The sequence below is a fragment of the Citrobacter sp. JGM124 genome (genome assembly GCF_018257795.1).
In the GTDB taxonomy this organism is placed as follows: Bacteria; Pseudomonadota; Gammaproteobacteria; order Enterobacterales; family Enterobacteriaceae; genus JGM124.
In genome coordinates this window covers 288,357-346,027 of the sequence record NZ_JAERJD010000001.1, presented here as the reverse complement: position 1 = coordinate 346,027, position 57,671 = coordinate 288,357, and the positions used below count along the sequence as shown (strand labels likewise).

54 protein-coding genes, 1 tRNA gene and 7 pseudogenes are annotated in these 57,671 nt (G+C 46.2%); 44 read left to right on the top strand and 18 right to left on the bottom strand.

Annotated elements, in window-relative coordinates:
* Positions 1–134 precede the first annotated feature (134 nt).
* The 8 genes from JK154_RS01635 to JK154_RS01600 all read left to right on the top strand — a co-directional run bounded on the left by JK154_RS01635 (position 135) and on the right by JK154_RS01600 (position 5,972).
* Positions 135–701: a hydrolase gene (locus JK154_RS01635; RefSeq protein ID WP_211990731.1), complete on the top strand. Its 567-nt coding sequence runs from the start codon at positions 135–137 to the stop codon at positions 699–701.
* Positions 698–1,516, top strand: coding sequence for a DUF72 domain-containing protein (locus JK154_RS01630; RefSeq protein ID WP_211990730.1), 819 nt, complete (start codon positions 698–700; stop codon positions 1,514–1,516). The genes JK154_RS01635 and JK154_RS01630 overlap by 4 nt, the downstream gene beginning before the upstream one ends.
* A gap of 69 nt (positions 1,517–1,585) precedes the next feature.
* Positions 1,586–1,981: an MAPEG family protein gene (locus JK154_RS01625; protein ID WP_211990729.1), complete on the top strand. Its 396-nt coding sequence runs from the start codon at positions 1,586–1,588 to the stop codon at positions 1,979–1,981.
* Between the two features lie 38 nt (positions 1,982–2,019).
* Positions 2,020–2,763 (top strand): carboxy-S-adenosyl-L-methionine synthase CmoA, encoded by a 744-nt coding sequence (gene cmoA, locus JK154_RS01620; RefSeq protein WP_211990728.1) that lies wholly within the window; start codon positions 2,020–2,022, stop codon positions 2,761–2,763.
* Positions 2,760–3,731 carry a tRNA 5-methoxyuridine(34)/uridine 5-oxyacetic acid(34) synthase CmoB gene (gene cmoB, locus JK154_RS01615; protein ID WP_211990727.1) on the top strand — a complete coding sequence of 324 codons (972 nt, stop codon included), beginning with the start codon at positions 2,760–2,762 and terminating at the stop codon, positions 3,729–3,731. The genes cmoA and cmoB overlap by 4 nt, the downstream gene beginning before the upstream one ends.
* Before the next feature lie 214 nt (positions 3,732–3,945).
* Entirely contained in the window at positions 3,946–4,650 is a 705-nt protein-coding gene (locus JK154_RS01610) for a PAS domain-containing protein (RefSeq protein ID WP_211990726.1), read from the top strand.
* Positions 4,651–4,659: 9 nt separating this feature from the next.
* A complete protein-coding gene (locus tag JK154_RS01605; RefSeq protein ID WP_249215711.1) occupies positions 4,660–5,028 on the top strand; it encodes a RidA family protein in 369 nt (122 codons plus the stop codon).
* 29 nt (positions 5,029–5,057) lie between these two features.
* Positions 5,058–5,972, top strand: coding sequence for a pyridoxal-phosphate dependent enzyme (locus JK154_RS01600; protein WP_211990725.1), 915 nt, complete (start codon positions 5,058–5,060; stop codon positions 5,970–5,972).
* 51 nt (positions 5,973–6,023) lie between these two features.
* Here JK154_RS01600 and nfsB read toward each other — a convergent pair whose 3' ends face one another.
* The gene (gene nfsB, locus JK154_RS01595; RefSeq protein ID WP_211990724.1) at positions 6,024–6,677 is read right to left on the bottom strand and encodes an oxygen-insensitive NAD(P)H nitroreductase; all 654 of its coding nucleotides are present in this window, start codon (positions 6,675–6,677) and stop codon (positions 6,024–6,026) included.
* A gap of 161 nt (positions 6,678–6,838) precedes the next feature.
* Here nfsB and JK154_RS01590 point away from each other — a divergent pair, with 161 nt between their 5' ends.
* From JK154_RS01590 to JK154_RS01560, 7 genes are all read left to right on the top strand, one after another.
* Positions 6,839–7,756 (top strand): LysR family transcriptional regulator, encoded by a 918-nt coding sequence (locus JK154_RS01590; protein ID WP_211990723.1) that lies wholly within the window; start codon positions 6,839–6,841, stop codon positions 7,754–7,756.
* Between the two features lie 81 nt (positions 7,757–7,837).
* Positions 7,838–9,292 carry an AMP nucleosidase gene (locus JK154_RS01585; RefSeq protein WP_211990722.1) on the top strand — a complete coding sequence of 485 codons (1,455 nt, stop codon included), beginning with the start codon at positions 7,838–7,840 and terminating at the stop codon, positions 9,290–9,292.
* A 141-nt stretch (positions 9,293–9,433) separates the two neighbouring features.
* Positions 9,434–9,509, top strand: a tRNA-Asn gene (locus JK154_RS01580).
* A 161-nt stretch (positions 9,510–9,670) separates the two neighbouring features.
* On the top strand, positions 9,671–10,927 hold the full coding sequence (locus tag JK154_RS01575) for an integrase arm-type DNA-binding domain-containing protein (protein ID WP_211990721.1): 1,257 nt from the start codon (positions 9,671–9,673) through the stop codon (positions 10,925–10,927).
* A 401-nt stretch (positions 10,928–11,328) separates the two neighbouring features.
* Positions 11,329–12,309: an adenosine deaminase gene (locus tag JK154_RS01570; protein WP_211990720.1), complete on the top strand. Its 981-nt coding sequence runs from the start codon at positions 11,329–11,331 to the stop codon at positions 12,307–12,309.
* The gene (locus tag JK154_RS01565; RefSeq protein ID WP_211990719.1) at positions 12,306–12,860 is read left to right on the top strand and encodes a non-canonical purine NTP pyrophosphatase; all 555 of its coding nucleotides are present in this window, start codon (positions 12,306–12,308) and stop codon (positions 12,858–12,860) included. The genes JK154_RS01570 and JK154_RS01565 overlap by 4 nt, the downstream gene beginning before the upstream one ends.
* Entirely contained in the window at positions 12,860–13,654 is a 795-nt protein-coding gene (locus JK154_RS01560; RefSeq protein ID WP_211990718.1) for an SIR2 family protein, read from the top strand. Before JK154_RS01565 ends, JK154_RS01560 begins: the two co-directional genes overlap by 1 nt.
* 343 nt (positions 13,655–13,997) lie before the next feature.
* Here the strand turns inward: JK154_RS01560 and JK154_RS01555 are convergent, their stop codons facing one another.
* Both JK154_RS01555 and JK154_RS01550 read right to left on the bottom strand, forming a co-directional pair.
* On the bottom strand, positions 13,998–14,285 hold the full coding sequence (locus JK154_RS01555; protein ID WP_211990717.1) for a helix-turn-helix transcriptional regulator: 288 nt from the start codon (positions 14,283–14,285) through the stop codon (positions 13,998–14,000).
* A gap of 204 nt (positions 14,286–14,489) precedes the next feature.
* Entirely contained in the window at positions 14,490–14,759 is a 270-nt protein-coding gene (locus tag JK154_RS01550; RefSeq protein WP_211990716.1) for a helix-turn-helix transcriptional regulator, read from the bottom strand.
* A 194-nt stretch (positions 14,760–14,953) separates the two neighbouring features.
* Between JK154_RS01550 and JK154_RS01545 the strand changes: the two genes are divergently transcribed.
* From JK154_RS01545 to JK154_RS01465, 17 genes are all read left to right on the top strand, one after another.
* A complete protein-coding gene (locus JK154_RS01545; RefSeq protein ID WP_211990715.1) occupies positions 14,954–15,217 on the top strand; it encodes a helix-turn-helix transcriptional regulator in 264 nt (87 codons plus the stop codon).
* A gap of 1,186 nt (positions 15,218–16,403) precedes the next feature.
* Positions 16,404–17,321, top strand: coding sequence for a hypothetical protein (locus JK154_RS01540; protein WP_211990714.1), 918 nt, complete (start codon positions 16,404–16,406; stop codon positions 17,319–17,321).
* A gap of 119 nt (positions 17,322–17,440) precedes the next feature.
* Positions 17,441–17,626 (top strand): AlpA family transcriptional regulator, encoded by a 186-nt coding sequence (locus JK154_RS01535; protein WP_211990713.1) that lies wholly within the window; start codon positions 17,441–17,443, stop codon positions 17,624–17,626.
* A gap of 14 nt (positions 17,627–17,640) precedes the next feature.
* Entirely contained in the window at positions 17,641–18,225 is a 585-nt protein-coding gene (locus JK154_RS01530) for a DUF2857 domain-containing protein (RefSeq protein WP_211990712.1), read from the top strand.
* Entirely contained in the window at positions 18,215–18,421 is a 207-nt protein-coding gene (locus JK154_RS01525; protein ID WP_211990711.1) for a TraR/DksA family transcriptional regulator, read from the top strand. Before JK154_RS01530 ends, JK154_RS01525 begins: the two co-directional genes overlap by 11 nt.
* Positions 18,422–19,643: 1,222 nt before the next feature.
* Positions 19,644–20,312, top strand: a complete 669-nt coding sequence (locus tag JK154_RS01520; protein ID WP_211990710.1) for a lytic transglycosylase domain-containing protein — start codon at positions 19,644–19,646, stop codon at positions 20,310–20,312.
* Between the two features lie 9 nt (positions 20,313–20,321).
* Entirely contained in the window at positions 20,322–20,615 is a 294-nt protein-coding gene (locus JK154_RS01515; RefSeq protein ID WP_211990709.1) for a TrbC/VirB2 family protein, read from the top strand.
* An 8-nt stretch (positions 20,616–20,623) separates the two neighbouring features.
* Positions 20,624–23,371, top strand: coding sequence for a VirB4 family type IV secretion/conjugal transfer ATPase (locus JK154_RS01510; protein WP_211990708.1), 2,748 nt, complete (start codon positions 20,624–20,626; stop codon positions 23,369–23,371).
* Between the two features lie 11 nt (positions 23,372–23,382).
* A complete protein-coding gene (locus JK154_RS01505) occupies positions 23,383–24,108 on the top strand; it encodes a type IV secretion system protein (RefSeq protein ID WP_211990707.1) in 726 nt (241 codons plus the stop codon).
* 14 nt (positions 24,109–24,122) lie between these two features.
* Positions 24,123–24,413 carry an EexN family lipoprotein gene (locus tag JK154_RS01500; RefSeq protein ID WP_211990706.1) on the top strand — a complete coding sequence of 97 codons (291 nt, stop codon included), beginning with the start codon at positions 24,123–24,125 and terminating at the stop codon, positions 24,411–24,413.
* Positions 24,410–25,414, top strand: a complete 1,005-nt coding sequence (locus JK154_RS01495; protein WP_211990705.1) for a type IV secretion system protein — start codon at positions 24,410–24,412, stop codon at positions 25,412–25,414. The genes JK154_RS01500 and JK154_RS01495 overlap by 4 nt, the downstream gene beginning before the upstream one ends.
* A 199-nt stretch (positions 25,415–25,613) precedes the next feature.
* Positions 25,614–26,297 (top strand): type IV secretion system protein, encoded by a 684-nt coding sequence (locus tag JK154_RS01490; RefSeq protein ID WP_211990704.1) that lies wholly within the window; start codon positions 25,614–25,616, stop codon positions 26,295–26,297.
* The gene (virB9, locus tag JK154_RS01485) at positions 26,297–27,196 is read left to right on the top strand and encodes a P-type conjugative transfer protein VirB9 (protein ID WP_211990703.1); all 900 of its coding nucleotides are present in this window, start codon (positions 26,297–26,299) and stop codon (positions 27,194–27,196) included. Before JK154_RS01490 ends, virB9 begins: the two co-directional genes overlap by 1 nt.
* Positions 27,193–28,518: a VirB10/TraB/TrbI family type IV secretion system protein gene (gene virB10 / locus JK154_RS01480; RefSeq protein ID WP_211990702.1), complete on the top strand. Its 1,326-nt coding sequence runs from the start codon at positions 27,193–27,195 to the stop codon at positions 28,516–28,518. Before virB9 ends, virB10 begins: the two co-directional genes overlap by 4 nt.
* Complete coding sequence (gene virB11 / locus JK154_RS01475; protein WP_211990935.1) at positions 28,484–29,512, top strand: P-type DNA transfer ATPase VirB11; 1,029 nt, start codon at positions 28,484–28,486, stop codon at positions 29,510–29,512. The genes virB10 and virB11 overlap by 35 nt, the downstream gene beginning before the upstream one ends.
* On the top strand, positions 29,499–29,903 hold the full coding sequence (locus JK154_RS01470; protein WP_211990701.1) for a cag pathogenicity island Cag12 family protein: 405 nt from the start codon (positions 29,499–29,501) through the stop codon (positions 29,901–29,903). The genes virB11 and JK154_RS01470 overlap by 14 nt, the downstream gene beginning before the upstream one ends.
* A 102-nt stretch (positions 29,904–30,005) precedes the next feature.
* Complete coding sequence (locus JK154_RS01465; RefSeq protein WP_211990933.1) at positions 30,006–30,311, top strand: conjugal transfer protein; 306 nt, start codon at positions 30,006–30,008, stop codon at positions 30,309–30,311.
* Between the two features lie 268 nt (positions 30,312–30,579).
* Here JK154_RS01465 and JK154_RS01460 read toward each other — a convergent pair whose 3' ends face one another.
* Positions 30,580–31,446 carry a DUF2971 domain-containing protein gene (locus JK154_RS01460; protein WP_211990700.1) on the bottom strand — a complete coding sequence of 289 codons (867 nt, stop codon included), beginning with the start codon at positions 31,444–31,446 and terminating at the stop codon, positions 30,580–30,582.
* Positions 31,447–32,288: 842 nt separating this feature from the next.
* On the opposite strand from JK154_RS01460, the gene JK154_RS01455 reads away from it, so the two are divergent.
* Both JK154_RS01455 and mobC read left to right on the top strand, forming a co-directional pair.
* Positions 32,289–34,124, top strand: a complete 1,836-nt coding sequence (locus tag JK154_RS01455; protein WP_211990699.1) for a TraM recognition domain-containing protein — start codon at positions 32,289–32,291, stop codon at positions 34,122–34,124.
* A 9-nt stretch (positions 34,125–34,133) separates the two neighbouring features.
* Positions 34,134–34,880, top strand: a complete 747-nt coding sequence (mobC, locus tag JK154_RS01450; protein WP_211990698.1) for a MobC family replication-relaxation protein — start codon at positions 34,134–34,136, stop codon at positions 34,878–34,880.
* Between the two features lie 669 nt (positions 34,881–35,549).
* On the opposite strand, the pseudogene JK154_RS01445 reads toward mobC, so the two are convergent.
* A pseudogene (locus JK154_RS01445) lies at positions 35,550–35,690 on the bottom strand (zincin-like metallopeptidase domain-containing protein); the annotation flags it as partial.
* A 229-nt stretch (positions 35,691–35,919) separates the two neighbouring features.
* Positions 35,920–36,243: pseudogene (locus JK154_RS17685) on the bottom strand (integrase core domain-containing protein); the annotation flags it as partial.
* Positions 36,244–36,573: 330 nt separating this feature from the next.
* Between JK154_RS17685 and JK154_RS17825 the strand changes: the two are divergent.
* From JK154_RS17825 to JK154_RS01430, 3 genes are read left to right on the top strand one after another with little or no spacing between them, the layout of a single operon-like run.
* Positions 36,574–37,971 carry a 3'-5' exonuclease gene (locus tag JK154_RS17825; protein WP_211990697.1) on the top strand — a complete coding sequence of 466 codons (1,398 nt, stop codon included), beginning with the start codon at positions 36,574–36,576 and terminating at the stop codon, positions 37,969–37,971.
* Positions 37,972–38,637 (top strand): DarT ssDNA thymidine ADP-ribosyltransferase family protein, encoded by a 666-nt coding sequence (locus JK154_RS01435; RefSeq protein WP_211990696.1) that lies wholly within the window; start codon positions 37,972–37,974, stop codon positions 38,635–38,637.
* Positions 38,638–38,646: 9 nt separating this feature from the next.
* On the top strand, positions 38,647–40,332 hold the full coding sequence (locus tag JK154_RS01430; RefSeq protein WP_211990695.1) for an ADP-ribosylglycohydrolase family protein: 1,686 nt from the start codon (positions 38,647–38,649) through the stop codon (positions 40,330–40,332).
* Positions 40,333–40,513: 181 nt separating this feature from the next.
* Here JK154_RS01430 and JK154_RS01425 read toward each other — a convergent pair.
* From JK154_RS01425 to JK154_RS01415, 3 genes and pseudogenes are all read right to left on the bottom strand, one after another.
* A pseudogene (locus JK154_RS01425) lies at positions 40,514–40,840 on the bottom strand (integrase core domain-containing protein); the annotation flags it as partial.
* Positions 40,809–40,967 (bottom strand): transposase, encoded by a 159-nt coding sequence (locus JK154_RS01420; RefSeq protein WP_211990694.1) that lies wholly within the window; start codon positions 40,965–40,967, stop codon positions 40,809–40,811. The pseudogene JK154_RS01425 and the gene JK154_RS01420, both read right to left, overlap by 32 nt.
* Before the next feature lie 69 nt (positions 40,968–41,036).
* Positions 41,037–41,686, bottom strand: a pseudogene (locus JK154_RS01415) (transposase); the annotation flags it as partial.
* Positions 41,687–42,067: 381 nt separating this feature from the next.
* On the opposite strand from JK154_RS01415, the pseudogene JK154_RS01410 reads away from it, so the two are divergent.
* From JK154_RS01410 to JK154_RS01395, 4 genes and pseudogenes are all read left to right on the top strand, one after another.
* Positions 42,068–42,233, top strand: a pseudogene (locus tag JK154_RS01410) (Arm DNA-binding domain-containing protein); the annotation flags it as partial.
* A 103-nt stretch (positions 42,234–42,336) separates the two neighbouring features.
* Positions 42,337–42,761, top strand: a pseudogene (locus JK154_RS01405) (resolvase); the annotation flags it as partial.
* 77 nt (positions 42,762–42,838) lie between these two features.
* Positions 42,839–45,106, top strand: a complete 2,268-nt coding sequence (locus tag JK154_RS01400) for a hypothetical protein (RefSeq protein ID WP_211990693.1) — start codon at positions 42,839–42,841, stop codon at positions 45,104–45,106.
* Positions 45,106–45,495, top strand: a complete 390-nt coding sequence (locus tag JK154_RS01395) for a lysozyme inhibitor LprI family protein (RefSeq protein WP_211990692.1) — start codon at positions 45,106–45,108, stop codon at positions 45,493–45,495. Before JK154_RS01400 ends, JK154_RS01395 begins: the two co-directional genes overlap by 1 nt.
* Before the next feature lie 110 nt (positions 45,496–45,605).
* Here the strand turns inward: JK154_RS01395 and JK154_RS01390 are convergent.
* The 6 genes and pseudogenes from JK154_RS01390 to JK154_RS17670 all read right to left on the bottom strand — a co-directional run.
* A pseudogene (locus JK154_RS01390) lies at positions 45,606–45,953 on the bottom strand (integrase core domain-containing protein); the annotation flags it as partial.
* Positions 45,954–46,266: 313 nt separating this feature from the next.
* Positions 46,267–46,824 carry a DUF924 family protein gene (locus JK154_RS01380; protein WP_211990690.1) on the bottom strand — a complete coding sequence of 186 codons (558 nt, stop codon included), beginning with the start codon at positions 46,822–46,824 and terminating at the stop codon, positions 46,267–46,269.
* Between the two features lie 60 nt (positions 46,825–46,884).
* Positions 46,885–47,472, bottom strand: a complete 588-nt coding sequence (locus JK154_RS01375) for an isochorismatase family protein (RefSeq protein WP_211990689.1) — start codon at positions 47,470–47,472, stop codon at positions 46,885–46,887.
* Between the two features lie 13 nt (positions 47,473–47,485).
* Entirely contained in the window at positions 47,486–48,220 is a 735-nt protein-coding gene (locus tag JK154_RS01370; protein ID WP_211990688.1) for a pirin family protein, read from the bottom strand.
* 14 nt (positions 48,221–48,234) lie between these two features.
* Positions 48,235–49,293, bottom strand: coding sequence for an alkene reductase (locus JK154_RS01365; RefSeq protein ID WP_211990687.1), 1,059 nt, complete (start codon positions 49,291–49,293; stop codon positions 48,235–48,237).
* Between the two features lie 357 nt (positions 49,294–49,650).
* Complete coding sequence (locus JK154_RS17670; protein WP_249215710.1) at positions 49,651–50,007, bottom strand: hypothetical protein; 357 nt, start codon at positions 50,005–50,007, stop codon at positions 49,651–49,653.
* 166 nt (positions 50,008–50,173) lie between these two features.
* Between JK154_RS17670 and JK154_RS17665 the strand changes: the two genes are divergently transcribed.
* From JK154_RS17665 to JK154_RS01350, 3 genes are all read left to right on the top strand, one after another.
* Positions 50,174–50,683, top strand: coding sequence for a DMT family transporter (locus tag JK154_RS17665; RefSeq protein ID WP_249215709.1), 510 nt, complete (start codon positions 50,174–50,176; stop codon positions 50,681–50,683).
* A gap of 340 nt (positions 50,684–51,023) precedes the next feature.
* Entirely contained in the window at positions 51,024–51,800 is a 777-nt protein-coding gene (locus JK154_RS01355; protein WP_211990685.1) for an MBL fold metallo-hydrolase, read from the top strand.
* 26 nt (positions 51,801–51,826) lie between these two features.
* Entirely contained in the window at positions 51,827–52,777 is a 951-nt protein-coding gene (locus JK154_RS01350; protein WP_211990684.1) for a helix-turn-helix domain-containing protein, read from the top strand.
* Between the two features lie 170 nt (positions 52,778–52,947).
* On the opposite strand, the gene JK154_RS01345 is transcribed toward JK154_RS01350, so the two are convergent.
* From JK154_RS01345 to JK154_RS01335, 3 genes are all read right to left on the bottom strand, one after another.
* Positions 52,948–53,466, bottom strand: coding sequence for a VOC family protein (locus tag JK154_RS01345; protein WP_211990683.1), 519 nt, complete (start codon positions 53,464–53,466; stop codon positions 52,948–52,950).
* Positions 53,467–53,573: 107 nt separating this feature from the next.
* Positions 53,574–55,889 (bottom strand): FdhF/YdeP family oxidoreductase, encoded by a 2,316-nt coding sequence (locus JK154_RS01340; protein ID WP_211990682.1) that lies wholly within the window; start codon positions 55,887–55,889, stop codon positions 53,574–53,576.
* A 351-nt stretch (positions 55,890–56,240) separates the two neighbouring features.
* On the bottom strand, positions 56,241–57,596 hold the full coding sequence (locus JK154_RS01335) for a diguanylate cyclase (protein WP_249215708.1): 1,356 nt from the start codon (positions 57,594–57,596) through the stop codon (positions 56,241–56,243).
* Between the last annotated feature and the right edge of the window lie 75 nt (positions 57,597–57,671).

Sequence of the window (57,671 nt, the reverse complement as noted above, 5' to 3'; positions counted from 1 at the left end):
CCGAAACCGCCGAGTAGCAATAATCATCTCCGTCCGCGGGTAAAACACACAAAATCTAACAAAATAGACGGGGTGAACCGCCCTGATTTCGGTGTAATGTCTTGTTTTCTGTTCAGATAGTGCTGGAGTTAATTATGTCTGTATTCAATCCAACAAGCAGTGCCCTGGTTGTCATCGATCTACAAGAGGGGATTTTACCTTTTGCAGGAGGCCCCTGGAGTGCCCAGCAAGTGGTGAATAACGCAGCGCGGCTGGCGGAAAAATTCCGTGAACATGGCGCGCCTGTTTTTCTGGTGCGTGTCGGCTGGTCTGCCGATTTTGCTGATGCCCTGAATCCCCCTGTTGATGCGCCATTGTCCGGCCATGAACTCCCCGATAACTGGTGGCATCCCCCTGTAGCCCTTGGGCAGCAAGATAGCGATATTGTTATCATTAAGCGCCAGTGGGGTGCATTCTATGGTACCGAGCTCGAACTCCAGCTCCGTCGTCGTGGTATTGATACGCTAGTCCTGTGCGGCATTGCCACCAATATTGGTGTCGAGTCCACTGCCCGCCATGCCTGGGAACTGGGCTTCTCACTGGTCATTGCTGAAGATGCCTGCAGTGCCGCCAGTAGTGAACAGCACCAGGGCAGTCTGGATCATATTTTCCCACGGATAGCGCGTGTGCGCAGCACTGAGGATATTTTAGCCTCGCTATGATTTATCTCGGTCTGCCACAATGGCAGCACCCTAAATGGGCAAAACTGGGCATTTCCTCTCTGGCGGATTATGCCCGTTTTTTCAATTGCGTAGAGGGTAATACCACCCTTTATGCTTTGCCGAATCAGGCCCGCGTTTTACGCTGGCGGGACATGACCAGCGATCGTTTCCGGTTCTGTTTTAAATTCCCGGCAACCATTTCCCATCAGGCAGCCCTCAGCCACTGTGATGACCTGCGGGATACTTTTTTTGCTACCCTGGCACCACTGGCTAATCGCATTGGTCAATACTGGCTTCAGTTACCTGCCACCTTTACGCCGGATGACTTACCAAAATTATGGCATTTCCTCGACCATCTACCGCCAGATTTCACCTATGGGGTTGAAGTCCGCCATCCGGTTTTTTTTGCCAAGGGCGACGAGGAGCGGGCGCTGAATCAGGGCCTGAATCAGCGCAACGTTAACCGGGTGATCCTCGACAGTCGCCCTGTTCATTTAGCCGCAGCCCGCAATGAGGCGATGCGCGAAGCCCAGCGCAAAAAACCCAAACTCCCGGTACATGCCCTTATGACGGCCCATAACCCATTGGTACGCTTTATTGGCAGCGATGATAATCAGCAGAGTGGTGAGCTATTTACCCCCTGGCTGGATAAACTGGCCCAGTGGGCCGGGACAGGTACGCCCTATCTGTTTATCCACACCGCCGATATTGGTGAGGTTAACTCACTGGTTGATCACGTGTGGCCCCAGTTACAATTACGGTTTCCTGAACTGGGGCCCCCACCGGCTTTGGCCCTGCAGGCTTCTCTTTTTTAAGGAGTGAGGACAGAATTGACGTAGCAGGTTATTATAGGGCGTGGCACGAGTGCTTTTTATGGGGTTTTTATGGTTTGCGCGTTGTATGCCGTGATAGCTGCATTACTGTTAATAAAGTTTTCATTTGATGTGTCGCGTTTACGTATGCAGTACCGGGTTTCGGTTGGGGATGGTGGATTTAGCGAACTTCAAAGCGCCATACGTATTCATGCTAATGCGGTAGAGTACATTCCTATCGGCCTGCTATTGCTGCTGTTCATGGAAATGAACGGTGCCCAGGCCTGGATGATCCACGTTTGTGGCATATTGTTACTGGTGGGGCGATTAATGCACTACTACGGTTATCACCATCGATTAATGCGCTGGCGCCGTTCTGGCATGAGCGCGACGTGGATCTCGCTGATGCTGATGGTGCTGGCAAATTTATGGTATATGCCTTGGGAGTTGGTTTTCTCCTTCTATTGACGCAAAATACGCCCCTTTAGAATTTCCGGATTAACGTTATGTCAGACCGCGATACGCTATTTTCTGCCCCGATAGCCAAACTGGGTGACTGGACCTTTGATGAACGGGTGGCGGAAGTCTTCCCGGACATGATACAGCGTTCAGTACCCGGCTATTCCAACATTATTTCGATGATAGGAATGCTGGCGGAGCGCTTTGTGCAACCCTATAGCCAGGTGTATGATCTTGGTTGCTCTCTTGGGGCTGCAACACTCTCGGTGCGGCGCAATATCCGTCAGGAGGGGTGTAAAATTATCGCCGTCGATAATTCACCGGCAATGGTTGACCGTTGCCGTCGTCATCTTGATGCTTTCAAGGGACAAACCCTGGTGGAAGTTATTGAGGATGATATTCGCCACGTCCCCATTAATAATGCCTCAATGGTGGTACTTAACTTCACTCTGCAGTTTCTCATCCCTGAAGAACGTCAGCGTTTATTGAATACCATCTGGGAAGGACTCAACCCTGGGGGGGTTCTGGTGCTGTCAGAAAAATTCAGTTTTGCCGACCCGCAGGTAGGAGAACTGTTATTTAATATGCACCATGATTTCAAACGCGCGAATGGTTACAGCGAGCTGGAGATCAGCCAGAAGCGTAGCATGCTGGAAAATGTGATGCTTACCGATACGGTTGAAACCCATAAAACACGTTTAAAACAGGCAGGATTTGAGCACGCTGAGCTATGGTTCCAGTGTTTTAATTTTGGATCACTGGTCGCAATAAAGTCCGGGGCAACAGTATGATTGATTTTGGTAATTTTTATCAGCACATAGCAAAAGGCCCCCTGGCCCCCTGGCTGGAAACCGTTCCGGCCCAACTGGCCGCCTGGCAGCGTGAGTCTCTTCACGGGCAATTTAAACAATGGTTTAATACCATTCAGCATCTGCCAGAAATCACGCCTTATCATCTGGATTTATTGCATGGCGTCAGCGCACAAGCCCAGGAACCGTTAAGCTCGGGTCAGCAGCTGGGCATCGAAAAGTTGTTGCGTAACCTGATGCCATGGCGTAAAGGGCCATTCTCTTTGTATGGCGTCAATATCGATACCGAGTGGCGTTCTGACCTGAAGTGGGATCGCCTGCTGCCACATATTTCCTCGCTGGAAGGGCGAACCATTCTCGATGTGGGTTGCGGCAGTGGCTACCATTTATGGCGCATGATTGGTGCCGGGGCGCATTTCGCTGTCGGAATCGATCCGATGCAGCTCTTCCTGTGTCAGTTTGAAGCCGTGCGTAAGTTACTGGGCAATGACCAGCGGGCTCACTTGCTCCCGTTGGGGATTGAACAGCTTCCGGAGCTGAATGCCTTTGATACCGTCTTTTCTATGGGCGTACTCTATCACCGTCGCTCCCCACTGGACCACTTATGGCAGCTGAAAAACCAGCTGGTTCCTGAAGGTGAGTTAGTCCTGGAAACGCTGGTAGTCGAAGGGGATGAGAACACCGTACTGGTGCCTGGTGAACGCTATGCACAAATGCGTAATGTCTACTTTATTCCCTCCGCTCTGGGGCTGAAGAACTGGCTTGAGAAGTGTGGTTTTGTTGATGTCAGAATTGTTGATAGCTGCCGGACAACCTCGGAAGAACAACGCCGCACCTCCTGGCTGACCACAGAATCGTTAGCAGATTTCCTTGATCCCTATGACAGCAGTAAAACCATTGAAGGCTACCCGGCCCCATTACGGGCAGTACTGGTTGCCCGCAAACCTTAAGTAGCCAAAGCGGTTGCCCGGTAAGCCTCGCACTAGTGGCGAGGTTTGCCCCCTCACCTCCTGATGACTCCCCCTTTTTTGTCAGACACTTCCCAGCCCCACCCTGTCCGACAACCGTTAGATCAACAAAAAGTTGATCTAATGGTTTTACAATGGTAGTTTTCAACAAAATGTTGAGTTAAATATGTCTTTTATGTATCCCGGAGTGCCAGCCATGTGTCAGTCAGCCAATGAAGACCCGCGCGATGAATTAATCACCCTGCTTGCTGCAACGGTACGGGTCATCGGCAGTCTGGTCCCTTGCAACACGGAAGTGGTGCTGCATGATCTCAGGCAGCCAGAATACTCCATTGCAGAGATAGTTAATGCTGACGTCACCGGGCGGAAAAAAGGGGATTCAGTACTGGCCGGGATCCGTACTGACAAGGCTTTTATCAATGCCATGGAGAAAAGCGAAGAGCGGGTTTCTCTGCTCCTCGATTACGTTACCTACACCCGTGATGGAAAGCCGCTAAGGAGCAGCACCGCTATCTACCGTGACCACCACCAGCAGCCTTTCGCGGCCTTGTGTGTCAACGTAGACAATGCCGGGATCGACGAGGCGGTACGTATCCTCACCTCAATGGCGGGAACCATTCTTCCCTCTTCGCCCTGTGTGCCACCAGCCCCAGTAGCTGATACCAATCCTGTCAGTATTGAAGACTTAATGCATGAAATCATCCGTACCACCCATATTCTGGACGGGCAGCAGAACCGCACCGACACGAAACGTGCCAATTTGCTGGCCGTAAAAAATATGCAAGAAAAAGGGATTTTTCTGATCAAAGGTGGGGTCGAGAAGGCCGCCGCCGCCCTCGGTGTAACGCGTTACACCATCTATAACTATCTTGATTCCCTTAAAAATGAAGCAGACCAGTAGGGTTACACCATGAATAACATGATTAAGTCATACCCCAGCACACTGCCCTACCCTTTTGCTCGTGCAGTTCAGGCCAACGGTTTTTTATTCCTCAGTGGGCAGGTGTCGATGAATGCTCAGGGAGAGCCCTTGCCCGGCACCATTGAACAACAAACCCAGCAGGTGATGGAAAATATCATTGCCACGCTTGAAGCCTGTGGTTCTTCACTGGATAAGGTACTGAAAGTCAACGTGTGGTTATCAGATATGGCGCACTTTGCTGCCTTTAACCAATGCTACCGGCCTTATTTTGCTCCTGACTTCCCGGCGCGTACCACCCTGGTCAGTCGCCTGGCCTTTGATCTTGATATTGAAATAGAGGTTCAGGCCCTGGCCTGATGCCAGCAAACCGCAAAGGAAAACACATTATGTCGCTCAGTATTCATACCCCACTTCTGGAATCACTGGCACTCAGTCAGCTGAACCAGGGGCGTGTCTGGTTAAAAATGGAGGCGATGCAGCCTTCCGGCTCATTCAAAATTCGTGGAATTGGCCATGCTTGTGAAGTGCATTTAGCCCGGGGAGCCCGGCGTTTTGTCTCTTCGTCAGGGGGGAATGCGGGGCTGGCAGTTGCCTATGCGGGTCGTAAACTGGGGGTTCCGGTCGTGGTGGTGGTCCCGGGAACCACATCCTCGCGGGCACGTCATTTGTTAATCCAGCAAGGGGCTGAAGTCATTGTCCATGGGCAATCGTGGGCAGAGGCGAATGAACTGGCCCTCTCTCTGCTGACCGAGCAGGATGCCTTTATTCATCCTTTTGATGATCCTCTACTATGGGAGGGGCATGCCTCAATGATTGATGAAGTGGTGGCCGAGGGATTGCGTCCTGATGCAGTGGTGCTATCCGTCGGTGGCGGGGGGCTATTAGCCGGGGTCGACGAAGGGCTGCGCCGTAATAATATGGGGCATGTGCCGATCGTTGCCGTAGAAACCGAGGGGATGGCTTCTTATCGTGCGGCCATTGATGCAGGAAAGCCGGTGCCTGTCAGTAACCTGTCCGGTGTTGCCACCTCATTAGGGGCTCGTCAGGTATGCCAGCGGGCTTATGATGTCACCCAGCAGCGCCAGGTACTGCCATACAGTGTGAGTGACCAGGAGGCGGTTAATGCCTGTCTGCGTTTTCTTGATGACCAGCGTACCCTGGTAGAACCAGCCTGTGGTGCTGCGCTGGCGTTACTCTACCAGCAAGCCCCCCTGCTGGATAACTATCACCATATTTTGGTGATTGTTTGCGGGGGATCCACCGCTACGCTGGCCACTTTGCAAAGCTTTAACGAGGCGTAGCTCAATGTCATCGCGCAGCCAGGGGGTAACGCCCCTGGCTTCCGGATAATCCTATACTTCAGTCAGTGTTTCACTCAATGGCAAACGTGACTTGGGAAGTGCCGCGTTAAAATCATCCTCATCATGGTAGCCCAGTGCGACGATGACCAGGCTGGTAAAGCCTTTTTCACGTAACCCGAATTCCGAATCCAGGATACCGGCATCAAAGCCTTCTATCGGCGTGGCATCAATACCTAATGATGCTACCCCTAACAGGAAGTTGCCCAGGTTCAGGTAAACTTGTTTTTCCATCCAGTGCTGGGCATCTTTATAATCAAAGCGGTGCAAGTTGGCGAAATAACTACGCCCTTTATGCTGCCCGGCCATCACGTCGCTGTTAGCAAAACGCCCGTCAGCCTGTTCTTGTTGTAACACTTTGTTCAGGTAGTCTTCATCAAGGGTTGTCCGGGCACAGAACACCACAATCTGAGACGCATTGAGTACTTTTGCTTCATTGAAGCTATAAGAACCTGAAGTGGATTTAGCAATACGGGCTTTACCCTCTTCACTGCTGGCCAGAATAAAATGCCATGGCTGTAAGTTGGTGCTGGAAGGGCTTAAACGCAACAATTGCTTTATCTCTTCCACGTGTTGGGCTGAGATCTTCTTGTTACTATCAAAAACCTTGGTGGTATAACGCGACTGTGCAACATCAATAATGCTCATGATGGTCCCTTAACTAACGAAGTAATTCAGTAAAATCAGAATAAGTATGAGAAGTGCTCCATAACTGGAGGCCCAGAAAAAATCAATAACGACAGAATACAGATTCTCCTTCCACTTAAAAACCGTTGTCTGACAACAACACTTGTGCTCAAAGAGGATAAATGCTCAGATTTGAAGATCTCACATTATTTGTCAGGGCGGCATTACTGGGCAATTTTAGCGCAGTAGCCCGTGAGGTGGGTATTCAGCCTTCACAGGTCAGTACCGCCATAAAACGGCTGGAAGATAATCTGAATACGCGATTATTTGTCCGTTCCACACGCCATCTGCGCCTGACACCTGAGGGAGAGACTTGGTTACCCTATGCTGTCTCGGTGCTACAAACCCTGGAAACAGGTTACCAGCAACTCAAACCTTCCGGGGGGGAAATTAGGGGTTCCCTGCAAATTGCGGTGCCCTCTGATTTAGGTCGCCATCTCCTGCTTGATGTGTTTCAGTCATTCCGTCAGTCTCATCCGGCGTTACAACTCAAGCTGCAGTTTTCAGACCAGGTCAGTGACATCTTTAAAGACCCGGTAGATATTGCTTTTCGTTACGGTAATCCTGAAGATGCATCCTATGTCGCATTGCCCGTCGCGGCAGAAAATCGCCGGGTGCTGGTGGCATCAGCACGCTATTTATCCCGTTTCGGCACCCCCATGAGCCTGGATGACCTTACCCAACACGCGGTCTTGATTTATGCACTACATGGCAGGGCCTATGACCGCTGGACATTTCAGCGCCGGGGACAGCAGCATCATGTGACTGTCCAGGGGTCTCTCATCAGTAATGATGCGGAGGTCGTTCGGCGGCTGGCCATCAGAGGAGAGGGCATTGCCTATAAATCATGGATTGATGTCAGTGATAATGTTAAAGCCGGTGACTTACAGGTATTACTACCGCAATATGAAGGTGATAGCCTGCCACTTAATTTAATTTGCCCACACCGTCAGCAACTTTCAACCGCCGTACGCTTATTGTACGAAAAGGTTAAAAACCGCTGTGAACAGGCGCTAGTCACGTTACCTGTGATTGAATAATGTGTCTGTTTTTTCACCTTTTGATTCTGGTGTCAGACCGGATAGCCAGGGCATACGAAGCGCATCAGTAAAGGAGCAAAAATGAGCAACAGTAAGACACCTGCGGGGCTGACTCCCACCCAGGCGCTGGATAAACTTGAGACACTGTATAACAATGCAGTCGATGCTTTGCGCAAAGCCATTGGTGACTACACTCAGCAGGGTATCCTGCCGGATACCGCAGCACGAGATAAGGGGCTGTTTGTCTACCCACAATTACGGGTCAGCTGGGATGGCACCACCCTCACGCCCAACAAAACCCGCGCCTATGCCCGTTTTACGCACCCGGGGAGTTACACCACCACCATCACCCACCCGGAACGCTTCCGTCACTATCTCAGTGAACAACTCGAACTGCTGCATCAAGACTACGGGATACATATTGAGGTTGAGCCCTCAAAACATGAAATCCCCTACCCTTATGTGATTGATGGTTTAAACCTGGATCGCACCATGAGTGCGGGACTGACACACTACTTCCCAAGTACTGACTTGGCACAAATCGGGGATGAAACCGCTGATGGGCTGTTTCAGCCGAGGGAAGAAGGTCCTTTATCCCATTTTGATGCCCGTCGGGTAGATTTTTCCCTCGCCCGGTTGCGTCATTACACTGGCACCCCCATTGAACACTTCCAGGCATTTGTGCTCTTCACCAACTACAGCCGCTATGTGGATGAGTTTGTACGCTGGGGCATTGAACAAATTAACAACCCAGAGAGTCCTTATGTTGCCCTCTCGTGCGCGGGTAATATTCTCCTGACTGCGGAAACAGATGCCCCGGAAGAAACCATGTCGGATTTGGCATGGAAAAAACACCAGATGCCAGCCTGGCACCTGATTGATAAACAAGGAACAGGGATAACGCTGATTAATATTGGTGTTGGCCCTTCTAATGCCAAAACCATTTGTGACCACCTGGCGGTACTGCGCCCTAATGCCTGGCTGATGATTGGTCATTGTGGTGGGCTACGTGAAAGCCAGCAAATTGGTGACTATGTACTGGCCCATGCTTATCTGCGGGATGATCATGTACTGGATGCCGTGCTGCCACCGGATATTCCTATCCCCAGCATTGCTGAAGTTCAGCGCGCCCTCTATGATGCCACCAAACAAGTCAGTGGCATGCCAGGGGAAGAAGTTAAGCAGCGTTTACGCACCGGTACCGTTGTCACAACTGATGATCGTAACTGGGAACTCCGCTACTCCGCCAGTGCTCTGCGTTTTAACCTGAGTCGTGCTGTGGCGATTGACATGGAAAGTGCCACCATCGCGGCCCAGGGATATCGCTTCCGCGTTCCCTATGGCACGTTGCTGTGCGTATCAGATAAACCCCTCCATGGAGAGATAAAGCTACCGGGGCAGGCAAATCGCTTCTATGAAGGCGCCATCTCCGAACACTTGCAAATCGGCATTTGTGCCATCGGCCTCTTGCGTGCCGAGGGCGACAAGTTACATTCCCGCAAGCTTCGCACCTTTAACGAACCGCCTTTCAGATAGGCCGATGAAATGACGTTAAAAGCCACTACATGTGGCTTTTTTAGCAAAATTGCTGGATAAAACAGCAGTCAGACTTGTTTCGTTAAAACAGCCTTTGACAACCCCATTCCTCCTCGTTAATATGCGCCTCGTTCAGACAATTCCTCTGTAGTTCAGTCGGTAGAACGGCGGACTGTTAATCCGTATGTCACTGGTTCGAGTCCAGTCAGAGGAGCCAAATTCTTGTTCTTATGCTAACCTATGAGTCCCTATCTGTTTTAGACTCAACGGGTTAGCGTAAAAACTCTTCCCGATGTGTATCTATATATCCCTATGCATCTAGTGAATTTGGTGGTCAGATCTGGGGTCTTTCCGGTTCGATATTGGAGTGACCCATGTATGTCCCTAAACGACACCAAAATCCGCACGTTAAAATCCCCTGCTAAACCCATCAAGCTTTCTGATTCAGACGGCCTCTATCTGCATGTAAAACCCAGCGGTTCACGTCTCTGGTATCTCAGATATTTCTTTGCAGGAAAAGAAAGCCGCATAGCATTAGGTGCTTATCCCTTGGTTAGCCTTGCGCAAGCCAGACAAAAACGGGATGAATTACGCCGACAGCTTGCCCAGAATATCAACCCCATGCACCAACGTGCCCTTGAGAAAGCCGCCCGTTCACCGGAAAAATGTCTCAAAGCGGTGGCGCTGGATTGGCATAACAAAAATAAAACCTGGTCACAAAATCATAAGATGCGGTTACTGGTAAGTATGCATAATCACATCTTTCCGGCTATCGGCCATATGTTAGTCAGTGAGCTTAAAGCCCGCCATTTTATAGACCTGCTTAAAGCCATCGAAAACAGGGGCGCTTTGGAGGTCGCCTCCCGAACTCGACAGCACTTATGCAGCATTATGCGTCATGCCGTGCATCAAGATCTTATCGAACATAATCCGGTGGAAAGCTTAAAAGGCATCACCACACCGCCGCCAAAACGCCATCACCCTGCCCTGTGCCTTTCAGCATTACCCCTATTACAAACCCGCATTGAACAGTATCAACAAGGAAGAGTGTTAACACGTCTGGCGTTAAAATTAACCCTGCACTTGTTTGTTCGATCAAGCGAGTTACGTTTCGCCCGTTGGGAGGAGTTCAATCTTAAACAAGGGTTATGGACACTACCGGCAACAAGGGAGGCGATCCCCAAGGTCCGCTATTCTGAGCGCGGGGCCAAAATGAAAACGGCGCATTTAGTGCCCCTTTCCCACCAGGCGATTACCCTGCTAGAAGAGATAAAAATCTATTCCGGAGAGAGTGAGTTTGTCTTTCCCGGGGATCATAATCCCCATAAACCCATGTGCGAGAATGCGCTTAACAAGGCATTACGCACTATGGGCTACAACACGCGAACCGAAATCTGCGGCCACGGTTTTCGCACCCTCGCCTGCAGCGCCCTAATGGAGTCTGGCCGCTGGCCACAGGATGCGGTTGAGCGGCAAATGAGTCACCAAGAGCGCAATAGCGTCCGCGCCGCCTATATCCACAAAGCGCAATATCTTGAGGCGCGCAAAGCCATGATGCAGTGGTGGTCGGATTATCTCGATGCCAATCGAGAAAGTTATGTGGCACCTTATTTGTATGAGTGGGTATTGGAGTAAATAGGCAGGATAGACGTTTACTTTTTAAAGTTAAGGGGGTTGATGCTTAGATTAAACTATTCTCTTAGCATCAACCCCCTTGTATCAATAGGTATAACGATATAGCGGCTATGTACCAGCGCCGTCGCGTCCAACATCATGCGGGCAGCAGCAGATCCTATGGATGTTAATAAAAAACCATTATAATCTATTGATTATTATTTTTATTTTGACATTTTAATCCAGTACTAGATTTCTGCTTATCCCTAGGAACTAAATCATGGAGGTAGAGATTGCCTCCAAATCCTTTTGAGTAAGTGTGCATTTTGTACATGAGGGTTTAGTCAACAAGGTCTTTTTTTTGGATTACTCCTATGGTAAAAAATAGAAAATTAAGAGTTTAGATATATAAGGTAATTAAAATGGATCTTTACGAAGCTCGAATGATGGATAAAGGAGAATTACATGTTCATTTGAATGGATTGGTAAGCACTCAAGTAATTAGGGGTGTTCTAGAAAAAAATATTATTGAAATGCCTGAACACTTTAATATAGATACTGATTTGAATGTAACACACCCAGCAAGATCACTAGTGGATTATTTAAAGCCATGGCAGTTTTTAAGGCTCATTCCTGCGAGTCGCTTAGATTTATCTATTATTATTGAGAGTGCATTTTCAAATCTAATTACTGAGAATATTAAGTTTGTTGAATTAAGAAATAGCATTATATACATAGCACTCCTTAATAACATTTCTGTTTCCGAAGCATTGAAGTGGGTTTTAGATGATATTGACTTTTTTTCTAGAAAATTCAACATTCAAGCCGGACTTATTCTAACTATTACGCGTGGCGAATATGCTCCCGAACATCTTCGTTCTCTTCTTGGTGCTTACAAAAGTCTAGGATGTCCAGCAGGGGTGATTGGTTTGGACTTGGCTGGTAATGAAGATATAACACCACCACCTGAGACTGCAAGTTTATTTAGAAGTGCTAAAGACAAATATGGACTAGGCATAACAATTCATGCGGGTGAGACTGGAAATGCTGATAACATAAGGAATGCCATAATTAGTTATGGAGCTGATCGTATCGGACATGGTACAGCTGTTATAAGATCTCCGGTGATAATGGATTTGATTAGAGAACTGGACATTTGCATTGAGGTTTGTCCTATTAGTAATCGTTTGACAGGTGCAGTCTCTGATATCGATCCTCATCCAGTTGGCGAAATGATTAACCATAATATTCCGTTTGTGATTTGCTCAGATAATCCGGCTATTCACAGATCAAGCTTGAGCGAAGATTATGTCGCATTTATGCAAGAGACCAAGAATTTTATAGTCATGGATAATATGTATGAAACTCAAAAACGATATAGCTTTCTTAAAGGTGTGAAATGAACATTCGATTCATAACCAGAAATAGACATAAAATTAAAGAAATAAATGAAATTCTATCAGGTACAGGAGTTGTTGTATTAGCATCTGAACACTCTATAGATGAAATTCAAACTGAAAATGTCCATGCACTAATTAAAGATAAATTATTAAAAGCATTTAAATTAGTTGGGCGACCGGTCTTTGTCGAACATACTGGACTATATATAGAAAGCCTCAATGGTTTTCCGGGTGGCTTAACGCAAATATTTTGGGATAAGCTTCAAGCTGATAAATTTTCACAATTATTAGGAACAAGTGAAAATCCTCGTTTAGTTGCTAAAACAATAATTGGCTATTGTGATTCGATGAAAACCTATACTTTCGAAGGTGAAACTCAAGGTACAATATCTCCTGTGCCAAAAGGCCCTCGAGATTTTCAATGGGATTGCATATTTATTCCTGATGGCGAAAGTGAGACTTTTGCTGAGATGGGGGACAGGAAAAATGAAATATCTATGAGAAAAAAAGCTTTCGATAAATTTAAAGAATATCTATTAGAGGGAGGAAAATAATGGAGCAATTACTTGCTGATTATAAAAAAGGAAATGTTATCCTTTTTGTTGGTGCTGGTGTGTCAATGAACTTAGGTTTGCCATCATGGAGTCAATTGGTTGATCACATTGCAACTGAGTTAGGTTATGACCCAGATATATATCGCACATTCGGTAGTGCACTAGAGTTAGCTGAGTATTACAAGTTGAAAAAAGGCAAGATAGGGCCTCTTAGAAGCTGGATGGATAGAATGTGGCACTCTAGCGAGATAGATATCAGAAAGTCTAAAGTTCACGAGTACATAGCTAAAGCTAATTTCCCTATTATATATACTACAAATTACGACCGATGGATTGAAACTGCCTTATCAACTTATGGTAAAGAGTATACAAAAATATCATCAGTTTCTGATATTGAAAAAATAAATAATAGTAAGACGCAAATAATCAAGTTTCATGGGGACTTTGATGACGATAGTTCAATTGTATTAGATGAAACAAGTTACTTTCAACGATTAGAGTTTGAGACTCCATTGGATATAAAATTTAGATCTGATGTTCTCGGGAAATCAGTTCTTTTTATTGGGTATAGTCTGTCAGATATTAATATCAGACTACTATTTTATAAATTGTCCAAGCTTTGGAAAGAGCAAAAGTTAGAAGAAGCACAGCCAAAGTCTTATATTTTCTTACCACGACCGAACCCAATTCAAGAGGAAATACTGGAACAGTGGAGAATAGGCATAATTTCATCAGAAAACGATAATCCAGGCGAGTCTTTGGAAGAGTTTTTGAAGAATTTCGTATTAGTATAGATACGATTTTGTAATTTTACATCCAAATGGACATTTGTAGATTTAGAATTTTGTAACTTGAAAATTAAATCATAGCATGGAACTACATAGAAATTATCTTAAGTAGCCCCGCTTCGCGGAGCTACTTACTTCGACATGGTCAATGTATGGGCATGACCAGAAATAAATCCTTTTATTTCATTATGTGGAAGCGGTTTCAAAAGCTCCATCGGGAGCTTTTTTGTTAGCATTGATATCTATTAACCAGAATGTTCCTGTCCGCTTTTCGCTCACAGCAGACACTCTCCTCATTGAATCCCCGGAGAAAATTAGTCTGCTTGAGCGTCATGTACACTATCACGCCTTACTGCGCCGTGATAACTAACGTCGAATTGGGATGATTCTTTTTAAAACGGTGATACTGCAGGATCAGAGTGGCGAGATCGTCATCCAGGGCATAGAAGTATGCCTCAGGTACATCTAAGACTTCAGCAAAGCGGCAGACCAGGCGGAAGTCTGGAGAACTGACGTCCCTTTCATACTGACTCACCCGCGAACTGGCGGTCTCTTCGTCCAAGCCCGCTAGGCAGCCGAGTTCAATCTGTTTTAGTCCTTTATTGACACGCGCTAATCTTAATCTTTTACCGATCACAAGAAGCCTATTGAGTTAATGAGCAAAGTAAGATTATTGCTGAGTTCGTCACGCCAGCTCTTAAAGAAAAGATTTACTGAATGAAGTTAAAGTTTATTTAAAAAATTAAATCAGTCAATATTTAAGAATTTCTTTATTATAGCGCATTTTTCAACCTGCTAGCATCTTACGTAGTAAGGCTAAGTAGCCAGCAGGGAAGCAGAACTATCTCTGTAGGGTGAGCACCAGAAAAGAGTCTGGCGAACGTTTTTTAAATTGGTGGTACTGCAGAATTAAGGATGCCAAAGCATCATCCAGGGTATAGAAATAGGCTTCAGGCACATCCAGCACCGCAGCGAAGCGGCAGGCTAGGCCGAAGTCCGGGGCACTAACGTTACGCTCATATTGACTCACCCGGGAGCTGGCGGTTTCTTCATCCAACCCAGCCAGACACCCCAGCTCAAACTGTTTTAAATTATTGTTTACCCGCGCCATCCTTAGTCGCTTTCCTATCACACTCTGTCCATATTCTGAGGGATTGTCCCTCGAGTATCTCGCTAACAACCCTCCCCCTTCTTAAATTATTTCTATCTTGAGTAAATTTAAAATTTATTTAAGGTTGTTTTTTATACTAAAATGAAGATATAGTTTAACTGAAGGAGTTTTAATTTATCTAAGGAGAGTACCTCATGGGCAACCACACCCCCCACCAAGATTGGCATCAAGCGGATATCATCGCGGCGCTACGCAAACGTAAAACATCTTTGGCGGCTGTTTCACGCGCTGCAGGTCTGAGTTCTTCAACACTGGCTAACGCGCTGACACGGCCTTGGCCTAAGGGAGAAAAACTGATCGCCGAAGCCCTCGATATTTCACCCAGTATTATCTGGCCCAATCGTTACTTTGATGCGGAGGGGAATCGAATTAAAAGGACAGTACGTGATAATCAGTAATTTGCCCATCACCTGGCAGTAAGCCATTATTTGCCTTGTCGAGCTAGCTGCGGTACTCGGCAAGGTATATTCCGCAATAGTACCGACGACCTATACTGCTTGCCCGGCAATCCGGCTTTTGGTTCAGGTTCCCTAAAGCATGATAGCCAGCGGTTTGCTTCAGTAAAACGCCTTGCTCTTTTCTGCAAGAGATATGAAAAAACCTAAAACTGGATGTATAGGCACAGTTTAGGGAATTTTCACCTGTGATATCTGAAGTTGCATGCAGTTCACCTTACTTTATACCCGCCTGATACGGTTACACCGTGGCTTAAGCCTGCATCTTCAAGTTTATTGGGTATAGATCCTCAATCACTCAAGTTGCTGAACTTAACATCTATGCTTTGAACAATGTAACGCATTGGCCCGGCAGGCGAGATGTATTTATGGGTCTTGTCGCGCACAAATAACAGGCCCCCGATGAGTTTACGCGGGTAAGGGGTTGGATAAACCAATACAGCCAATGTACACGCAACTTGGAGCATAATGGTATATAGCTTACTAGAAGAGGTAAAACCTATCTGATAAAGCCTCGTTATCACATGAAAACACGCCAGACCTAAAGATAAACCCGCTGTTCTCTATGCCCGCTAAACCGTTTCCTCTCGTAAAGTATGCGTACCAAGATGTCGATAATATTTATAGGCAAAATAGATTAATTAAAATCAACTCATCAATAATAATTCACATAACAAATGATATTTTTAATTTATAAAACCTTATAAATTCATTTGATGAATTTTAGTAACTATCAGATTACGTTTCATCATCCACTAAAAAAGCACAACAATTTTTGTAAAAAAAAGTTTAACTTCATTTTATTTAATAACAAGCACAGAATAAATAAAAGCAACATCATCACGTTACATCAACATCTTTTTTTTCGTGTGAAAAAACAAGTTTCGGATAGAAAACCCTCTTAAATAGATTTTGATTAATGATATTTCCTCCTCCCATCAAAAGCACTATATATATCAGTTGTACTTTATGTTGCCGTGATCTTGCTCTACAAAAGACTGGGCCTCACACCGACGTTGTCACGCTTAGTATTAGCCTTACCACCAGCATTGTACTTTTTTAGTAAAAACAACGTCATTTGCCATGCTAGCTCTGGGAATAATTACAAATCTAGATCTTAAGGATAGATATGAAGGGATACAGCGAAAATTCATATAGTAGGCGTAATCCGTTCGGATGGCTTACCATACCTGAGGTAAAATATCATGCTTGTCAACGGCACCATGTCTATCTCTCCGATGCCGATATTTATATCCATGCTCTTAATAAGAGAATTACTCTATCAATTTTCTTTCAGTCACCGATTTTTCTTAAAAAAATAAATCGCCATAATAATAAACTGAAGTTTAGAACCTTCGAAAGAAGCCAGTTGGAGCAACTGTGTTATCTTGAAAGTGATCAATTCATTCTTAATAGAAAGATTATTTATAGCACAGAACAAGACGTCTTACCTATTCAAGGTCATCTTTTTGATACTTCGCTGATGGGTTTTGAGCGAGTACTTATTCAACAACTGCTCGCTAGCAGTCTTGGCATACCGATATCTGACGATTCACTGAGGTATGGCCATAATTTTGGCATTACCGTAAAGATTAACGATGATATCTTTCAACTATTTGAAAAGTGTACCACTAAACAACGCTACCAACGTCAGCTACTAAGCTTGCCCAATAATATTACTTCACGATTAAGACTACCGCTAGAGTCCAATAATAATTTGGATATCCCAACCATATCGTTATTTCCCATATATCATTTACCTAAGGATGCCTGTTTTGTTATCCGCCAGTCGGAGATAGAAAAATTGCTTACGGGGGAAACTAAATTCATCGGCAGCCAAACGCCAACCCCAAGAATAACCACTCCACTCTCACGCTTATTTTGGCTTTCGTGTAAATATAATCAGACCATCAGTTCGCTTATCAATCAGCCTTATAAATTATTGCCAATTTTTGAGCAGTGGGCCAAAGAGAGCGGTATTGCCGATAAATTCAGCGGAGATACGCTAAAACAGGCGCTAGCGCGAGGTGCTCCCGCGAAAAAATAATTCGACCTTAACCTTATTAAGGGTTCTGCGTGCCTTATTAAGGGTCAGACTCCTTGGGATTATAACCGCACTATGTTTTTCTGGTACATCTGGTGAGATACGCTGCCTCAGGAGAATATATGCCGGAACATCAATTATTAAGAATCAAACAGGTACAGAAAAAAACAGGGTTAAATCGAACACAAATATACGCTTATATGAAATTAGGACTGTTTCCTGCTTCAATTAAAATTGGCCCGGCCAGCGTAGCATGGTTGGAAGAGGAAATAGAGCAATGGATAAATACTAAACTGTCTAATAGATAACGAGAAAACCTATTATGCTATCTTCCATTAATCGTCTTATTCTCACCTCAACCTTAACAGCGATTCAGGCGGGCGACTTTTCCTTTTGCTATAAGATGGGGTTTACGCAAAATGAAATAAGCAAACTCGCCACTATTACCGCCGATGAGCTGATTATTCTTTGCCGGATGTCGAGTCAATTTATGCGCTACGCTATCGATCACGATAAGCTGGTTGCCCTGCTCAATACCACGGCCCAAGAAGCCTCTCGCCAATCTTTGATCAATCAGGCGATTATCTTAGGCGGTTCGATTGCATTGTTACATCATTTTTTCGGTTTAACCTCCAACGAAGTTTGTGCCCGACGCCGTCTACTGGCGGTGAATGTCCCTAGCGGCAGAACACCTACCCCAGATGAAGTTATCGATACAGAAATCTGGCAACGTTGGAAGTTAGCCTGTATTAGTCCGGCGGACTCCCTTGAGGGGCTATCTGCCATGCTGCTTATCACCGAATCCCTTAGTCATCATAAGCATGCCCCTACCCTTACCGCCGTGTGGAACCGAATCACCTTGTTTGAAGAAATGCAGAATACCAGGAGAGGGTGCCATGCCGGATGAAATCGATCGTGACCAGGAGTTTAATGAACAACGTTTAGAAGAGATGATAGAACAGAGCCGTTTTAAACCAGGGCCAACCCCCTCTCTGAGCCACTGTCGACTTTGCGGGGAAGCGATCCCCTTACAGCGCCAGAAAATATTACCGGGGGTAACCACCTGTATTGACTGTCAAAATTTGATGGAAAAAAAACGCTAATCTGCCTAGATTAGGTAGCCAGTACACTCGATCAAAATATGCGTTTATACCCTTTATACTTCAAGTGGCATATACGTTGGCTATATTTTCTGAACCAAACCTCTAAACTAAGCAAGCTCATTGGGATCCTATTACATACCGCTAGGACGAGACGCATTTATGCGTCTCGTCCTAGCGGGTCAATGCTTAACATTGTTCAAAAAGAAATCCTTTGTCTTACAACCAGAATGGTTTTAGCTATGACGGCCGAATAGACAGGTAATATTTAATAAATAGCAATATATCCAAAACCGCCCCAAAATTCGCAATTACTGGAAAATACTTAAAATATGAATTTATTCACATTCCCATTCTGATGACTTCTTATTTTCAAGATCGCACTAGTGATTATTTAAAACTTAGTCACACTATAGCACATAATATTTAGCGCATAAAATAGACAACCAAAGCATACTAAACTCACTTAACCCACTAGATTCACTGATTTCATTGAAAGTTTTCACATTATAGCTCAGAAACACCTTCCCAAATGACTATAAAAATAAAATAGAAAAAGCAGTCAAAAAATAAACCAATCCAAACACAAACCAGCCCAAGAAAAACTTATAACACAATAAGTTGAATTAGGTAATTTTCAAACCCATTAAGTCATATTAATAACAACTATCCCACAACCATCGACCACACCAAATAAATAACATTTTTCTTTTTTAATTCATTTTGAATTTCGCATTTCTTACCGCAGTTATTCGACGGATGATTAAATTTATTTTTCCTCCATAGTGATCATCGTTCAAAGATCATTCTGCTCTTTAACAATAAGGTTTGGGCTTTCACGTAACCATAATTCAGGGTGCCACTGAATGTTCTCGCTAACCCGTTAAAATCGGAATGCAGAATCGGGATGTGAAATAGCAATGATTTATTAGGGATTACTCATCGATACCCCAAATAAATTCGGGTTGCAGGAAGGCGGCAAGGGAGAGAATCCCGCTGAGCTTACGTAGGTAAGTGATTCGGGTGAACCAATGCAGCCAACGTACATTCAACTCGAAGTATGACGGGTATATCAGCCAGCTAAGGTAATCAGCAACCCAGGGTTGCCGAAATGCTGAGCTTGGCTGTTTTTTCTCACCTTAAATGCTCCATCAATCTTTAGAGAGAGACTATTGCTGCTCAGTACTTCCTATCAAATAGGCGTCACCATTAACGAGGAGGACAAATGCTGTCATCCGCTCTATTTCTGGCCCTGGCTATGGAATGCGCGCCCACCATTCATCCGGATACCGCCCATGATGTTGCCCGGGTTGAGTCAGGTTTAAATCCCTTGGCTATTGGCGTAGTCGGCCAGAAAAAAGGACTTTACCCCCATAATATGGAGGAGGCTGTTCATCATATTGACCTGCTTAAGGCACAAGGTAAAAATTACTCGGTGGGCCTGATGCAAATTAACCAGGCTCATTTCTCTCGCTACTCTATCACGGCCAAACAACTGCTGAAGCCCTGCGCCAATCTCACTGTATTCGAAAAAATAATCACCGACTGTTACCTGCGGGGCGGCACCTTAAAGCGGGCGCTGAGCTGTTATTACTCGGGCAATTTTGATCGCGGTCAGAAGCCGGAAGCGGCATTTTCCAATACCAGCTATCTAGAGCGCATGGGTTATACCTCCGGGAAAAAATATATCGTGCCTTCAAGCCATACCGATCAACAAAAGCCAAACACGATACCGAGCAATCCAGCCTGCAAGCTGCAGATCCGTTACCCCCGAGGGATTGTACGCGGCGATTTCATTACCGCCGTTGCACTCCCTTTATCTACCCCAGCGACGCCCGTAACTTTTCCATCCGACGTTATGCGCGGCGAGTTTGTCGTTATTACCTCTGAATAAGGAAATACCATGCTAGGAATACGCGTTAGCAAAAATAATCGGATTCGCCCTGCGGCTGTTTCGGCCTCAGCCGCCCTTCCCTTACCAGCACTCGCCGACGGATTTTCCAAGGCCGAAAGGCTTCTGGAAAAAATTTCTGCGGGTCTCACCGGACTGGCTATTGTCACCATTACCATCGCCGTTATCTGGGTGGGCTACAAAGTATTGTGGGACGGCAAAAGTCTTCACGACTGTAAAGGGATCATCATCGGCGGCATTCTGATTGCCAGTGGTGCCGAAATTGGTGCGCTATTGATGAGCTAGGAGGCGGTATGGCAACGCTGAATAAAGCCCTTACGCGTCCCGCGATGTTATTTGGTATTCCGTTGGTGCCGTTAGTTATCGTCAGCGGAGCAATTATCCTACTGGCAATCTACCTTACTCAGCTTTTATTGCTGTTTCTGCCCCTAAGCTGGTTTGTGATGAACCAGATGGCGCGCAAGGATGCACATATTTTCGGATTAGCCTTTTTAAGGCTGAAAACACGGGGGAATACAACCTGTAACACCCACTACAACGCCACTGCCTTGCTGGCGAACGACTACGACGCGGTAGATATTCCGGAGTTTATCAACCCTATGCGACTTAACCAACGGGCCACCCTCACTCAGTACATTCCCTATTCGTCGCACATTCATAAACAGGTCATTAAAACCCGAAGTAGCGATCTGATCGCCACTTGGGAAATTGGCGGAACGGCGTTTGAATGTGATACGGAACAAAATCTCGACATTCTGTCTGCTCAGTTTAATAACCTAATCAAGTCCTTCGAAGGCCGACCGATAACCTTTTATGTGCACAATATCCGTGAAACCTACCACGACCAGTTTGCCGGGTATTCGGGTAACAATTTCGCCGACAGGGTCAGCCAACGCTACTACTCGGCAATTGAAAAGCACCCTTTCCGTCGTAATCGCTTATTTTTCACCGCCTGTTATCGGCCTTTTGTTGGGCTGGATAAGGTAGAACGTAAACGCATGTCTAACGGGCAGAAGCAACATGCCTTAGACAGTGCTTTAAAGGATATGTTGGAGATCTGCCAGACCCTAGAGTCATCCCTGGCACGTTTCACCGCTACCCCGCTCGGGGCCTATGAAGAAAAAGGACGGGTATTTTCATCGCAACTGTCGTTTTATCAACGGCTGTTAAGCGGTGTCTGGCACAAAACGGCGGTCACGGACACACCATTTTATCAATCGATCGGTACCACTGATCTGTTTTTCACCGACGACGCCGGGCAAAGCAACAACGTGAGCGGAAAAACCTTCTTTCGGGGCTTGGAGGTAAAAGACTACCCAGCAGAATCTTTCACTGGGATCATGGACGTGTTGCTATATGCACCCTGTGATTATGTACTCACCCAATCTTTTACCTGTATGGCCAAAGATGAGGCACAAAAGCACATCAAGCAGACCGCCAAGCGTTTGCGCAGCACCGAAGATGATGCCCTTTCCCAACAGGACGATTTGTTTGTGGCCCTGGATATGTTGCAGGCCGGACATATTGCCTTTGGTAAATATCATTTCTCTCTGATGGTCTCAGCCCCCGATACTAAACGGCTGATTAAAGACACCAACGGCCTGATCAATGCCTTTACCGATTTAGGTATCACTCCTACGCTCTCCACATTATCACTGCCTGCGGCCTACCTCGCGCAACTGCCTGGGGTGTATACCCTAAGGCCGAGATTGGTCCCGATTAGCAGTCAGAATTTTGCAGAACTGGCCTCATTCCATAACTTCGATTCGGGAAAGCGGGATAACAATCCTTGGGGGGAAGCGCTGTGCGTGCTCAAGACTCCGTCGGGGGGTGCCTATTACCTGAATTTGCACAATTCAATGCTGAATAAAGATGATTTCAACCAAAAGAATCTGGGCAATACCAGCGTTATCGGCACCGCCGGTTCAGGTAAAACTATGCTGATGGCATTTATCCAGATCATGATGCAAAAATACCGTCACCCCGCGAGTTTTTCCCACCAGGCGAGAACCCAGCGTCTTACCAGTGTCTATTTCGATAAGGACAGGGGAGCGGAACTCAATCTAAGGGCGCTGGGCGGACAGTACTACAAGGTGAAAAGCGGGGAGCCGACCGGCTGGAATCCCTTTCGTCTTCCTGCAACCAAACGCAATCTGAACTTTATTAAAAAACTGATGCGCATTCTCTGCACCCGCAACGGACAAACCTTATTCCCACGGGACGAGCTGCGTCTTAGTCAGGCGGTGGATGCGGTTATGCAGGCATTACCGGCGGAACACCGAGGGTTTGGTATTACCCGCTTGTTGGAGAACCTCACCGAGCCGCCCACCAAAGAAGCACAGGAAAATGGACTGCGTGTGAGATTGTCTCAGTGGGCCCAAGGGGGTGAATACGCCTGGGTTTTTGATAATGATCGGGACAGCTTTGATATTGGCGAATGCGATAATTTCGGCATCGATGGTACCGAATTTCTCGATGATGCCGATGTCTGCGCCCCGATTTCGTTTTACCTTTTATATCGCGTCACCAGCTTACTCGATGGACGACGACTGGTGATCTTTATGGATGAGTTTTGGAAATGGCTCAACGACCCGGTTTTTGCTGATTTTGCTTTCAATGTGCTGAAAGTTATTCGCAAGCTCAATGGCATCTTTATTCCTGGTACCCAGTCACCGGCGGAAATACTGACTAACCCCATCTCTCCCGCCGTGGTGGAACAGTGTGGGACGCAAATCTTTATGGCTAACCCAAAAGCCGATCGCCAGGACTATGTTGAGGGTCTTAAAGTCGCCCCGGAAATTTTCGATATCATTAAAAATCTCGATCCGCTGTCCCGTCAATTTGTGGTTGTGAAAAGCCCGCTGAAAAAAGGTGATTTAGGCAACTTTGCGGCTCTTGTCACCCTTGATCTGTCTGGGCTGGGTACCTACACCAAAGTGTTAAGTAGCAGCGCTGACAATCTGGAAATCTTTGATGCTCTCTTTCAGGACGGCATGAAGCCCGAGGATTGGCTGACACGTTATCTGCAACTCGCGCTCTAAAAGGAAATAATATGCAACTAAAAATGCTGACCGCCCCTTGTCTGGCGGGGGTTTTACTCTGTCCGTTATTCAGCGATGCTGGTGGTATTCCGGTGGTAGATACCATGAGCCATCTTGAACAAGTCAATGAATGGGCCCAGCACTTAGAACAGTGGCGAAGTACCGTTCAGCACTATCAATCTCAGCTTAATGCCTACCAAGCGCAACTGGCGACCGTGACCGGTCTACGGGATGTTCAAGAATTTTTGATCCAAGCGAAGGGATTAGCCAAGGATCTTAAAAATTTGCAAAAAGATGGCATTTCACTTAACGACCTACTGACTAACGCTGGCGGATCATACAGTAGCGCGCTCAACAGCCTGTACAGCAAATATAAGATGTTTGACACCTGCGCGGCAGTACAGGCTCAAAGCTATGCAGATACCTGCAAGCAAATTGTGATTAACCGGGCTGTGGCTATCGAAGATAGCGCTTTGGTGCAGGAAAAAATCAACAGCACGGTCAACGATATTGCCACCCTCGCCCATCGCGTAGCCATGGCGCAAGACGCTAAAGAGTCTCAGGATTTGGCCAACGCCATCACGGCAAAAAGTGTGCAGCTGAATGCTTTGACCACCCAGTGGGAAATGAGCGTTAAACAGTCGGAATTACGCGACAAAATGCTAACATCCCAGCGACAAAAAGCACATCGCCAGCAGCAACACAATGCCCCGGTGGCGGACTTAAACAACGTATAAAAAGGATTTTATCGATGACACTCAACACCCGCGCGGTTGTATCCCCCCTGCTTATTTTAAGTCTTTTGGCTCTCGGGGGCTGTGAAGAGAAAAAAACCGAGCAGTGGTATATGGCCCATCATGATGAATTAATCCAAGACTATGCCGACTGTTTGCAAACCCAGACTTTCAGTAGCGAGCGATGCATCCCGGTGGTCAATGCCGCCAAAAGATCAAAGCATGAACCTGATGTTGCCGCCGGTATAAAACACGTCAAAATGGAGTATCTACAACGTAAAACCCAACCGGAGAACCCCACATCATGAGTGGCGAAGGCATTTTTAGCGGAATGGAGGCCACTGTCATGCAGGGTTTGAATAGCGTGATACAGGGGCAAATGTCCCTGTATTCAGCGATGATGGCAGGGCTAGTGGCGGGCTCGGCCACTTTGTACATTTTTTGGCGGGGCTATCAAACCCTAGCAGGTAAGTTGCATACGCCTGTCGAGGATGTCGCATGGGATTTGGCGCGGATGGGGATCATCTTGGCCTTTGTTACCAATGCGGATGGCTATTTAGATGCATCTGTTGCCGCCATCAATGGTTTAAAAAGCGGATTAAGTGGCAGTGAAAATGTTTGGGTCCTCTTGGATACCCTCTGGGGGAAAGCACAACGCTTAGGGGAGACACTGTTTAATCTCGATGATTCGACTTATGTCCCCCTCAACGGTGGCCTGGCGGAATTATTGGTGTGGGGAGGAACCATCGTTGTTTTGGTGATTGCCACCATAGTGAATATGGGCGCTGAAATAATGCTGTTACTAATGACAACCACGGCCCCTCTGTTTATTTTCTGCCTGATTTACGGTTTTCTGCATCCGATGTTCAATAACTGGCTGCAGGTCATTTTCAGCGCGCTCCTGACCCTGATGTTTTCGGCCCTGTCATTACGTATAGCAATCGAATATCTCAGTCGAGTGCTAGATAAAGCCAGAGGCGGGGCTGATATAAACAATATTGTGACACTGGCGGCACAATGTTGCCTTGCCGCCATTGGCGCTGGGTTCGTTATCTGGTTAGCGGCAAAAATCGCCGGTTCTCTGGCCGGGGCGAGCGTACAGGGGGCGGTCCAAGGTGCAGCTAAAATGGGGCTAATAGCCAGTGGCGATGCGGTAAAAAAATCCGCCAGTTGTCTCGCCACACCGATTGGCAATACCTTAGGCAGCATCGGCGAAAAGGCGGCCAGCAATCTTAAAGGACCATTATCGCCCCCCAATGCCAAAGCAGCGGCAAAAGCCGCAGTGGCAAAAATGAAAGCCCAACACTAACCGCTATCCCGCTTCACCTATTTCTATCCCAAGACCGCTTATCTTTTAATCCTTTCAGGAACCTAACCCATGAAATCCTGCATCCTATTGATGATGTTGTGCACCCTTGCGGGCTGCACAGCGCCCAGCCCTTTTCCGCCGGATATTTCCGGCGATCTACAACCCGTTAATTCCCCCTCGGTTATCCAAGAGGTGAATAATGTCTGAATTACCCAAAATACTGAATACCTCCCGCTCCTTTGAAAAAGTGATGCTGACCCGGGATGCTCAGGCGAAAAAACTCGCCGGTATTATCGCCGCTGCAGCCACGCTATTGGCTTTACTTTCCATGATGGCGGTCATCGTCATGCTGCCTCTGAAACACACGGAGGTCGCGCTGTATACCGTAGATAGCCACAGCGGGCGAGCAGAATACGTCACGCGTATCAAAGAAAAAGATATTGCCAGCGAAGAGGCGATGGCCAAAGCCTTCGCCGCCCATTACGCCAAGCTGCGGGAGGAGTACAACTATTTCGCCCTACAAAACAATTACGACACGGTGCAGCTCTTTAACAGTGGGCAGGTCAACGCGGATTATCTTGCCGGGTTCGCCGGGCCGGATGCCCCGGACAAGGTTTACCAAAACGCGGCGAATCTGGTGGAAATCGAGGTTATTTCCAACCTGATAAGCCTCGCTACCGCCCCGGATAAGCTGGCAACCCTGCGCCTGAAAAAAACTATCCGCCATATTGTGGACGGCGCAACGCGCGTCGAATTCTGGAATATCCGTCTGACTTACCGCTATCTGCCCCACCAGGCTCTCACTGAAGCCCAGCGGGAGAGCAATCCGCTGGGCTTCACCGTCACCAGCTACCAGCGCGACAAAGAACTGAGGAAAGAATAATGCGTACTCTCTTATTTATCATGCTCACGATGATGCTCGATGCAATCGCCTGGGGAGCCGCACTGCCCCAAGGAAGCCGATACGACAGCCGTATGCAGCAGGTGGCATACAACGGGCAAAATACCACAGTGATCAACACCCGCGCCGGGTACGTCACCACATTAGTTTTTGCCGATGATGAAGCGGTGATCAGTAGCGAAGTCGGCTTTATTAAAGGCTGGGCGGTGACCAAAGAGGCCAACCGAGTCTATATTCGCCCCGCCCCTATCACCCAGCCGGTGACGGATACCGACGGTTCAACCGTTCAGCAGGCATTTTTACCCACGTCAAAAGACTGGAAAACCAATCTGTTTGTCACCACCTCGGCGCACTTCTACAGCCTGGAACTTAACGTGCTCGATGAAGGCACCCCGGCAAACAGCCTGGCGTTTGTTGTGACCTGGAACTATCCCGATGCCAGTCGCCAGGCCAGTATAGCGGCGATGAAAGTACGGCAACAAGCGCAGAGAGAGGCGCAAGAAAAAAGCGGCATCGCCCAAGCGTTTAACGCCGCCGCCACGCCGCGAAACTGGCGCTATGCCCAGCGTGTAAAGGCCGGAAGCGAAAGGATCATACCCGACTTTGCCTATGATGATGGGCGCTTTACTTACCTCGGTTTTTCTCCGCTAAAAAAAATTCCCAGTCCCTTCCTACTGGTCAATGGTCAAGAACAAACGACCCTCCCCTCATTCACCCAGCACGGCAACTATCGCGTGATGGTGATTCCTTCTCTGGCTGAAAAACTGGTCTTACGCTACGGCGATGCGGTGGTGGGCATTGTGAATCAGGGATGGGGGCTGGCAAGGCTAAGCCTCGGCAGCACAGTATCCCCGGCGGTTAACTTGGAGGTAAAACCATGACGGAGAGACAAAGACCTGCCCCTGTCCGTCAGGGCGAAAATCCGGTCTGCGAGAACACCAAAACCCTGGCTGAGCTGGAAGCCGAAGCGCGGGAACGGGCCCAAGCACAGCGTCAAGCGTCTACGCCCGCGAATGATGTGCAACCCCACCAGCCCGAGATCAATAGCCTTAAAAAACGGGGGGGAAACCGTCTTATGATGCTGGGTATCCTGCTTTTGGCGGCGTTGATCCTCGTTGCCTGGATGGGAGATTGGGTTTATAACCATTTTTTAAAAGGCCCCTCTCCCCAGACAGCACCGACAAAAACAGTCGCGGATGAAGTGAGCTACGGACGGAAACGTCAAGGCATGGGGATGGCGGAAAATCCCCTGGGTTTGCCGGACCACACATCAAGCGAACCCCCAACACCGGAGCCCCAGACCGCCCCACCCGTCGTGGCCTTTAACAAATCCCTGGCGTTGGCCACTATCTCTAAACCGCAAAACAGCGGCCAAACCGCGACAGTGTCGCGCACGGCGGAACGCAGCCTCCCCAAGGGCAGTGGGATATCGCCTACAACTGCCCAGCCTTATACCCCCTGTCCGGTAATGCTGGTCATGGATGCCAGCGGAAAACTGACTTGTCCGGTGGGAGCGCAGGCCGCCCCCACAGCACCGCAGGTGTCTACTGTCAGCGGCGTACAGCGTATACGGCTTGACCCGGATTTATCTCTTCCGGTCGATACCTATATTCCCTGTACGCTGCAGACCCGCTTTGTATCCGATGTTGCCGGGCGTATTTCCTGCCTGATTGCCGAGGATGTTTACAGCGAAAGCACCCATGTCCGACTGATACCCGCGGGCACCCGCGCCCGTGGCATCTACAAAACCGGGACCCTCAATCACGGCCAGGCGCGGATGTTTGTGATGTGGACCGAATTGAGGACCCCAAACAGGCTAAAAATTCCGTTGGTTGATTCTCAGGTTGTCGGCCCCCTTGGCGAGGCTGGTATTGACGGCTGGATCGATACCCATTTCTGGGAACGTTTCGGCAACGCCATGATGCTCAGTACCGTGCAGGACGTCGCCGCCGCGGCGACAAGCGCCACTCCATCGACAGATCGCCATACCGATTACACGGAAAACTCGCGCACGGCCGCCGCTGAAATGGCAAAAACGGCGCTGGATAACAGTATCAATATCCCGCCAACCATCTACAAAAACCAAGGCGATATCATTGGGATTATAACCGGCTCAGATATCGACTTTTCAGGCGTTTACCGCTTAAAACTCAAGCAAGGAGAGCATGATGGGCGTCAGTCATATTTCACTCCACCAGCATAAACAGCGCATGTTTGGGGATTACCTATCCCTCGATGGCCTAACTGAAATCGCGGTAAACCGCCCCTGTGAGCTATTTACCAAAATACGTGGGGTATGGCAAAAACACCGGGTTCCCCTGACGCTGGTACAGTGCCAGACCTTTGCTACCGCCCTGGCCAACTATCAAGGTGACCATATCGATGATACCTCGCCGGTCCTCTCTGCCACCCTTGAGTCTGGCGAACGCTGCCAGGTCGTGGTGCCCCCGGCTTGTGAGCGCGGCACGGTGTCGATCACCCTCCGTAAACCCTCCCTGATACAAATTCCCCACCAGTCCTATATCGACGGCGGTTTTTACGACCGGGTTATGGGTAAGGAAAAAACCGCCAGTCATGATGACGAACTTTTAGGTTTATACCATGCCGGTGATATTCCCCGGTTTATGGAGAAGTGTGTCGAGTATGGCAAAACCATCATTATCGTAGGTGGTACCGGGTCGGGGAAAACCACCTACCTAAAAACGATGATCGGCTATATCCCGAGAAACCTGCGCCTAGTGACTATCGAGGACAACCCGGAGACGCGCTTTTACGGCCATGAAAATTACGTCCATCTCTTCTACCCCGCCGATGCCGGAGAAAAAGCCATCGTAACCCCGGCAAGCCTGGTCAAGGCTAACTACCGTATGAACCCAGATCGGATCTTACTGGCCGAGGTGCGCGGGGGTGAAGCCTGGGACTGTTTAAAAATCATTGGCTCGGGCCATGAAGGGCTGATCACCTCTCTACACGCCGGTAACCCGGAAGAGGCGATTAACGGACTGGCAGAGCGTTGTTATCAAAACGTCGAATGCCAGAACATCCCCTATTCGGTCCTGCTGCGCAAAGTCCTCAATAGCATCGATGTTATCGCCAGCATTGATGTTAGCGGCGATATTCGGCGCATGGGGGATATTTATTTTAAACCGGTGCAGCGCGCCTTGATGATGGAGAATTTCAGACATGACACATTTTAATCTCCGGATTTTACTCTATGTATGCCTGCTACTTGCGGGGTGTTCCGCCCCGCCAAAACCGACAGCTATCGAATGGGATAACCCCCTTGCGGCCATTAACCATACATTGCCAATATGGCAGGAAAATAGCCTTGTTACACGCTCGCCAGTGGCCTCCGGACACTGGTCGAGGATAATCGCCAATTTTCAGGGTAATTCACAGGAATGGACGCCTGATATTTGGTATGCCATCGCACATTCCACCCATATCGCAGTCACTGCGCCGGATGCGACGGCGTTCTTTGCAGCTAAAACCTGGCTGCGACAACAGGGCGCGACAGCCCTTATCGCCTACCGGCCCAAAACCCACTGCCTTATCTGCAACACCACCGATATTTATCTTTGCCGCTAACGGCGGTAAGACAGATTCCTCCCTGTTTCCCAGGCATAGAACAACCAAATGGCATCGGCCGTTATTGGTTTATCTCAACACCACCTTAAGGAATAAAATATGATGAAAGAAAACACCATCGCGGTGGCACTTCTGTGCCTAACCGCTTGCACCTCTACACCAACATTTGCCGCCGACCCATGCCAAATTGTGCTGTGTATGTACGGAAAAGTAACGGGAAACAGCGGCGGCAGTGAATGCCGCAGTGCCGAAAAAGCCTTTTTCAGCCTTAATGCATTTAAAAAGAAAGGCCGATTTGATCCATCGAAAACATCCAATATGCGTAAAGTGCTTCTGGGGCAATGCAAGACCGCCGACCCGGCAGCGATAGCCAAAATAATCGGGGAGTTTGGGCGAATTAGAGGGTGATAGTTGGGGTATCGATGTAAGAGAAAGGGCTCTGTGAGATTGTTTGTAAGTGGCCGTTTAAAGCGTTGTAAGGGCTGCTATGAGCGAGGAGCGGACATTAATTTAACTATGTGAGGTAAATTATCCTCATGAACTCATCCGCGAAATAGTATTTATAGCTTCATAGAAAAAATCTTACCACTTGATGAATTATTACAATTAAATTGTATTGCTTTCGATAAAAATCAAGATCGCCCACAATGAAATATATTATTTCACAATCAAGATGTTAAATAATTTTTTTAAAATTAACTTTGTAGTTAGCCTTATCAGGATAAGCAATAAACATTGAAAGATTGTTTTTTCTGCAAAATCTCAAGGTCAGCCTTGCATTATGACGAGGCATTTTACATCCAACTATTATTGCTTTAATGGCCGATTTTGGAAATGATACTAGCTGTCCATTAAGTCTTTTGTTGGGTTCAACTATATTTCTTATTTCACCCTCATACTTCCAGCTTATATGTTTTTGAAATAAATACTCTTGGGATTTTAATCTAACTAACCGTCCTTCAGATAAAATAGGCTCTGAGTTTTTAAAATCGAAAGATTTGAATTCATTGATTACTGGAATTGTTTTTAGATCGCCGTGATTGAACTCTATAGGATGAGTGTTATATGTTACCGGTTGTAAATCGAAGTTCTCGTGATTTTCAATGGACCTTCTGTTATATGCAATACATACCCCTCTCATTCCATCTGCATAATGTGACCACATGAGGGGGGACTCCATGTTTTCACTGAAACAACAGACTAACAAAGTATTTATATAGTCATTTAATGCTATAGTTGAGCGTTCTAGATTTTCCATTATGACTCTGTAAATACTCTGTACGCCATAACTTTTTTCGTCTATGAGCATTTTAGATAACTCATCTTTACTTAATAAATTATATTTTAAAGCGTAATTAACTAAAAGAGACTTATCTTTGCTGCGTAGATTACCCCAGTTAACTACAATAGGGAATTCGAATGGGTCGTTCAACCCTTCGATATTTGAATGCCACATTTCAAAATTGACCACTTCTCTTTTTGTATTTATGTTAAAGTTTCTATATCTAAAAATACAGGTTTCTTTTAGTTCTGTTAAAGTCATTTTTCTCTCAATACATTAAACTCAGCCACATACTAATTTTAAGATTTTCGCATAGCATAAATGGTTAATCTAATATAGTAAATAGTTTAGAGTACGCTGCTGACCTGCTCCCGGCTGAATAATTCACCATGAATCTAGCAATGTCCGCTCCTGGCACGAAGCAGACTAAGGGTAAGCTATCACGCAATTGATTTTAACTTATCGTTCAATTCAGAGTGAATTGTTAACGAGAAGTGGATTGAGGCAGCTAAATTCAATTTTGGAAAAATTGTTAATTTAGCGTCGCCGAAACCACTCACGCGCGTTCACCCCAGTGAATCGCGTGAGTTGGGGGGAGCCGAATAAATTTTGCCGCCCCAGCGAGCAAAAAGCTATCGCCCACGATAGCGGTTTATTTGGGGGGCTTGCCCCGCACAGCGTCCAAGCTTAGGAGCATTATTCGAGGCACGAGAATAATACGACTTTGCGCGTGACCATCCCCGTTGCGAGTAGTGATTTCCGCTATGTTGAGCCGCAGGCGAAAAAATAGAGGTCAAAATCACTTCGTAACGGGGATGGTCACGCGTAGCGTGGACGGTGTGCCGCAGTTGACCTTGGGGGTTTTGGCGTGGCGTCCAGCCGCGACATTACCCCCTTGTCTCATGCAATAAGGGCGTCCAGCCCGCATGTAATGGGACACGCTTTGGTAGAGGGGACTATAGCCCCCTCTACATGCCCGCCTGCGGGCAACGCTTTAAGGCATTCAATCCCCTCCTCTCTCGGTGTATCCACTCGGTGATAACCCATCACTGAGTCGATGCACCGAGATGCCTCATCGAGAGAAACCACGCAAAGGTTAAACTATGCTTAAAAAACTCACTGAGAAGCTTATGCCCATAGCCGATAACGCCATGGCGTTCTTCGGTTATATGCAACAGCATCAGCTATTGTTAGCCTTATTATCTGGGTTGACGTTACCCTTTATTATTCCGCTCAAGCGGGATGAACACGAAAAAGCCCCCCTATGGCAGCGCATTATTATCTGCCTCTCTCTTTTATGCTTTATCTTTGGCACCCTATCACCCGCTGCCTCTTACGTACTTGGTTTTCTCTACCCTGCAAAACGGGAAATCACTACGCCCGTTATGCTATGGGCGATATTGATTTTATTTACCCTGATCGGCGTTATATTCCATTGCGTCGCCCGCCGTATTCTCACACCAGAGATCGATAAACTTAAACGAAGGCTGGTTAAAAAAACCAGCCTCGAGCGCAAGATCCGCACCGATGTGAGAGAAATAAAAGCGCTCCTACCAACAACAGAGAATTATGACCCAGAGCAATTTATTGAGTTATCGAAAGGCGTATTTATCGGTCTTAATGAACATAGCGCACCACAATATATTCCGCTCAGTGACTGGCAAAAACAACATGCCGATGTTATCGGCACCACGGGTGCGGGTAAAGGGGTGGCAACCGGCTTACTGATTTACCAAAGTATTCTGGCCGGTGAGGGTGTTTTTGAAATGGATCCCAAGAATGACGAATGGGCCCCACACTTAATCCGAAAAGCATGTGCAGATGCGGGAAAACCCTTCTACCTTATCGATTTAAACCGACCGGAATATCAGCTCAACCTAATCGAGGGTATTACAGCTGAGCATTTAGAGGAACTGTTTATAGCTGGCTTTAGTCTGGCAGAAAAAGGCGAGGCCGCTGACTTCTATCGTATCGACGACCGCAGGGCCGCACGCGCTACCGCGCAATTAATCACCGAAGACGCGACCCTAACGATCCGCGATCTGTTCAACAGCGATTATGTGCAAAGCATTGCCGAAACGATTAAAGGGTTCTTCGGTAAAATAGAGGAGCTGGCCTTATTAAATGCTATTAATGCGCCGGAGGGATTGGCATTAAAAAAGGTTTTTGACGATGGCGGATGCTGTTACATCATCGGTTCGATGCGTAATAGTAAAGTGATCGCCACTCAGCGCATGATTTTAGTCCGCCTGATGCAACTGGCTGAATTACGCGACCGCATCAACGCAACGCCGCGACCTATTGCGATTCACCTGGCCGAACTGAAATATCATTTATCACGACCCGCGCTAGAAGGATTAAGCGCAGCCCGAGATAAAGGTGTGCATATCATTATGGATCACCAGTCCGTAGCCGATTTACGCGACTGCCCCGCCGATTTAAACGGCGATGCCGTGGTGGGGGCAGTGGTGGAAAATGCCAAATTTAAACTCGTGTATAAACTACAAGACCCCGACACCGCACTATGGGTGGCAAGAATGTCCGGCACGATTCTCGTGGATGATGAAAGCCGCAAAGTAAAAACGAATCGGGTACTGACCGAAGTAATAGACGATGAACGCACCATACGACAGGCGGAGCGTTTTTATATCGACAGCAATATGCTGTTAAACCTCCCCCCGTTCGTCAGCTATATTTTCACGGCCACAGAGTTACCCCGTATATCTCTTATTTCCCCCCTAAGAGTGAATAAACAGCCGCTACAGGTTTATGACGTTTCCCCCACCGAACCTATCTCGATAAAAAAACCGCTCGACTTTACCGACCTACCTGCAGAGCAAATAGAACCCATTTTAGTGTTATCCGAAAAAAATAAAACAGCCGCGACAACGCCGGATGATCCACTGACTGAAAGGTCGTCTTTTGATTTTGATGAATAAGGGAATGCTATGTTGATAAGGAGCAATAAAGAGCGCAAAAACCGTCACAGTGAAAAAATGGTACAACTGCTTAATTTTTTGAAAGAGGAAACCTACAGCGATTTTGACACGCTAAAACAACTTTTTAGATATAAGACACATCAACCGCTTTACCTCCTGCTTAATAAACTGGAAGGCATGGGACTTATCCAAAAATACATTTTCGTCTCTCGCCTCGGTAAACTCCCCCTGTGGGGCATTACTCAGGATGGGATCGCCGTGGTACTTCAACCTGAAGACACTATTTTCCCCGCTCGGTTTGAACCGGCGAAGTTAAAAGGCTGGAGCCTCAATCACCATCTTGATAATCAACGGGTACACCTGATACTGGCCCAAAAAGGCGCGACAAACTGGATTAATGGCGACCGTAACACCTTTTTAAATCAGTTTAAGGTAAAGCACCGGCCTGACGGGTTAATTACGCTGCCAAATGGCAAACGGATCGCCATTGAAACGGAACGCAGTTTAAAAACCAAAGCACGCTATCAGCAAATTATCGCCAGCCATCTTAGAGCACGAACGGAAAACCGCTGGTTTTTAGTTTTCTACATCGTACCGGATGCGCAAAAAAAACGGGCATTAATGCTGCTATTCGACACGATAAAACAGGTGATTGAAAACAGCCAACATGTCACATTGGAGGCTAAACACCGTAACGTATTTCGCTTTTATACTATGGAAGAACTCAAAAATCTGGAGCTAGCAAACTATACTTAAAACCACGTTCCGGCCCCTTTGCATGATTATTTAGCGGCCTTTATCTCACTCACGATGCGCGTCAATTTTATCCGTTATAGACCGCCCGGCAAAACATTCTATCAGAGATCAATGAAGCTATAACATCATTGCTATTGAGGCGTACTGCTTCACCAGCCAATCCATCGTTAGGCTAATTATGGCTCACCAAACCGAGCGATAAATATCTCGGTTGTCACGGATCTGCAAGTAACCAGCGATCGCCATTCAACGGTTACTTATTTGACCAATAAATATACTCCGATGCACGTTAATCGCCGCTCAGCCATCACCCCCAACAAAGCAATGAATGCCGATGACAACCCGATACAGATATAAGAATTTACAAGCCGAGCAGCACCGATAGCAGCAACGCCACACAACGCATTGCTTTACCAGAAATAGTACAGATTGCGGCCCAGTTGAATAAGGGATGTTATCGCCGGCGGACAGAGAGCCAACTGGTAGCATTCGCCGACTTAATGTCATTAACGGTCTAGCGCCTGCGCATTGTCCACATACCCACAATCGACCTCTACCGGCTTGCCCCGACGGCAGAGGCGCTCCCGTTCGCGGGTGTGGCTTTGCTGGCCTCCCCGCTCACTGGCTTCTCTTATGTGGATATATGGGAAATGCTTTCTCCCGTACTCCTCAACAATCCATTAAATAACGATGGGCTTTCGATGCGGCACTGGCCGCCTTGAAAATGTAGCGTTTATCATCTTTCAGTGATTTCAACCATGAGGCGATATAACTTTCGTGCTGAACCTCCCCCACAACTTCTAATTCGCTTCTGTTGTCTCATGCGATCTCAGTGAATCGCACAAAGACTGTAAAACCCAATGAAATCAAAAGACTTGCATGGATTTTTTCTTTTCGTAATATATCAACTCATCTCATAACAGCGCAGTCAAAAATGAGTACAGCCATGAGTACAATCAGTTTTCATCTTCATTTTAGGTGAGTACAATAGCGGTATAAGAAATAGACAAGGACTCGCTATGCTCACTGATGGCTCTCCTGCATGACTGACGTAGCTGAGCCAATGATCATTCAGGCATTCATCGCGAAAGCGTCCGTAAAAACTCTAAATAAATCCGTTCTGTATCAACTTGCCGGACTGGATAAACCACAGCGCCACTCCATGCTCATAAGCCTACTAGTAAAGTGCTCTGCAGGTAAACTCAGGCCCATGGTAAGTTCTTGTCGTAGCCGGATAGCAGTGAAACAGCGCAATACGACCCATAATACGAGTGGCTTGCACGCCTGAAATCCCAAAGGCAATAGTGAGCGTCCGGCATGCCTTCATAAAATCATCCATGCAGGTCAGACATTCCTGCTTCTGCTTCTCGGAGAATCCTGAACATCTGTTCGTCAGAAAAACGCTTCTTCATAGGGATGTCATCATGTGGCTTATGAAGACATTACTCACATCGGGGCCCTCTAATCAACGGGGAGCAGGTCACATCTCTAACAGTATGACCAGATAAGCTATTCCATAGTAAAAAGCGTGCCTTCTAGCCGTCTGAAATATAAGTTAAAATCTTCACTTTAAAGCTGGAATATCAAAGCATATAAGATTAATCTTATAATCATTGAGTAACAGACAAACTACCCCACAACAAGCTTTATATATAGAGAAAATTAGAAATCACAAGTACTTAAGGAGAGCGATGTGAAAATTCTTTCTAACCATCGAGCTACACCTGAACAACTACCCATAGTAAGTCGAAATACGTCAGGTATTGTAGTTATTCGGGGTGCAGCAGGCAGCGGCAAAACTACAAGTGCTTTACTTCGACTTACAGCAATAGTCAATGCGTTAACGTATCGAAGAAATCTCAACAATGATACGACCCCGATCAAAACATTAGTACTGTCATTTAATAGAACTTTAGCCGGATATATTGAGGGTTTAATCAATGATAGTATTAAAGCTAAGGCGATACCTGTAGTTGTTGAAAATGACACATTTGCTAATTGGGCTCGAGGGCATTTAAATACCCCTTTAATAAGCGATGCCAATCGCGATTCTTATCTTCGAAATAGATGTTTATCTCTGGGACTGGATTTAAACTTTGTGCTCGATGAAATAGATTATTTTCGTGGTAGATTCCGTCATCATGAATTGGATAACTACTTAACAGTTGAGAGAACGGGTAGAGGATTGTCACCTCAAGTAACCAGACAAACTCGTCAGTTTTTAATAGATGTTGTTCGCTTTTATGTACAATACCTTCAAGATAATCAGTTAGATGATTGGCACTCACAATGTGAGAAAATGATAGATGACGAATGTTTAGGCTATGACATAATTGTAGTCGATGAAACCCAAGATTTTTCGGCTAACCAAATTAGAGCAATACTAAACCACCTAAATGAAGATTATTATTTAACATTTGTCATTGATACAATTCAACGTTTATATCCTCGAGGTTTCACATGGGTAGAAACCGGATTAGATATGCGAAATGCGGCCTATTTTAGATTAGGGGAGAACCACAGAAATACTGTGGAAATTGCTGCATTTGCTGCGTCAATCACTCATGGATTAACAATTGATGATGATGGGAGCATCAGCGACTTTACACAAGCTACAAGACATGGTCCTAAACCAGTTGTTTGCAAAGGGCGATATTCTCAGCAAGTTAATTATGCGATTGATTATATTAAAAATAATGTTAACTTGCAAAATGAATCAGTAGCATTTCTTAAACCTAAAGGCGGAAAATGGTTTGATGAAATTGAAAAAAAATTAACTCATCATAACCTTCCTTACGTTACAATTACGAGAAATAAGGTTTGGTCAAGAGGGCCTGAAAATATCGCGCTATCAACAATGAACTCCGCGAAGGGACTCGAGTTTGATCACGTAATAATTTTAGGTCTTAGTACTGAAAATATGCAACATCAACAAGATGAAAATGATGATAAATTACAGCAATTGAGAAGATTACTTGCAATGGCTATTAGTCGAGCCAGAGATTCTGTTGTTATCGGATATAAAGAATCAGAAAAATCAGATTTGGTAGAGTATTTTACCCCTGGAACTTTCGACGAGATAGATTTATAAATGATTATTAAACAATACATTACAGATAATGGTATAACTGAGGTTCTGCATTTTACTACTGAAAAAGGATTAACCGGCTGTGCAGGTACTGCCAAAGTTTTATCTCGTAAAGCATTAAATGCAGATCAATATTTAAGCTATATTGCGTCACCTGTATCAAGTGAGAGAAAAGAGGCCCAAGATACTTTTAACAAAGATGAAGATTGGTTAGATTATATAAACCTATCCATAAGTGAAATAAACACAAGTTATTTCAATGCAGCTAAGCGTTGGTTCAGAGACGAAGATCGATGGTGGTGTATTATGGCTTTTGACCCTATTATACTGACTCACCCAAATGTTTATTTTACAACTACGAATAATATATATACATCTGTAATAAGAACTCATGGTACTACAGGGCTTCAAACTATGTTTGCAGATACGATTACAAGGTGGAGAGGAAATACGATAAGAAGAAATGGTCGACCTCAAAGATTGACTACCTGCGAGCAAGCTGAAGTTTTGTACCCAAACCCACTCGATATGAAATTTCTTAGAAGCGTTTATGTACATAACCAAGAGCAAGCAGCATCTATACACGGAACATTGAGGAGCTTTGGTTTTCATTCTGTAAATGTTATTATTTGTCCAGAAAAATTTTTAGGTGTGCCTAACACATTCTAAGAGGGAAAAATGAACTCACTCAGAAAACAAAAGGTCATAAATTCCGCACTGTGGGCCGCTGCTGGTGATGCTATTGGCTGGATTTCTGAACTTACGGATGAAAGTGGCTTAAAGCGTAGGATTAACGATACCTACCTTCTGAAACCTGTTAGCTGGAATCGAAAAATTGGTGGATACTCAGGAGTAACTGTGAGTCTCCCGGCAGGAACATATTCAGATGATACACAATTAAGATTAGCTGTATCAAGATCAATTAGAAGCAATGGAGAGTTTGACACTGAGTCATTTGCTAAAATAGAGCTTCCAGTTTGGTTATCTTATGCATTAGGTGCAGGCAGAGCAACTAAGTTAGCAGCTACCAATCTAATGCGGAAAGATACAAATTGGTTCTCTAACTTCTACAAAAGCAATGGCATTGAGTATATAAACTCAGGTGGAAATGGAACCGCCATGAGAATACAACCCCACGTATGGAGTTGTAAGAATTTATCTGATAGAAAATATGTTGCATCTGTAATTAAAGATTCATTAGTAACTCATGGGCACTTAATAGCAGTCTGTGGAGCTCTCTTGCATGCCGATACTCTACAGTATGCGTTAATAAATGGTAGACCAGCAGGCCCTACAGAAATCAATGGTTTTATTGATAACTTCACATCTGTCCCGGATATTATTCAGGAAATCTATGAATTGAATAACTTCTGGCTTCCTAATTGGGAGATTATGTCAGGTAACAAATTGCATGAAGAAATAGATAGAATTCGAGTAGAATCCAAAACATATCTTTCAAAATCTCTAAATGCAGCTAAAGAAAACAGTGATCTGTCGGATAAGTACAAATCTGCAATTAATGCCCTTGAATGTAACAAAGACTCAAGGAGAGGAGCAGCAACAAACACTGCAATTGCGAGTGCTTTGCTTTGTCATTTTTACAAAAACACAACTCCATACGAAGCAATTATCTCATGTGTCAATTTATTAGGCACCGATACAGACTCAATTGCAAGTATGACTGGGGCTATTTTGGGATGTTACCATGGAATCCCAGAGTGGAGTATCCAGGACAGCAAATATATAATTAGTGAAGCAAGCAGATTAAATGACATTGCAGAAGGTATTGTCACCAAAAATTTTAATTACCCAAACATAAACAAATGGCAGACACCACAAACGCAAAGTGATACTTTAGTTAAAGACAGAGATGGTATGTTTCATATTATCGGATTAGGAAAAGTCACACCATTAAAACCAGAAAGCTGGAAAACTAAAAGTCACGAGTGGAAATGGATGCAACTCGAGTATGGTCAAACTGTATTATTGAAGAGTAAAATTGGTGATATTAAACTTGCTGCCCCAACTCAACTTAGTGAGAATGACTTACCTCTCAAAAATGATATTGTGTCCGAACAATCACTTGCACCTAAAGAACCTTCACGACAAAATGATTTAAGAAATAATTCACAGCCAGTTTCTAATCAATATAATTTTGAACAAAATAGCTTCGATTATACCTATGCAGATTCTAAAAAATTAGATCTCGATGACATAACAACAAAATTAATTAAAAATGGCTTTAGTGAACGGGAAATAGGTCATTACCTTATTCAATTCGCTGATAAAAATGGCCTTGATTCATGCATTGCTTTCGCTGCGATCATAGGCAAGGCATTTACTTCAAGAAAGAAAAAACAGTAATATACTAAATGGCTCAGACATAAGTCTCGAGCCATTTTTGTATAAAATAAATATTAATGCCTATTGAAAATAATTTATGCGATAGTTCTCTTAAATAAGAAAAAATCGCAATCCAAATCCAAAATTTTCACAATATTAAGACCCTTGGTAATTACTTTTGACCTCTGTAAATAGACCTGTTTTAGTTCCATGCACTTTTTGAGATTTCCGGCTTCTCAGCCATCAGCCGATATTCTTCCGGCGTCAGGTTATTCAGGGATTCATGAGGCCGTTCGCTGTTATATTCATTCAGCCAGCGTTCGGTGATTTCCCTTGCTTCATTCAATGTTCTGAACAGGTAAAAACCCAGTATTTCCGTCCGGTACGTGCGGTTAAATCGTTCTATAAACGCGTTCTGTGTTGGCTTGCCCGGCTTGATAAATTCCAGTATCACGCCATGCTCTTCGGCCCATTGCGCCAGAGTTATTGAAACAAGTTCAGGTCCGTTGCCCATCCTCATTTTCAGTGGATTTCCAGTTGTAATAACTGGCTTCAGATACGCCGTTCTCGCGACAGACATCCTTCACATGCCGACCACCTTCAACTTCTTTTAAAACTCTCAGGATCTGAGTTTCAGTAAAACGCGCCTTTTTCATAATGACCTCCGCTGATTACATCTTAACCAGAGAACTCCATTAAACGGTAAGACTAAATTCAGGGGGGACTACAAGGGCATCGTGCATAAAATCAATCGACCAGCTCTGGTTAAGCGCTTCTGGTGTAGCCAGCGGCGCAGGATTACGCACCGACAAACGTTGCTTTCCCTTACGACGGAAATTAAGTTTTAACAGGCAGTAAATCCGATGAACTCGCTTATGGTTCCAGGTGTTCCCCTGCCGACGAACAACCTGAAAAAGCTTCTTAAAACCGTATCGCGGATAGCGTTCAGCCGCTTCCGTCAACGCCTGAATCACCGGCTCATCACGCCGAGTATCGGGTTGATAGAAAAATACTGTCCTGCTCAGTGATAACGTCCTGCATGCCTGACGTATGCTCATTGCAAACTGCGAGATCAGATAACTGGCGAGCTCACGTTTTATCAGTGGTTTTAAAGCTTTTTTTCGATAACGTCTTTCAGTGCTCTGTTCTCAAGACTCAGGTCAGCAAACATCTGTTTGAGACGCCTGTTTTCATCTTCCAGATCTTTGATTTTCTTAATATCAGCCGCTTCCATCCCGCCATATTTTGCTTTCCAGTTGTAATAGCTGGCTTCTGAAATAGCCGCCTCACGGCAGACATCTTTCACCGTTCGACCGGCTTCAACAGACTTCAAAACAGCGATGATTTGATGTTCGGTGAATCGTACTTTACGCATAGCGATCTCCTCTTGAGGACATATTCAGTATGTCGGAAGATCTCTAAAAGTGAATGGTTCTTTTTGTCAGGATACTTACAAAACTAGCAGATAAAAAACTTGCAGGACATAACAATATCTATTGGTGGTCATTCTGGTGGTCTTGACAGGATGAATATTCAGGTTTAGCTTACTTATTAGCCAGTTACTGGCAAAGGCGATCCCAGTCAGAGGAGCCATATTAAAGAAAGCAGACGTTTAAAGACGTCTGCTTTTTTGCTTTCTGGCAATGACTTCCCTTTTCTTTTACGTTCACCCTCTTCCACCCAAAAACCCTCGAAACCATACCCTTTTGCTGATAATGGTAGTTCGGTTGCGTTTTTACCAACAGGCATGGGTGCCATGTCACTTACTGATGCTAAAGTAAAAAACGCCAAGCTCCTCAATAAGGAATATAAGTTGACTGATGGATTCGGTATGTTTCTTCACGTTACACCTAAGCGGTTCTAAATACTGGCAAATGGCTTATCGCTTTGACGGGAAGCAAAAGATACCCTCCATAGGTATGTAGCACCGCAATTCGAGGTATAGACAAGAATCGAGCGGTTAAAAGGCAGCCTTAACGTAGGCTATTTTACCTTTTCCAAGCAGCCCCTCGTTCACCACCCGGGGAGCTGGGGCGCTTGCTGATGGACAATCACCTTAATGATATTTTGCTGGCGAGCAGATAGAACTCTATAAGCCGCGAATTGTCAGCCTGGATGTTCCTACCTCATGGCATACACTACCAGATAAAGACCCTTAGCAGGCAGACCCGATCACCCGCGCAGTGATAACCGCCATCAACAATATGCTTATCGACCTGATGGCCGCTATGTAGCATAAGGAATAGCTGAATCGTCACCAGCGATAGAAGCAAGGAATTGAACAGGCCTATAGGCTGGGTAAATACTTGGGAAAACAGGCCGATCATGAACGGCATCAGAAAGTTTTGTACTACCGGCAGGTCAAGAAACTGAGCATCCGTGAAGCGGTAGACGCGACAAGATATAGCCCCTCCCAAGTATTCCGCATTCAGGCACTTTATCGGAAATAAGAAAATGGAAATTTAGGTTAGGCAACACCAAGTGTATGATGTCCGGTGTTAACCCTGAGAAAATAAAAGAATTTGCCATGTCGCAACAGGAAAAGGACCCGTCGCTTCCGGCCATCTGCTGGCCGGTGCCGAAAAATAACCGGGGCGAAGAGTTCAGTAATCTGGAGGAGATGCTGACGCATCTGGAAGGCGAGGCTACAGGGTACTGGCTGATTGGTCGTAATGGTATGTGGCACGGCGGTATTCACATCAGTGATGCCACCACACCGTGGTGTGCGCTCAGCGGTCAGGCGATGAATGAGGCCGTGGATTTTCCGGTGCCGTTTAAGGGAGAGCATGCCGTGCGCTGCATGGCGGACGGTGAGGTGGTGGCGTACCGGATTAACCGGGATTACCTCAGCGTGCCGTGGTACTGGGGGGATTTACGCTACTCCGGGTCTTTTGTGCTTATTCGACACCGTATTCAGCCAGGGGAAACAGCAGAGAGCGGGCTGACTTTTTACACCCTGTATATGCACCTCGCGCCCTGGCTGGCCTACCCGGAGCAGGACAGCACGGCGTTCAAAGTGACAGACGGCCAGCACCTGAAGGCGTATCTCGATGAATCCCGGCAGTGGGTAGCGGCGGAGCTGCCGCCCGGCACGCGGGTAACATGGAATAAGGCGGTCAGCGCCTATACCATGACCGGGAGCAACGGGCGACAGTATGCGCACGTCACACTGGCGGAAGCGGTTTCGGGCAGCATGAGCCTGAACGCCGGGGACCGGGTCTGGATAGTATGCGACAAAGGGAATCTGGTTCCGGCCCGCGACAGCGTCACCCGTCCGGCGTGGTGGTCGCCGTTCCTGCCGCCGTCACGCGAAACAGTACAGTTTGATACGGTGGTGTGTCCTGACCCCTATCCGATTAAGGCCGGGGAGCCGGTGGGACATCTGGGCTATTTTCAGGTGCCCGGCGAGGACGGGCATGAAAAGCGCTATCAGATGCATATCGAATGCCTGGCCCCGGACGACCTGCCGCGCTTCCTGAGTAACCCGGAAGGCGTGGGGCGTGACATGCCCGCCTTTGCCCGCTGTCCGAAAGGAATACCGGTGTACCTGCAAGTCACCGGTGGGGAAATCCAGAAGGGGCTGATAACCACGCAGACCGAAACGGTGATGGCACTGTCCGGTCAGGCGGTGACGGACAAAGAAGGAAAACGCTACTGGCCGGACGGGTCGCCGCGCGGGCTGCTGGCGGAGTCGGATGTGCAGCTGCTGTCCCGGTACGATCTGGCCGGCCGGGGGTTTGAGGCCACGGAGGACAGCCCGGTGAGCTTTGACCATCTCAACGGGAAGACGCAGCCGAAAGGGCTGGTGAAGACGATTTTTGAACGGTTTTTCAGCGTGGCTGACAATGACGGGCAGCCCTGGAGCAAGGCGGTAGCATTTAACTATCAGCAGTTGTTGGACAAGATTGACGACGCGAAATCCCCTCGTTATAACCCGGAACAATACCGGCGTGCGGTGCAGAACCCGTCAATGCGTGACCATCTGTACCGGTTGTGCGTAAAGCACCCCAGCGACTGGTACTACTCGTCGGAAACTCCGGTGTGGAAAGCGTTCTTTACGCCGCAGCTGAAAAGAGACGCGCCAGAGTGGTACGCATACAGCATGAAGTTCCTGACGGATATCCGCTGGATGTACCGTGTGGAGGGCATGGTGGAAAATCCGTGGCATATGCATCCGCTGGTTTTTCTGGATGCTATTAAATCTCAAGTTAAAATTTTAGAAGGTAAGTTGACTTACAACGCTGAAGGAAATGATATTTCATCATCTATATATTATAGCCGAGTTATCCACTGGCCAGGAAATGATCTTTCAGGTGTAACTCTTGGCCGTGGTTATGATATGGGGGATCGTTCTGAGAGTAATATTTATAATGATATGATTGCATCAGGAATATCTAATATTCAGGCTGTTAAAATATCAAAATGCGCAGGACTTAAAGGAGTTTCTGCTCGTGATTATGTAAGTGATCATAAGAAGGATATAGGGGAGATAACATTGCAGCAGCAAGAGGCGCTCTTTTTTATTATTTATCCTAAATATGTTGAGCGGGCTATTGTTAATTATAAAAAGTGGACTAATGGTATTTCCAGTGCGAAACAATGGGAAAGCCTGGATACATCTATCCAAGAAGTGTTGGTCGACTTCGTTTACCAAGGTTTTACCAAAGGGCCTAAGCCTATGCTTGCAGGTGCAAATAATAGTAAACAAGAATTAATTGATTACATACAAAAAACACCTGCAATTTCACAATACGAACCAGGCAGACATAGAGTTGATTATTTGGAGGGTAGATAATGAAACGAGCCTTAGCTATTATTTTACTGTATTCGTCATTTTCATATAGTACGGATATTTGCCGCAATATAACAACATCTGAACAGGTTGCTTTGTGCTCGGAAAGTAAAAAGGATTCAGCTGATAAATACTTGAACGAGCAATATTCGATGTTGATATCTAAAGTCAATTCTGTATATATGAATGATGAATCTTTAAAGCAGGAGTTCGTAAGCAACATTAAAACTTCCCAAAGAGATTGGATTAAATTTAGGGATTCTAATTGTAAGTTATACTCATTCCAAATAGATAACAAAAGCTCGGCATATCAAACGACTGTCAATGAGTGTGTCGCAAAAATGTCAAAAACTAGAGGGAAGGAGTTGGCTGAGCTTTCTGGCGACATATAAATATGGACATAAAATTTAAAAGGATCTTTTTAAGATCCTTTTTTACGTCTTTAACTTCCATACCCTGCTCGTTTTTGTAAAATGTCGCATTTTGTGTAAGTGTCCCAGTTTTAGTTCCACGCACTTTTTGAGATTCCAAGTTTCTCAGCCGTCAGCCGATATTCTTCCAGCGTCAGGTTATTCAGGGATTCATGAGGCCGCTCACTGTTGTATTCATTCAACCAGCGATCGGTGATTTCCCTTGCCTCATTCAATGTTTTGAACAGGTAAAAATCCAGTATTTCCGTCCGATCTGTTCGGTTAAAACGCTCGATAAATACATTCTTTGTCGGCCTACCCGAATTAATAGATTTCAACATGACGCCATGATCTTCAGCCCACTGAGCCAGTGTCAGGGAGATAAACTCTGGTCCATTATCCATGCGGAGTTTTAATGGATAGCCACGAATTGTAATAAGTGGCATTGCTTATTCCGTTCTGACGACAGATCTCCTCAATCTTCAGCCCTGAATAAGCAATATTCACGATGTTAACGTTCTGAGTTTCAGTAAACCGTGCTTTTTTCATTTTGATCTCTACAAGCAAATGTAAAGGCAGAAAATCTAATTAGGGGGAGTGGACATAAGCACCATTATACGTCGTGATAAATCCCAATGATTTCTGCAATTCACCGGGGGGTTATCTTTCTTCTTAACGTTTATTTGCATGCCAGTGAATAAATCAGAAAATAATATGGGTCGTTACCGGAGGTGGGCAGTACTGATGGCAAACTTATAAAAAACTGGAATGGGTATTCATCCAGTCAGTTTCACTGTGTGTGGAGCGGCGCCCAAGAATTGCATTCCTGTATGGGTAACGACCAAATCTTTCAATTATTTCACTGTGCTTAATTTCATACTCAAGAAATCCGGGTAAAGGCAGTGATGCATACAATGCTTTCGCTTTATCATGGATTAGCCTGGATTCAGAATGCATCCATGGCAACAGTGACACGGCTTTTTCCTCCGCACCCAGACGCTTCCACCCTTCTAATGAGATAAGTTCCTGAGAAAGGATCAGTGCCATTCCATCCTGATGGTAAGATTTGCCTGAACCTCGATTTAGATTTCGTGAAAACTGGTCAAGTATAATTATCTCTGCCAGTCGTCCTTCGATGGTTAAACGCCATGAAAAGAGCTCACCACTACAGGCAGCCTTCCAGATATCATAAAATCGCGTTTTGATTAATAAATCGAAGTTATTATCATTTTTGAACCAGAGATCTCTGTTCGCAGGAGAAAACCAGAATTCAAGAATATCCTTATGGCCGGGTAAATTATTCGCAGTCATCAGATGCACCTCATTGTGTTGCGGAGAAAGCCTGCTGCTTGCAGCTGCAGGCCTTGAGTGTTATGCCTGTAGAGCAGGCATCACGACTTCCTGGACAATTTGCATCCCTTCAGGGGAAGCCCAGGTTCCGACAAGTTCAGCGATGACCTGGTTAGTACTGGTCAAAGTGACACCGTTTTTTTCCATTCGGCGCAAGGAGATATCATCCGCGAACTGAGTCGGAGAGGCCCCCGCATCAGCAACGACCTGAACCTCATAACCGTCACCCACCAGGCTCAGTGCCGGATACACTGTGCAGACATCATTAGTGACCCCTGCAATGATTAATTTTTTGCGCCCAAGTGCATTCACGGCCCGGGCAAAATGTTCGTCATCCATAGCATTAACAATACCTGCACGTTTTACACGCTTCGCAAATTCGTCAGGTAAAATAGACTCAAGTTCACTGAGTAATGGCCCCTGTGCATATTCTTCCATGCTGGATGTCAGAACCACAGGAATATTGAGTATTTTTGCTGTTTTAGCAAGCATCAATACATTACGTTTGAGCTCTTCAAAGGGCAATGATTTTGCCCAGCCCATAGTCCCGGTCTGATGGTCGATAAGTAAAATAGCGCTGTCTTTAGCCGTAAAACGATTCCAGGACATAGTCGACTCCTGTTTAGTACGATGAAAGTGATGGACCGGAGAAAAACATAATTTTTGTTTTTTCTTCGGTGGCTTCTGCCACCAGAGTGGTGGGTTCATCCTGTGCCAGATAAACAGGCACGTTTAAATCATCATGATTGAATGTCAGCCCCCCAATACGCGTCGCCCCATAGATTGGGAGAATGAATGCGCAGTGTCTGGGTGGTAGTGGAAGATTAAGTACTGCATTTTTCTCAAGGGAAATATCCAGTATTGTTACCTTTGTAGGGGGCGACAGTGGGGAATAAATACCCTGAAACCCCCCTGCCAGGATGCGCGCCTGATACTCGTCCGTGCAAACTACCGGGACGGCAGTTGTCGCCAAAGGCAGAGCCTCTGGTGACATGTCCTGTTTACTACCCGGGAGCCCAACAAATATCTGTAGAGAATGTACCGTCTTGTTATCCTCGGCGGGAACTTCCTCATGAACGATCCCACGGCCTGCTGCCGTCCAGTGCAGGCCTCCCGGCGCGATGAAGTTACTGGTGCCGATATTATCCCGATTATTTATGCCCGTTTCTGAGTCCAGAAAGACATAAGAAACCGCGGACAGACCAGCATGATGATGGGGCGGGAAGACAGGCCCGCTCATCCATGCGTGGTCCACCCCGATAACAGGACTCTGAATACCTTCCGGCATGCGTAAGGACGTCGCCCGGAAATGGTCCCCGTGACGCATCCTGCGGAGTGATACAATAACCGGTGCCATCTGCCGTTCCCCGCTCAACCCATTACCGGATAGTCGGTATAGAATTTATCGGTACCGCCAAAAAAACCTTCCCGGTGGGCTTCATTCATTGGAGCATGGCTTTGTAGTCGCTCAACGAAATCAGGGTTAGCCAGCACCATTGTGCCGTACGACTCAAGATCAGCCAGGCCGGATTCAACATCCTGCCCAACCTGTTCGCGTGCGCGACCAGGGCGGTTAAGCACCAAGTCACTTTTCCATATAGCTCGCATATCCTTCAATAAAACCTCGTTCCCCATATGCATAATATGCAGATATGCGAGATTTAATTTATTCAGTTCTGCCGTCAGATAACGATATAGTTCATCGCTTTGATTCCCTTCATCAATGCCCCACATATTCATTCCCGGAGACAGGCGAATACCGGTCCGGTCTGCGCCAATTTCTTCTGTAATGGCCCGGGCGACTTCGATAGCAAAGCGGGCACGGTTTTCAACAGAACCGCCATATTCATCAGTACGTTCATTGGCACTTGGTGCAAGAAACTGATGGATGAGGTAAGCATTTGCGCCATGAATTTCAACACCGTCGGCACCCGCGTCAACAGCACGACGGGCAGCAAAACGGAAGTCCTGTACCGTCTGACGCACCTCCTCAGTGCTGAGTGCTCGTGGCACAGGAATGTCCTGCATACCTGTGGCCGTAAACATTGAAGAACCTGGTGCAATGGCGGACGGTGCAACGCCCTGCCGGTGATGTGGCGTATTGTCAGGGTGTGACATTCTGCCTGCATGCATCAGCTGAATGAATAATTTGCTGCCTTTCTGATGCACGGCCTCAGCAATTTTTTTCCAGCCTGCCACATGATCATCCGTATAAATGCCCGGCGTCATCAGGTACCCCTGCCCGTCCTCAGACGGCTGAGTACCTTCAGCAATGATCAGGCCAATGCTCGCACGCTGTGCATAATACAATGCGGCAAGTTCATTCGGGGTTCCGTCTGCATTAGCCCGGGAACGGGTCATCGGCGCCATGACCAGGCGATTTTTAAGGGTGTAATGACCCAAATTAACCGGAGTAAACAGTTTGCTCATAAGGATTACCTCAGGACTTAATGACGTTATCAATATTGTGTTTTCATCATGCTTTGTTTTACTCAAGGGATAAAGATGTGATTTTGGATTTCATTGTTCCATTCTTGGCGCAATGTGGTGAAGAGTTATCCTGCCCGTGTAAGTATTCATTGCGCCTTTCACCTGACCTGAGCGCGAGGCACAGGAAGGGGGTAAACCTGAATATCATGTGCTATTCATCGCCAATTTATTCTGTAATGCATATTGAAAATAAAAATGACATACCATTATTTACAGCCAATTTTTTCATTTCTTTATAAAAAATAAAACTAACAAAAAATAAAATGATGGTGAATATCCCCGCACCGCCAGTAATGCTTACTCAGCAGCCGGACTCCCGGTTAGTTGTGGAAATTTATCGTTGCTAAATAGATATAAAATACTAGAATTAGCTGTTTTATCTGCCTTTAATAATTGATAAAGGGGATATAAGGGGGATGGTTTGAAAATATCAGGTGCTGCTGGCGCATTATCCGTATTTACGGGCGCAGTGTCATACGGTATGCCGGGAGTCATACTTAGTCTGGCCACAGAGAGCGGTGCAAAGATCGAGAGCTTGATACCGACACAATTTCTTTTTTCATTTGTGCTTTTTTTTATGCTTTCCGAAAGGCAAGGAAATAATACAGGTACCTTCCATTTGAGGGATAAACTGCTGGTTTTCGCCACAGGCATCCCAATGCTCTGCATCACATACTTTTTTTATAATGCTGTCCACTATATTGGGGTTCCTGCCTCAACCCTGCTCATGATGCAATCAGCATGGATCGCCCCCGTTTTAAATGCCATCATCAAAAGGAAGGCACTAACGCGCAGTGAAATAATAAGCTTCATATTTATAATGACAGGCGTTGTCATATCTACCGGTGTTTTTCATGGAGAAGCGACACTCAATGTGCAGGGCCTTTTGTGGGGGCTGGCTGCTGGGGTAGCCTATAGTCTGGTTATCATCTCTTCTTCAAATATCGCGAACGGCGTTCGTGTTATTGATAAAGCTAAACTACTGACTTTTGGTGCATTTATTGCATCATTGTTTCTCTTTAACAAGAATATTGATATTGCCCCCATCAGTGAAAGTAGCCTGTGGTCTGTCATCAATGCGGTATTCTCTTCAATTCTTCCTGTGCTGCTCTATGGATTCGGCATGCCCAGAACCCACTCTTCCCTTGCTGGCATGCTGGTAACAACAGAGCTTCCTGCCGCATTTTTATTTTCATACTTACTGTTATCTGACGCTATCACATCCTATCAGATTGCCGGATGTATCATTATTATTCTTTCTATTGTCGCGCCTCTTATTATCTCCAGATTCAGGAACCGCTCACCTGTCAGCCATATACCCCATCAATAAACAGATCACAGCCACCAAAAATATCACTATAAAAGGTGGCTGGGTCAGTAAAATAAAATACGGCATATTTTATTCTTACCCCCCCTCTCCGAAAGCCATCAGAATAATGCTGACAAATGGCACCGCAATGCTCTATTTTAATTCACTATTTAAAATATCTTGATGCAGCCATATTACAACAATAAATAACGTTAGTTTTATTTTTATAAATGGGTATCACCCTGACCCAATATGGGTGAAACATGACCCGTATAAGATGGTCGCATTACCCGATAATCACTACAATGAGTCATCAGGTCATTATTTTGACTGGTTTAAAAAATATTCGGGGAACCATAAATTGAAAATTACTCAGATTCGTAATGCCACTCAGATCATCGAATATGCGGGGAAGCGATTCCTTGTCGATCCCATGTTTTCTGACAAAGATGCATGGCCCGGTTTTGAGGGAACCGTGCGTTCAGAAATCAGGAATCCTATGGTGGCATTGCCCCTGGATATCCGCTCACTGCTTGATGTGGATGCCATTATTGTCACCCATACGCACCCGGATCACTGGGATCAGGCGGCTGCCGACAGTGTGCCAAAACATCAGCTGATTTACGTTCAGAATGAAAATGATAAGGCGTTGTTGCAACATCAGGGGTTCACTAATCTGCAAGTTCTCACCGAAGGGTGCTATTTTGGCGATATTGAACTGATTAAAACAACGTGCCAGCATGGTTCAGATGCTGCTTATGGCAACCCACAATTGGCAGAACTGCTTGGTGACGCTTGTGGTATCGTGTTTCGCCATCCATCGGAAAAAACCTTGTACCTTGTTGGTGACAGTCTCTGGGTTAAAACCGTGGAAGAAAATATGCGTAATTATATGCCAGATGTGCTGATTATGAATACCGGTTGGGCTCATGTTCTGGGGTACGGCGCGATAATCTTCGGGAAAGAAGACATAGTGAGGGCGCACGTTGTTTTACCTGATGCGCAGATTGTCGCCACCCACATGGAGGCGGTTAACCATTGCCTAGTTACCCGGCAGGACGTACTGGAATATGCCCAGATTAACCAGATTCAGGATTATGTTTCAGCACCTGCCGACGGTGAATCACTCGTATTCTGACAGCAACCGACAGCAAAGGAGTCATCGTGTCCGGGATTTCAGTTGCCATACTTGTTACCCAGGGTTTCAGTACTTATCACGTTTCAGTCCCCCTGATCCTTTTTGGGAATACCGTCTCGGATCAGCGGCTTTTTACTCGCTTGATATGTGCTGAAACGCCGGGGCTTATCTGGTCTGGTGAAGGAACAGCAATACAGGCTGATCATGGGCTGGATGCTCTGGCCCGGGCCGATATCGTCATTGTACCTTTTTGGGCAAATGTTCGGGAAAAACCGTCTGCACCGCTACTTAATGCCCTGGTAAAAGCACGTGATACCGGTGCCCAGATCGTGGGGCTGTGCTTGGGCACTTTCGTCCTGGCTTATGCCGGTTTGCTGGACGGGCGTGTCGCGGCGACACACTGGGAGTATGAGAGAGACTTTCGGGAACAGTTTCCGTCCGTTCACTTGAATCTTAACGAACTCTATGTTGATAACGACGGGCTGATTACATCCGCAGGAACGGCTGCAGCAATGGATTGCTGTCTGTATCTCATTCGCAAATATTTCGGTAGTCTGACAGCTAATGGTATTGCCCGCAGGATGGTTACCCCTCCCCACCGTGAAGGAGGCCAGGCACAATATATTGATCATCCTGTCACCCAAAAGACGACCGACTGTAGAATTAATATGGTCCTTGACTATCTGTTACTCAATATTCAGGCTCCCCACGATATTGATTCCCTGGCGGTGTATGCCTCCATGAGTCGCAGGACACTTACCCGGCATTTCAGTAAGGCAACAGGGATGTCCGTCATCGAGTGGATCACCGCCGCGCGGCTGCATTTGAGTCAGGCGTTATTAGAAAACATTGACCTCCCCGTAGAACAGGTTGCTGAACAAGCAGGGTTTCAGTCTGCGGCAACCTTCAGGCTGCAGTTCCGGGAAAAATTTGGTGTCAGCCCCAGGGCATGGCGGAAAACCTTCCGTAGCGAATAAGTCCGTGTGCCACATCAACGGGAAGAAGCTTCTGGCGGTCAGCAACCGCGACACAAAAAAACCGCTATGCTGTGCCATGGCCAGCTTTTGTTGACCACGACAGCAGGGGTTAAGACCGAAATAGAGCGCGTTACAGTATGCTGCGTTTCATGCTCTCATGCGTGTCCTTCTTATACTGACCATTTTCTGCGTTTCGAGGTGTGGAGGTAGGGTTGTGGCGTGGGGTAGGTAATCACTTCGATGCTTGATCCCCAGGGCGTCAGGCAATAGCAAAATTTATTTCCCGCTCCCGCCTCTATCCCGGTTAAATCTATAGGGTCCGCATTGCGCTTGCCGCCAGCAGCTTCTATTTGTCTGACAGCCAGTTCAATATCATCCACATAAAAGGCAACATGCTGCCAGCCATAATCTGCGGGGGTGACAGGGCCAGATCGATTTTGCCCTGAGAATTCAAACAGCTCTATTTGGGCTCCATTCGGAAAGCCTATCATTCTGATGGCAATTTCTGCCGTATCACTTGAAATACCTAATCTTTTTTGTGTTGCAACAGCGTGCCTTGGGGGCTGTGATTTCAGGTAGGTGTCATAGATAACAGAAGCATTTAATGCATTGATGAAAAATTCAGTGGCGGCATCCAGATCCGGCACCGTCAAGCCTATATGGTCGATACCATGCACATTGTTATTCATAATGCTCTCTTTTTTCTAAAAATAGCCTGTTCCTCATGATACGTGAAGAAGTAAAAAGAACGCCAGGGGGTACAAGCCCCCCTGGACTCAGGATACTTACTTTCAGGTTACTCGGCGTGATTAGCGACGTCATTCGTAACAACAGGTTGTATTTTTTCCAGGATAACAGGAATATTTTTATAGGCCGGAATGCCGCTTTGCGGGTCGAAGTTATCCAGCGCCACCAGGTTATTTGACTCAGGGAAATAGGTTGCCACACAGCGATCCGCCATGTCGTGAATTACAATTTCAAGATTATCTACGCGTCGGTGTGTGGGGCTCTGCTGTTTATCCAGGGCGATAACATTCACCCTATCCCCCGCAACCAGCCGCTGTTTTTCGGCTTCATCCTGACTGATAAATAATACGTCACGTCGACCAAAAATACCCCGGTAGCGATCGTTCAGACCATAAATCGTGGTGTTGTATTGGTCATGGCTGCGAACCGTGGCTAATACCAGCTCACTGGCATTCGCTGATTCAGGATCTTCGAGTAATCCTTCGGTAGTGAAAAAATTCGCCCGCCCGGATGGGGTGACCCATTTACGTGCTGACGCAGGATTAGTCAGATGAAAACCGCCCGGTTGCAGGATCCTTTCATTATAATTCTCAAACCCGCTTAATACGGCTGCCATCGCGTCACGTATCTGGCTGTAATCATCCACCATCTCTTGCCAGTCGACTTTAGTATCCGGCAGCGTGGCCAGGGCGAGCCCGGCGACAATTGCACACTCGGACTTGAGATACGGGCTAACCGGTTCCAGCTTGCCACGGGAAGCGTGTACCATCGACATAGAATCTTCGACCGTAATAGCCTGCTCACCGCTTTTTTGTATATCTCGTTCAGTACGCCCCAATACGGGAAACAAATAGGTATGGCGGGCGGTGAGAAGATGCGAGCGATTTAACTTCGTCGCCAAATGTACGGCCAGGTCGAGTTTTTTCATGCCACTAAAACAGGCCTCTTTATCTGGCATGGCCACCGCCAGATTTCCCCCCATACAGATCAATGCCCGAGAACGCCCCTCAAATATCGCCTGCATACTGGCAACAGCCGCATGACCAAATTCTGCCGGGGGAGTGAAGCCAAATCGCGTTTCCAGCTTCTGTAAAAATAGTTTGCCCGGTTTTTCAGTGATCCCAACAGTACGATCCCCCTGAACATTGGAATGGCCACGCAGGGGGCAAATTCCGGCCCCTTCCCTGCCCATATTGCCTTTTAACAACAGCAGATTGACCAGTTGCTGAATATTTTGCGTGCCATGCTGGTGCTGCGTGATCCCCATGCCGTAGCAAATAATGGTATTTTTGGCTTCAGCGTAAGCTTGGGCAATCTGTTCAATCTCTTCTTGAGTCATACCGCTGTGTTTAACGATATCGCTCCAGGCTGTGTTTTGCACATCCTGCTTCAGTGCGACAAAGCCTGCGGTATGTTGTTGAATAAATTCGTGATCAAGAATCGCTGGCTGACCATTCTGGCGGGCCGTATCATCCCAGCCAATCAGGGTTTTCATCACCCCTTTCATTAATGCGGTATCACCGCCGATGCGGATTTTGTAATAGTATGTCGCTAGCTGAGTGGACGACAAGGTCAGCATCTCAATCGGGTTTTGTGGGGCGGTGAAACGTTCTAATCCTCTTTCTTTAAGCGGATTAATGGCGATGATTTTGCCACCACGTTTGGATACTTCACGCAGAGAGGTTAACATGCGTGGGTGATTCGTACCGGGATTATGGCCGATACAGATAACTAAGTCCGCTTTATCAAAGTCTTCTAACAGAACGGTGCCTTTGCCGACCCCGATTGCAGCGGCAAGCCCCACGCTGGTAGGTTCATGGCACATATTTGAACAGTCGGGAAAATTGTTGGTGCCATATTCCCGGGCAAACAGCTGATAAAGAAACGCCGCTTCGTTTGAGGTTCTCCCTGAAGTATAGAACTCCACCACATTGGGATCATCATAACTTGCCAGCCGCTGGCCTATTTGCCCGAACGCCTCTTCCCAGCTGATTTCTTCATAATGGTCGGTCAGTTCATTGTATTTTAAAGGATGGGTTAAGCGACCTTCATTTTCCAGATCGTAATCATTCCAGGATAAGAGCTCCGTAACGCTATGCTCAGTCAGAAACTGGGGAGTGGTTCTTTTCCTGGTGGTCTCCCATGCCATGGCTTTGGCACCATTCTCACACATATCAAATGAGGCACTGTGTTTAGGATCAGGCCAGGCACACCCCGGGCAGTCAAATCCCTGTGGCTTATTCATTTCAAACATGGCAATTAAATCATGCCGCTCATTCATCTGCCCACGTATAGCGTCGGCAACGGCCTTCAGCGCTCCCCAGCCCCCAGCAGGACCAGTATAATTTTCTATTTTCTGCTTCATTATTCATCCTTAATTTTATAATTAAGTGAGTCAATTCGACGACATGCAATGCACCAGGAAAAAAGTTTCTGTCTCTCACTATATACAATATTCGTAAAATTACAGGATGATCTTTATCATTATTTAGATTATTACTTCATGACATCATTGCCGAGTACGGGGAAATATAAAATACACCCTGTATTCTGAATAACTTGCATTGCAGAAAAATGTAACAGGACGAATGCCGGGACATTTACTCAGAGATGTGGCCCGCTTACCGCGTCCAGTTAGTGAATGAATATATTTTGAGGTCAGGGATGATATTCATTGCAAGCCATTCCCTGCACGGCTTGCAATGAAACCAATGAATTATTCGCTTTGCGCGTACTCAATTCTGTTTTTGCCGTTGGCCTTAGCCTGATAAAGTGCATTATCAGCCACCCTGATCAGACATTCATAATCAGGATGCCCATTGTAAACAGCAATACCTGCACTCACCGTGACGTGGACATATTCATGACTGTGGAGCTGTACAGGCGTATCCTGAATTTTTTTTCTCATTTGCTCAATGATGCTGAAAGCCTCCGTTTTGGCGGTTTCAACAAGCACAATTAAAAATTCCTCGCCACCGAGCCGAAAAATATAGTCACTACTTCTGGTACTGTCATAGAGCATTTCAGCCACCTTCTTCAGGATATTATCCCCGTCGGCATGGCCATAAGTGTCGTTGTAGGTTTTAAAATTATCAATATCAATCATGGCGATACTGAGTGGAATACGGGAATGCATGGCCAGTGATATTTCATGCCGAAGAATAGTCGGCAGAAAACGACGGTTAAGTAACAGTGTTAGCGTGTCTTTTCCGCTTTCCAGTTTTTGAACTTCATCAAACAATGATCCCAGCAGCGTATTAATTTTATGAATTTTGCTTCTGACTGTTTTTAGTAACGGAGCATAATCCTGGGATATCAGTCCCGGGGTACAGCTATAATCGTGAATATATTTGTCCGTTTCAATAATGGTATCGGATATCGTTTTTACACGCTGAACATTGCTAAAATTAGATTTCCCTTTGTGGTTAAACCACAGAGCAAAGTCTGAATCATTGAGATCCTGAATAGAAGAAAGCGGCGTACCGGTCGCCACACTAAAAATAAAAGTATTTTCCCAGTGAAGTAATGAGGCATTCTGACGGGCACTCTCAATACCGGCATTTTCCAGAATGGAAAATAGCCGATACGATTCTTCATTTTTGGTATCAATGTTGTGGGATTGCGAATAACTTTTGCTCATTATCTCGATGGCGATATCCATTGAAGTAGCGGCAAATCGCATGGCATCAAAACAGAGCGCTTTATCCTCAGCGACCTGTAAGATTTCTTCATTAAGGCGCCATTTTAAACGTCGTGCGCCGCGCTCTACCAGGTCGACGGGAATACCAATGCGGGCATGAATCTCCCCAATCTTTTTTTGCTGCTCAATCAAGTCAGGCAACCGCTCCCCGGTATTCGTCAAAATATCGACTATCCACGTTGTCATTGCCCCATGGAGTCTGTCATGAACTTGCTGGCTGGAAAGGAAAAAAGAAGCATCCCGATCATTTAACATGTAACTGTAGAATGTATCGGCAAAGTCAGAAGCTTTCCGGGCAGAGAGCGTGCTCAATAAATGGAAAGACTGCGGTGATGTTACGGCTATCAGCTGGTTCCATTCTGATTTTATCATCAGATTGTATTCCAGCTCGCTGTCGTCGTGTTTAATACTCAAGGAGTCGTTCAACTTTTAATCTCTTTTACCAGC

Bases quoted from the DNA above. Each gene is read 5' to 3' on its own strand.
- JK154_RS01610 (WP_211990726.1), top strand. From the start codon at position 3,946: ATGTGTCAGTCAGCCAATGAAGACCCGCGCGATGAATTAATCACCCTG.
- JK154_RS01510 (WP_211990708.1), top strand. From the start codon at position 20,624: ATGGCAACGCTGAATAAAGCCCTTACGCGTCCCGCGATGTTATTTGGT.
- JK154_RS01600 (WP_211990725.1), top strand. From the start codon at position 5,058: ATGTCGCTCAGTATTCATACCCCACTTCTGGAATCACTGGCACTCAGT.
- JK154_RS01465 (WP_211990933.1), top strand. From the start codon at position 30,006: ATGAAAGAAAACACCATCGCGGTGGCACTTCTGTGCCTAACCGCTTGC.
- JK154_RS01505 (WP_211990707.1), top strand. From the start codon at position 23,383: ATGCAACTAAAAATGCTGACCGCCCCTTGTCTGGCGGGGGTTTTACTC.
- JK154_RS01585 (WP_211990722.1), top strand. From the start codon at position 7,838: ATGAGCAACAGTAAGACACCTGCGGGGCTGACTCCCACCCAGGCGCTG.
- JK154_RS01375 (WP_211990689.1), bottom strand. From the start codon at position 47,472: ATGTCCTGGAATCGTTTTACGGCTAAAGACAGCGCTATTTTACTTATC.
- JK154_RS01455 (WP_211990699.1), top strand. From the start codon at position 32,289: ATGCTTAAAAAACTCACTGAGAAGCTTATGCCCATAGCCGATAACGCC.
- JK154_RS01560 (WP_211990718.1), top strand. From the start codon at position 12,860: ATGGAGCAATTACTTGCTGATTATAAAAAAGGAAATGTTATCCTTTTT.
- JK154_RS01525 (WP_211990711.1), top strand. From the start codon at position 18,215: ATGCCGGATGAAATCGATCGTGACCAGGAGTTTAATGAACAACGTTTA.
- JK154_RS01395 (WP_211990692.1), top strand. From the start codon at position 45,106: ATGAAACGAGCCTTAGCTATTATTTTACTGTATTCGTCATTTTCATAT.
- JK154_RS01380 (WP_211990690.1), bottom strand. From the start codon at position 46,824: ATGACTGCGAATAATTTACCCGGCCATAAGGATATTCTTGAATTCTGG.
- JK154_RS01515 (WP_211990709.1), top strand. From the start codon at position 20,322: ATGCTAGGAATACGCGTTAGCAAAAATAATCGGATTCGCCCTGCGGCT.
- JK154_RS01370 (WP_211990688.1), bottom strand. From the start codon at position 48,220: ATGGCACCGGTTATTGTATCACTCCGCAGGATGCGTCACGGGGACCAT.
- JK154_RS01575 (WP_211990721.1), top strand. From the start codon at position 9,671: ATGTCCCTAAACGACACCAAAATCCGCACGTTAAAATCCCCTGCTAAA.
- JK154_RS01630 (WP_211990730.1), top strand. From the start codon at position 698: ATGATTTATCTCGGTCTGCCACAATGGCAGCACCCTAAATGGGCAAAA.
- JK154_RS01470 (WP_211990701.1), top strand. From the start codon at position 29,499: ATGACACATTTTAATCTCCGGATTTTACTCTATGTATGCCTGCTACTT.
- JK154_RS01550 (WP_211990716.1), bottom strand. From the start codon at position 14,759: ATGGCGCGGGTAAACAATAATTTAAAACAGTTTGAGCTGGGGTGTCTG.
- JK154_RS01345 (WP_211990683.1), bottom strand. From the start codon at position 53,466: ATGAATAACAATGTGCATGGTATCGACCATATAGGCTTGACGGTGCCG.
- mobC (WP_211990698.1), top strand. From the start codon at position 34,134: ATGTTGATAAGGAGCAATAAAGAGCGCAAAAACCGTCACAGTGAAAAA.
- cmoA (WP_211990728.1), top strand. From the start codon at position 2,020: ATGTCAGACCGCGATACGCTATTTTCTGCCCCGATAGCCAAACTGGGT.
- JK154_RS01565 (WP_211990719.1), top strand. From the start codon at position 12,306: ATGAACATTCGATTCATAACCAGAAATAGACATAAAATTAAAGAAATA.
- virB11 (WP_211990935.1), top strand. From the start codon at position 28,484: ATGGGCGTCAGTCATATTTCACTCCACCAGCATAAACAGCGCATGTTT.
- JK154_RS17670 (WP_249215710.1), bottom strand. From the start codon at position 50,007: ATGCCTGTGGCGAAAACCAGCAGTTTATCCCTCAAATGGAAGGTACCT.
- JK154_RS01590 (WP_211990723.1), top strand. From the start codon at position 6,839: ATGCTCAGATTTGAAGATCTCACATTATTTGTCAGGGCGGCATTACTG.
- JK154_RS01435 (WP_211990696.1), top strand. From the start codon at position 37,972: ATGATTATTAAACAATACATTACAGATAATGGTATAACTGAGGTTCTG.
- JK154_RS01605 (WP_249215711.1), top strand. From the start codon at position 4,660: ATGAATAACATGATTAAGTCATACCCCAGCACACTGCCCTACCCTTTT.
- JK154_RS01535 (WP_211990713.1), top strand. From the start codon at position 17,441: ATGCCGGAACATCAATTATTAAGAATCAAACAGGTACAGAAAAAAACA.
- JK154_RS01520 (WP_211990710.1), top strand. From the start codon at position 19,644: ATGCTGTCATCCGCTCTATTTCTGGCCCTGGCTATGGAATGCGCGCCC.
- JK154_RS01340 (WP_211990682.1), bottom strand. From the start codon at position 55,889: ATGAAGCAGAAAATAGAAAATTATACTGGTCCTGCTGGGGGCTGGGGA.
- JK154_RS01625 (WP_211990729.1), top strand. From the start codon at position 1,586: ATGGTTTGCGCGTTGTATGCCGTGATAGCTGCATTACTGTTAATAAAG.
- JK154_RS01540 (WP_211990714.1), top strand. From the start codon at position 16,404: ATGAAGGGATACAGCGAAAATTCATATAGTAGGCGTAATCCGTTCGGA.
- JK154_RS01570 (WP_211990720.1), top strand. From the start codon at position 11,329: ATGGATCTTTACGAAGCTCGAATGATGGATAAAGGAGAATTACATGTT.
- JK154_RS01420 (WP_211990694.1), bottom strand. From the start codon at position 40,967: ATGAAAAAGGCGCGTTTTACTGAAACTCAGATCCTGAGAGTTTTAAAA.
- cmoB (WP_211990727.1), top strand. From the start codon at position 2,760: ATGATTGATTTTGGTAATTTTTATCAGCACATAGCAAAAGGCCCCCTG.
- JK154_RS01495 (WP_211990705.1), top strand. From the start codon at position 24,410: ATGAGTGGCGAAGGCATTTTTAGCGGAATGGAGGCCACTGTCATGCAG.
- virB10 (WP_211990702.1), top strand. From the start codon at position 27,193: ATGACGGAGAGACAAAGACCTGCCCCTGTCCGTCAGGGCGAAAATCCG.
- nfsB (WP_211990724.1), bottom strand. From the start codon at position 6,677: ATGAGCATTATTGATGTTGCACAGTCGCGTTATACCACCAAGGTTTTT.
- JK154_RS01400 (WP_211990693.1), top strand. From the start codon at position 42,839: ATGTCGCAACAGGAAAAGGACCCGTCGCTTCCGGCCATCTGCTGGCCG.
- JK154_RS01530 (WP_211990712.1), top strand. From the start codon at position 17,641: ATGCTATCTTCCATTAATCGTCTTATTCTCACCTCAACCTTAACAGCG.
- JK154_RS01490 (WP_211990704.1), top strand. From the start codon at position 25,614: ATGTCTGAATTACCCAAAATACTGAATACCTCCCGCTCCTTTGAAAAA.
- JK154_RS01500 (WP_211990706.1), top strand. From the start codon at position 24,123: ATGACACTCAACACCCGCGCGGTTGTATCCCCCCTGCTTATTTTAAGT.
- JK154_RS01365 (WP_211990687.1), bottom strand. From the start codon at position 49,293: ATGAGCAAACTGTTTACTCCGGTTAATTTGGGTCATTACACCCTTAAA.
- JK154_RS01545 (WP_211990715.1), top strand. From the start codon at position 14,954: ATGGGCAACCACACCCCCCACCAAGATTGGCATCAAGCGGATATCATC.
- JK154_RS01460 (WP_211990700.1), bottom strand. From the start codon at position 31,446: ATGACTTTAACAGAACTAAAAGAAACCTGTATTTTTAGATATAGAAAC.
- virB9 (WP_211990703.1), top strand. From the start codon at position 26,297: ATGCGTACTCTCTTATTTATCATGCTCACGATGATGCTCGATGCAATC.
- JK154_RS01635 (WP_211990731.1), top strand. From the start codon at position 135: ATGTCTGTATTCAATCCAACAAGCAGTGCCCTGGTTGTCATCGATCTA.
- JK154_RS17665 (WP_249215709.1), top strand. From the start codon at position 50,174: ATGACAGGCGTTGTCATATCTACCGGTGTTTTTCATGGAGAAGCGACA.
- JK154_RS01335 (WP_249215708.1), bottom strand. From the start codon at position 57,596: ATGATAAAATCAGAATGGAACCAGCTGATAGCCGTAACATCACCGCAG.
- JK154_RS01430 (WP_211990695.1), top strand. From the start codon at position 38,647: ATGAACTCACTCAGAAAACAAAAGGTCATAAATTCCGCACTGTGGGCC.